Raw genomic sequence first — 56,693 nt, forward strand, 5'->3', positions numbered from 1 at the left:
ACGTCGCACAGGACGACCGGGATGCCGGGGTCGAGGTCGAGGGCGGCGCGGACCTGTTCGGCGGAGGCTTCGCGGCGTCCGTGGAAGCAGTTGACGCCGACCGCGAAGGGGATCTCCCGGGACTCGAAGAAGTCGATCGAGGCGAACGACGCGTCGAGGCGGCGGGTGTCCGCGAGGACGATCGCGCCGAGCGCCCCGTTGGCGAGGTCGTCCCACATGAACCAGAAGCGGTCCTGGCCGGGCGTGCCGAAGAGGTACACGACGAGGTCGGAGGCGACGGTGATCCGGCCGAAGTCCATGGCGACCGTGGTGGCCACCTTGTTCTCCACGCCGGAGAGGTCGTCGACCCCCCGGCTGACCTCGGTCATGCGCTCCTCGGTCTCCAGCGGCGGCACCTCGCTCACCGAGCCCACCATCGTCGTCTTGCCGACGCCGAATCCGCCCGCGACGAGGATCTTCAGTGCCGTCGGCAGGACGGGTTCAGAGTTGACGGATGGCATCCATCACCCTTTCGATGAGTTCGACGTCCGGCTGGCTTTCCTTGCCGGGCGGCGACTGGACTAGGATCAGCGAGGTATTGAGGAGATCTCCGCACAGAATCTTCACGACGCTCACGGGCAGGTCCATCAGGGCGGCGATCTCGGCGATCGCCACCGCCCGGTCCCGGCACAGCTCCAGGATCTTGGCCGCCTCCGGCTCCAGCGCCTCGTGGTCCATGTCCTCCACGGACCGCGAGACGATCTGGGTGATCAGCGTGAAGGCGTGCTGGGAGTGACGGGTCCTGCCGCCCGTGATGGCGTAGGGGCGTAAGTAACGCCCCCCGCCGGACGCTTCCGACCAACGGGACTCAGACATCCTGGCCCAGGCCGCCGGGAGGGCCCTGCACCCGGGGCGGAGCACTCAGATAGGTGCCGACGCGCTTGACCAGGGTGCCCATCTCGTAGGCCATCATGCCGATGTCCACGCTGTCCGAGGCGAACGCCGCGAGGCGCGCGCCCTGGCCGGCCGCCGTGATGAAGAGGTACGCCTTCTCCATCTGGATGACCGTCTGCTGGACGGGCCCGCCGTGGAAGTGGCGTGCCGCGCCCCGGGCGAGGCTGTGCACGCCGGAGCCGACCGCCGAGAGGTGCTCGGCGTCGTCGCGGCGGATGTCCTTCGACTTGCCGATGAGAAGGCCGTCCCCCGACAGCACGACAGCACAACGAATCTCGGGGATTCGGTCCACCAGGTCGTCCAGCAGCCAGTCCAGCTGCGGACCGGGGTGTACCTGCTCACTCATTCCGTAACGTTCCTTCACCTTGGGTATGCATCAGGGCCCTTCGTCGTCGTACTGCCCGGGAGGCGGAGGGTCCGTCTCGGGCGACTGCGCTCGTTTCAGGCCCCGCTGGATGGCGCTCAGCGCGCGGGCCGACACATCGGGGGAGATGACGCTCTCGTCGGGCTCCCCGCCCTCGCCGAACTGGGCGGCCTCCTTGCGCAGTTGCTGCGCGAGGGCGGCCCCACGGGTGCGCCGTGGCAGTACGTCGGGGGTGGTCAGGGGGGAGTTGCCGGTCGTGGGGGCCGCCGCTTGGGGGGTCGTGGGGCGGCTCTGCTGCTGGTACTGCCCGGCTGCCGGGGTCGCGGCGGTGTCGTAGCCGTACTGCGGGCTCTGCGGCGGTTCCGGGTAGGACGGGTCCCGGTAGGAGGGCTCCTCGTAGGAGGGCTCCTGGTAGGAGGGCTCCTGGTAGGAGGGGGAAACCGCTTGCTCCGCGTACAGCCCTGTACCCCCCGGGCCGTAGGGCCCGGGTGCCTGCGGGGGGTACGGCTCGTAGGGCGCCTCGTACGCCGCCGGGGCGTCGTATCCCGCCGGGGCCTCGGGGGCGGTGAGGCCGCTGCCGTAGGTCTCGGAGGAGACGTTGTCGTAGGAGGCGGCGGCGTCGTAGGACGCGGCGGGTCCGGCGGGCGGGGGGTCGTAGGCCGCCTGCTGGTAGCCGTACGGCTGCTGGGGTTCGGGGTGGCCGGAGACCGGCGGGAGGAGGCCCGCGCCCGCGTACTCGGGGAAGCCGTCGTAGTCGGCGAGGCGGGTGTGGGTGGGCAGGTCGAAGCCGGTGGTGACGGCGCCCGCGCCGACCAGGGCGTGTTCGGCGCCGGCCGGGGCCCGCTCGGTGTCGGCGGCGAGCCCCGGGCGCTCGGGCGCGGTGAGCGCGGCGTCCATGGTGGCCGCGGCGGCGGCCTGGAGCTGGTCGAGGACCGGGGAGCCGACCTCTTCGAGGAGGTCGACGGGGACGAGGACGATGCTCAGCGTGCCGCCGTAGACGGACTCGCGCAGTTCGACCTTGATGCCGTGGCGCTCGGCGAGCTTGGCGACAACGAAGTGGCCGAGGCGGGGGTCCTCGCCGAGGGCGGTGAGGTCCAGGCGCGGCGGGTTGGCCAGCAGCTGGTTGGCCCGGTGGCGCTGGGCTGGCGGGATGCCGAGGCCGTGGTCCTCGACGTGGATGGCGAGGCCCTTGGCGACGCGGATCGCGCTGACGGCGACCTGCGTCTCGGGCGGGGAGAAGCTGGTGCCGTTCTCGATCAGCTCGGCGAGCAGGTGCGTGACGTCCGAGACGGCGCGCGCGGCGAGGGCCGTACGGCGGTCGGCGGGGGCGTTCTTGACCTTGACCCGGGTGTAGGCCTCGGTCTCGGCGACGGAGGCGCGCATGACGTCCGTGATGGGGACGGCGGCGTTGGTGCGGCGGCCGGTGGGCGTGCCGCTGAGGATCATCAGGTTCTCGGCGTGCCGGCGGGCGCGGGTGGCGAGGTGGTCGACCTTGAAGATGTCGTGCAGGAGGTCGGAGTCCTCGTGCTTGCGCTCCAGGTCGTCGAGGAGGGCGATGAGGCGGTGCAGCAGGATCTGGGTGCGCCGGATGAGCTGGGCGACGACCTTCTCGGTGCCCTCGCGGCCCATGTGCTGGCGTATCGCGGTGTCGGCGGAGACGAGGGCGACGCGGTCGATGACGGCGGCGAGGCGGGCGATCTCCTCGGAGCCGCGCCGGCGGGTGCCGAGGCCGAGCGCGGTGGCGGGGTCGACGCGCTCGCCCTTCTCGACGCGGGCGAGGACGTCGGGGAGGCGGCGGCCGGCGAGTTCCTCGGCGTAGGCGTGCAGGTCGCGCAGTTCGCCCTCGGAGGCCCGCTTGCGGCGCCGGGCGACGAGCCAGGCGGCGAGGACCGGGGCGAGGGCGGCGACGGCGCCGGTGAGCGCGCCGATCAGGAGGGCGTCGGCGCGGACGCCGATGACGGCGGCGAGGTCGGTGGAGGGGGCGGTGCGGGCCGTGAAGTCCGTGAAGACGGCGGGGTGCCGGGCCTCTGTCCCGAAGCCGCTGCTCTGCTGGAAGGTCGCCGGGACGGTGTGGGTCCCGGCCGCCTGCGCGAGGTCCGCGCGTATCGCCCGGTACTCCTCGATCAGCGCGCTCTCCTCGGGCGCGGTGGCGCGCGCGGAAAGTCCGCCGGTCGCGGAACCGAGGAGGACCGCGGGCGCGTCCTGCCCTCCGAGGGGCGCGGAGACGGGGGTCTCGGCCCGGAGGGGGGCGGACACGTCGTGGCTCCGCTCGTCGGCCGGCTGGGCCGCCGTGTAGCCCCACAGGCAGGTGAGGCAGACCGCGGGGACCACGAAGGGGACGACGAACGAGGAGCGCAGTCGCGGACTGCGGGTGGCGGAGCGGTAACGGGTCCGCCGGTCGCGGATGCCTGGCATCTGATTCCTCGTACAGCAGCGACACACCTGGACCGGCGGACGGTCGGTCCCTGTGGGGGGTCTTCCCGTCCGGCCGGTTTACTCGGCGTGTTCGAATGTCGGCGATGAGCTGCACCGTATCAGGATCATGGCGCAGCGTCAGCATACGCCTGAGGCAACTTCCGCACGTCACGGCAGAGTTGGCTCCGGCACAAGCCCGGCGAAGGGCGGGCAGGTCCGGGCAAGGGGTCACAGGAGGTCGAGGAGCCTCGGTGTGAAGAGCGCGCTCGCCGGGGCGATCCCGGCAACTGTGTCGAAATAGATCGAGGTGAGTTCCTCGTCCTGCTGGACGGCTCTGAGCACGGAGAGCCGTGATTCCTGCGGGTCGAGGCGGGCGACGCCGAGGGTCGCCTCGTAGCCGCCCATGAGGGCCTGGTCGCGGTCCTCGCTGAAGTCCTTGAGGGCCGTGTCGAGGACGGCGGGGTCGTCGCCGAGGGCGTCCGCGAGGCGTGCCGCGAGCAGTTCGACCTGCTGGTAGCCGTCGCTGATGCCGCGCGCGGTGATGGAGTCCTTGTGGTGTCCGGCGTCCCCGACGAGGACCCAGCCGGGGCCGTTGGCCTTGCGGAAGAAGTTCTGCTGGCGGCCGGTGCCGCGCAGTTTCTCCAGCGGTTCGAGGCCCTGGATGCGGCCGTACAGCTCGGGCGCGGTGTCCTCGACCTGTTTCAGGTAGGCGGCCTGGGCGTCGGCGCGTACCTCCTGGTAGCGGTCCTGCGGGAAGTAGACGAGGACCAGGGTGGCGTCGCCGTGGGTGGGGACGGCGGCCACCCAGCTGCGGGGCTTCTCGTAGAGTTCGAGGGCGTCCGTCACCTTCGGGTAGTACGCGTAGTAGGCGCAGGTCAGGCGGGGGTGCTCGACGGTGTACGGCGCTCCCACGAGGGCGCCGACGGTGGAGCGCATACCGTCCGCGCCGATGACGAGGCGGGCGGTTTCGGTGAAGGTCTTTCCTCCGGATCTTCCCCGTACCCCCACGACGCGCCCCGTGTCATCGTGCAGCAGCCCGTTCACTTCGTACCGTTCGCGGTATTCGGCGCCGTCCTCCACGGCGGCGTCGATGAGCAGCGGGTCGAGGATGGTGCGGCGTGGGGAGTACGCCGCGCGCTGGCCGTCCACGCCCCGGGCGCAGCCGTCGAGCCGGATGTCGCCGACCTCGTAGCGGACCCGCTCGATGGGCGGGCAGCCGGTCTCGCGCAGGGTGTCCAGCAGGCCCCAGCGCGCCAGGGCGGCGACGCCCGGCTGGTGCAGCAGATGGGTGGAGAGCGTGTCCGTGCCGTAGGCCGCCTTGTCCACTATGAGGACCCGGAACCCGGCTCGGGAGAGCAGCATGGCGGCGGGCGCACCGGCGCAGCGCGCCCCCACCACGATGGCGTCGAACATGTCGGAGCCTTACATGTCGGCAACTAGGGGATGAGGTGTGGGGGGTGGGAGGAGCCGTGTGCTCCTCCGGTTGTCACAGGCCGTGCCCCAGCGTGGCGAGCAGGGCCCGCCGGTCGATCTTGCCGTTGGCGTTGAGCGGCAGTTCGTCGAGGACGGCGATGCGCCGGGGCATCATGTACGGCGGCAGTTCGCCGCCGATCGCCTCGTACAGGGCGTCCGGGGTGCGGTCGGTTCCGCTGACGGCGGCCAGCAGCTCCGGTTCGCCGTCGGCGGCGGTCGCGGCGACCACGGCGGCGTCGCGGACGTCCGCCTGGCGGCGCAGGGCGGCCTCGATCTCACCCAGTTCGACGCGGTGGCCGCGGATCTTGACCTGGTGGTCGGTGCGGCCGAGGTGGACGAGGACGCCGTCCCTGCGGGCGACGCGGTCGCCGGTGCGGTACCAGTGGCCGTCGGCGGGTGGTCCGGCGGCGGGGCGCAGGTCCTCGTCGAGGAAGCGTCCGGTGTTCTCGGCGGGGTCGAGGTAGCCGGCGAAGCGCAGCGCGCCGCGCACGCAGAGTTCGCCGCTCTCGCCGGGGTTGCCGTCCTCGTCGAGCAGCACCGCTTCCACGCTCGGGTGGGGAGTCCCGATGGGGGCGGTGCCGCCCGGTGTGTCGGGCCAGTGCGCGGGGTCGTCGGGCAGGAGGTGGCCGGTGCAGGAGATGGTCGCCTCGGTGGGGCCGTACAGGACGTCGACCCGGCTGCCGGGGGCGGCCTCGCGCCATTCCCGCGCGGCCTGGAGGGGCACGGGTTCGCCGCCGAAGACGCTCCACCGCAGCGTCGGCATGGCTCCTGGGGTGAGCGTGCCGAGGCGGGAGGCGAAGGAGATGAGGGAGGGGACGGAGAACCAGTGGGTCAGGCGCAGGGTGTTGACGGTCCTGACGGGGGACATGAGCTGGGCCCGGCGGGGCACCACGAGCGTGCCGCCGGCGGCCCAGGTGACGAACAGGTCGTGCACCGAGGCATCGAAGGTCAGCTCGAAGCACTGGGAGAGCCGGCTGCCGGGTCCGATGCCGTAGCGGCCGGCGAGGTCGTCGAGGTAGGCGCAGATGTTGCGGTGCGCGACGGGCACGCCCTTGGGGCGGCCGGTGGAGCCGGAGGTGAAGATCAGGTAGGCGGCGCTGTCGGGGGCGGCCGGCGTGTACGGCCGGGCGGGGGCGTCCGTCACGGCCCAGGCGACGGCCTCTTCGGCGGAGACGGTGACGACGGGGACGCCGACGTCGCCGATGCCCTCCTCGGCCGCGTCGGCGAGGATCAGGTCGAGTCCGGCCGAGCGGCCGATCTCCGCGACGCGGGCGTCGGGGTGCTCGGGGTTGAGGGGGACGACGGCCGCGCCGGCCCGCAGGACGGCGAGCCAGCCGACGTACGCCGGGAGGGTGCGCGAGGCGAGGAGGCCGACCCGTTTCACCTGGCCGATTTTTTCGGCCAACTCTTCGGCCGCACACCGGAGTTGACGGTACGTCAGTTCGGTTCCGGCGACTTCCAGGGCCGTTTCGTCCGGGTGCTTGTCGGCTGCCTCGGCGAACCGGCCGTACAGATCGTGCGGTCGGCTCATCGGGTGGCCGCCTGGAGGGCCCGCGTCCACGTGCGCAGTTCGCCGACGGTGCGGACCTGGCCCAGTTCCTCGGGGTCGACGTCCTGGCCGGTGCGTTTGGCGAGGTCGACGACGATGCGGAGCTTGGCGAGGGAGTCGATGCCGATGTCGGTGAGGGTGGAGTCCTCCTCGAAGCCGGTGCGGGCGTGCTCGCTCAGCACCCAGGAGGCGAGGTCGTCGCCCTCGGCCGCGCGCTCGCCGGCCCAGTACCGCTTGGTCTGCCAGGGGTAGCCGGGCACGGGCACGTACCGGCCTTCCTTGCCGACGGCCGCCTCCCAGTCGACGTCCTCGCCGACCGTGTAGCGCGCGGCGAGTTCGGCGAGGGGGCCCTCGGCGTGGGCCGCGCCGCTGATGAGCGCCTCGCGCAGGTCCTTGTGTCCGGTGCCGACGACGGCCAGCCGGTGGCCCTGGTGGTGGTCGCGGCGCAGGGCGGCGGTGTGGCAGATGTCCCGGACCGGGTACGCGGCTCCCGCGCCGTCGGGGGCGAGGTAGCGGACGTAGGCGGCGACGAGGTCGGTGAGCGCCTCGGCGCTACGCGCGGAGAGCGCCAGCAGGTAGGGGGTGCCGGCGGCCTCGGTGTCCTCGGCGGGGTCGGGCGGGGCGGCCTCGCTGAGGACGACGTGGGCGTTGAGGGCGGCGGAGCCCTGGCCGGAGACGCCGGCGTAGGCGGGGCGGCCGTCGCGCTCGGGCAGGTCGACGGGCTCGCCGGGGACGCGGACGGGGAGGGCGTCCCAGTCGAGGTCGGGGCGCGGGGTGTTCAGGTGCAGGCTCGCGGGTATGCGGCCGTGCTCCAGGCAGAGCACCGCCTTGATGATCCCCGCCATGCCGCCGGCGGCCTCGCCGTGCCCGACGTTCGTCTTCACCGAGCCGACGAGCAGCGGCCGGTCGGCGCGGCGCCCGGCGCCCAGGACCTCGCCGAGCGCGGTGAGTTCGAGGGGGTCCAGGGACGGGGAGCCGGAGCCGTGGGCCTCGACGTAGTCGACGTCGGCCGGGTCCACGCCGGCGTCCTCGTAGGCCCAGCGCAGGACGTCGAGCTGGCCCTGGAGGGAGGGGTTGAGGACGGTGTCGCTGGTGCGGCCGTCGTTGCCGACGGCGCTGCCCCGGATGACGGCGCGGATGCGGTCGCCGTCGGCCTTGGCGCGGTCGAGGCGCTTGAGGACGAGGACGCCGACCGCGTCGCCGGGCGCGTGGCCGTCGGCCGCCGCGTCGCCGAAGCGGCTGCGGCCGTCGTGGGAGTGGCCGCCGGCCTGGCTCATCACGATGGCCTCGTCGGGGCGCAGCACCAGGTTGACGCCGGCCGCGAGCGCGAGGGGGCTCTCGCCGGCGCGCAGGCTCTGCACGGCCTGGTGGACGGCGACCAGGGAGGAGGAGCAGGCGGTGTCGACGACGACGCTCGGGCCGCGCAGGTCCAGGAAGTGCGAGACCCGGGCGGGCAGCAGGGAGCGGAAGTTGTTCAGCTGGGCGGCGTCGGCGCCGTCCGCGCCCTGGCGCAGGGCGATCTCGAGGTAGTCGGAGCGGGCGTTGCCGACGAAGACGCCGGTCCGGGTGCCCGCCAGTTCGGCGGCGGTGCGGCCGGCGTCCTCCAGTGCTTCCCAGGCGGTCATCAGCAGCAGGCGCTGCTGCGGGTCCAGTTGGACCGCTTCTGCCTCGGACATGCCAAAGAAGGCGGCGTCGAACTCTCCCGCCTCCGCGACGTAGCCCGCACGGCGGGCGGTGATCCGGCCCGGGGCGCCCTTGACGGAGTGCAGGGCGTCCGCGTCGTAACGCTCGGCCGGGGTCTCCCCGGTGGCGTCCACGCCGTCGAGCAGCAGCTCCCACAGTTCGTCGGCGCCGGCGGCGCCGGGCAGCCGGCAGGCCATGCCGATCACCGCCACGCAGCGGGCATCCGCCTCGCAGCTGTTCATGAGCTGACTCCATTTCATACTCGGCCACCGTCGTTGCGCGACAGCAGTGTTGATCTTGCCCGCAGAACGGCGAAAAGACGACGAGATCTCGGCAACACCTCAGGCCGGAGGCGTACGCCATGGGTGACGGCCGTCACCGCGGCGCGACGGCGCACGGCAGCGGTCGACGAAGTCGAAGGGACAAACCCACGCCCGACAGGCGTGTGCCTGGGGTCTGTTCAGCCTGCGCGGACCCCCCGCTCCGCACACCGGTCCCCCACCGGAACAGCTCTTCCCCCTGCGCCGGGCGCGTCCCCCCTGGACGGGAACGCCGCACATCGGGCTCGACACCCCATTTTCAGACACACTTTCGATTCCTCGATGTCATGGCGAGTCGAACACGCTAGCGTCGAAAACACGCCCGTCGCACGATTGTCGTACGCCCCAAGCACATCGCGCGACGGCCGCCGCAAGGAATGACGGGAAGTGATCGGCCCTGGTTGAAACACGGTGCTTTTTGGACAGAATCGAAAGTTGAGCACCCGTCAACCAGGCCCCGGGGGCCACTTGGCAAGGGCTTCTTCCGCCAACCACCGCAGGTGACAAGCCGGTTACGCCCGGGGCTGAAGTGTCCGGGATCGCCGGGGGAGGCGCGTCGCGCCACGCGGAGTTCTGCTTTGATCTGATCTCATGGACTCCCTCTCACCTGAAGAACTCCGTCTGGCGGGCGAGCAGCGCCGGCTGCGGTTGCAGATTCTCGGCCTCAATGCGGTCGGCGCGGAGGCCACCTTCGACCGGGTGGCGCGGCTCGCGGCCGGGTTCAGCCAGTCGCCACTGGCGATGGTCAACTTCATCAGCGACGAGCAGCAGATGTTCCGCGGCATGTACACACCCCCCACCGATCCGGGCGCGCGCACCGACGCGGCGGGCAACGCGGTCACCTTCGACCTCTCCAACCTCGCCCGCGAGGCCCCCGGCGACTACGGCTTCTGCCCGCACGCCGTCGCCATGGGCTCCCAGCTCGCCCTCGACGACGTGTTCGACTACCCGCGCTTCAAGGGCAACGCGCTCGTCAACGACCTCGGTGTGCGCTCCTACCTCGGCACCCCGCTGCGCGACAACACCGGCATGATCCTCGGCACCGTCTGCGTGGCCGATTTCAAGCCGCGTACCTGGGACGCGGGCATCCGCGAGGGCATGAAGGAGCTGGCCGACACGCTGCTGTCGGAGTTCCGGCTGCGCGACAGCCTCCTCGCCCAGCAGCAGGAGCTGTTCGCCGTGTTCGACGGCGCACCGTTCCCGATCATGCTGACCGAGGGTCCCGAGCACCTCCTGCGCTACGCCAACGGCAAGCAGGGCCAGGCGTTCGGCATGGTCCCGCAGTTCAGCCGCGGCCGGCACGTCCTGCCCGGCCTGGAGGCGATCGGCGTGTTCAACGCGATGGACGACGCGTTCCGCAGCGGGCAGACCACCACGCTGGGCGGCGGCCGGATCAAGACGTACGACTCGCCGTCCCCGCAGGAGTTCGACTTCCTGTGCACGCCCGTGCGCACCTCACCGAGCGCGCCGGTCAGCGGGATCCTCACGGTCGCCATGAACGCGGGCGGGCACAGCTCCGCCAAGCAGTCCCACGCGTTCGCCGCCAACGTGCAGCAGCGGTTCGAGCAGATGGGCAACGGCGGGGCGAACGGCGCGACCACCCCGGTGGACTTCTTCGGTCCGCGCCACTGAGTCACGCGGGAGTCCGGTGCAGGCGCGCGGGGCCGGGAGACAGTACGACCTCTCACTCCGTCAGGCCCGCCGCCAGCGTCGCTCCCAGCTCCCAGCACGCCTCCACGTCCCGCCTCGACGGCTCCCCCGTCACCGTCACCGGCTCCACGGCGCGCTTCCACCCCAGCCCCGTGGTGATCGTGTCGAGCGCCCGCAGCGCGCCCGTGACGTCGTTGCCGCCGTGGACGTACGCGCCGTAGGGGCGCCCCCGTGTCGTGTCGAGGCACGGGTAGTACACCTGGTCGAAGAAGTGCTTCAGCGCGCCGGAGACGTAGCCGAGGTTGGCCGGGGTGCCCAGGAGGTAGGCGTCGGCGTCCAGGACGTCGGAGGCGGTGGCGGCGAGGGCGGCTCTGCGGACGACGCGGACGCCCTCGATCCCGGGCGCGCTCGCGCCGGAGAGGGCCGCTTCGAAGAGGGCCTGGCAGTGGGGGGACGGGGTGTGGTGGACGATCAGCAAGGTGGGCACGGTCCGTACCGTGCCCGGGTGGTGGGGGCGCCCGCAAGCCGGCGTGCCCGGCGTGCATGCGCCCCCTGCGGTCAGCGGGCCAGCGCCGCGATCCCGGCCGCGTCCAGGGCCTTGCCGTACACGCGGACGTCGTCCAGGGCGCCCTTCAGGTACGGGTCGGCGTACTGGGAGCGGCCGAGGTAGGCGGCGCGGATGTGGTTGCCGAAGTGGCGGGGCTCGACGGTGACGGCGGTGTTGCGGCCTGCCTCGGCGCCGTCGACGTACAGGACGGCGGTCCCGGCGCCGTACGTCACGGCGACGTGGGTCCAGCGGTCGGTGGCGAGCGGGGGTGCGTCGATGCGCTGTTCGGCTCCGCCGCCGCCCGCGGTGATCGCGTACCGGAGGGTTCCCGAGTCGCTGCGCGGGGTGAGGAACATGTTCGCGGTGACGCCGGTGCCGAAGTCGAAGATCCTGGTCCACGCGGCGGGTTGGCCGCTCAGGCGGACCCACGCGGCGACGGTGTAGACGGAGGCGCCCGCCAACAGGTCGTCGGCCAGAGCGACATGGCCGTTCACGCCGTCCAGGGCGACCGCGCCCCCGGTGTGCCCCGGCGTCCAGCTCGCGCCGCCCGCGAGGGTGGCCGCCCTGCCGTTGCCGGTCGCGTCGGCGGCGCTCGTGCCGGACGTCTCGTCGAAGGGGTGCCAGGCGGCGAACTCCGGGGGCGGGGGCGGGGGTTCGCCGGTCTGCCAGTACACGCTGTAGTGCTGGTGGTGGACGCGGGCGATCGGCAGGAGGGTGACCTGTTCACCGTCCGCGCGCGCCGTGAACCTGAGCGGGTCGGCCGACTCCCGCCGCACGCTGGGGAGTTCGAGGCGCGGCAGCCAGGGGTTCGCGCGGTCGCCGTACACGCCCGCGAGGACGACGGGGCCGTGCAGGACCGCCTGGACCTCGGGGTCGTCGGGGGTCGCCTCGACGGTGGTGCGCAGCGGGAGGGTGACGTCGACGCGGTCGCCCCGGCGCCAGGCGCGGTCGAGGGTGAACCAGGTGCCGGGGGCCGGACGGTCGGGCAGGGTACGGCCGTTGAGGCGGACGCGGGCTCCCTGGGCCCAGCCGGGGACGCGGACGACGAGGGCGTGGCGGGCCCGTCCCGCGGTGACCGTGAGGGTGGTCGTGTCCTGGTCGGGGAGGCGGGTGGTCTGGCGCCAGGTGATGCCCTTGGCCTTCCAGTCGACCTCGGAGGGGATGAACAGGTTGACCAGGAGCCGCTGTTCGTCGTGGGTGTAGATGGTGTCGGCGAACTTGGCGTGGGTCTCCATGCCGGTGCCGTGGTCGCAGGAGAAGTTGGTGTAGTCGGTGGAGTAGGCGTCCTCGGGGCTCATGAAGGACGGCTGGCGTTTGACGGAGCCGGGGGCGAGGCCGGTGTAGTAGATGTTGAAGCCGTGCGCGGAGTCGGGGTCCTGCTCGCCGAGCATCTGGTTGAAGAGGGTGCGCTCGTAGTAGTCGAGGAGGTCGGTGCGGCCGGGGGCGTGGAAGTGCATGAGCCGGGTCAGCTTGAGCATGTTGTAGCTGTTGCAGTTCTCGCAGGTGCTGCCCGACAACTGGCCCGCGATGACGTCGGGTTCGTGGAAGCCCTCGCCGTTGCTGTTGCCGCCGATGACGTACGTGTGGTGGCCGGTGACGATCCGCCAGAAGTTCTCGCCGATCGTCCGGTACCGGACGTCCAGCCCCTCCTCCCACATCCTGAGCGCGCCGACCATCTTCGGGATCTGCGTGTTGGCGTGCAGCCCGGCGAGCCGGTCCTCGCCGCGCGCGAGGGGGTCGAAGACGCGGGCGTGGGCGAAGCGTTCGGCGACGGTGAGCCAGCGGGTGTCGCCGGTGATCCCGTGCAGGTCGGCGAGGACGTCGTTCATGCCGCCGAACTCGGTGTCCAGCACCCGCTGCATCCGCTCGTACGACAGGCCCGCCGTCCGCCGGTCCACCCAGGCCGCCTTGCGCAGCACCACGTCCAGGGCCTGTTCACTGCCGGAGAGGCGGTACTGGTCGACGAGCCCGGCCATGATCTTGTGCAGCGTGTAGTACGGCGCCCAGACGCCGGTCCCCGCCTCCAGGCGGTCGAAGAAGCTCTCCGGGAACGCCGACAGGTACCCGGCGTCGAACCCGGCCGCCGGTGACGCCGCCTGGCACTCGGTGAGCGCGGCGACCAACCTGCGTCCCTTGTCACGGAGTTCGGTGTCTCCGGTGGCCGCATGGGTGAGGGCGAGGCCGGACAGGAGGTGGCCGGTGGAGTGGCCGCGCAGTTCGACGTCCGGGCCCTCCCAGCCGGAGCAGGGCTGCGCGGTGGACGGCAGGCCGACGTTCAGCCGGAACGTGTGCAGCAGCCGGTCGAGGTCGACGAACCGCAAGTAGGCCGTGTTGCGGCGCTGGTTGTCGCGGAACGGGCCGTCGAGGAGCCGGACGTCCGTGAGGGGGAAGGGAGTTGTCGTGGTGCCGGGAGCGGCGTGCGCCGCGGCCGTGGGGATGCCGGTCAGCGTCAGGGTGGTCGCCGCCACGAGGAACGGGCGTCTGCCTAGGGGGGTCAACAAAGCCTCCGCCGTACAGTTCGAAATATCGAATATCGGGCGATTCGCTGTGCGGGGTCCACGGTAGGCATCGGGTCGGTGGTGTCAACGGGGTCAGGGGGGCATGGGTGATTTCCGGTCTCCGGGAGTCGGCGACCGGTCGTTCCGCGCCCTCAAGTACGGGCCTGCGGCGCGGCGCGTTCAACGCCAACTGCGGTTTCCCGGAAGGAATTTCCGACACTCGGGGGCAGAAGCGCACAACTGGCGGAGCGATTCGCGGGGAAGTGACCCTCGACCGTGCGAGAGCGGTCGATGACGGTGTGTACTGTGCTGCGAGTGCCCCGCCGGGGCGCTGGTGACCTCTTCCCCTGCCCGTGTGTTCCCGTCGGGCGCCCGGCCCCTCCTGGATACCGATTCGATGATCGAACTACCGGACCTGGCCGTCGGTGGTCTCGCCGCCGGCACGTTGTCCGCGCTCGTGCTGGGCGGCGGCCTGCTGCGCGCCCGACGCGGGCAAGCCCGGCAGCGGGCCGAGATCGCCGCGCTGCGCACCCAGCTCGACGGTTCCGTGCGGGCGTTCACCGCCGAGGTCGAGCACCTCGCCGGGTCCCGGCTGCCCGCGGCGGCCCGCCGGGTCTCCCATCCGCACCTGGAGATACCCGGCCCGCTCCAGCCGCTCACCGCGGGCACCCCGCTCGGGGTCGCGCTGGAGAAGGTCCTGGAGGCGCTGCGCGTCGAGGTCACCGCCCAGCGGGGCAGGGTCGACGCGGCGGCGCAGGCCGGGATGCGGGGCGCGACCCGCGAGATCCAGGCCGCGCTCTACCGGCTCCAGGACGCCCTGCGCGGGCTGCAACAGCAGTACGACGAACCGGAGTTGGCGCAGACCCTGTTCCGGCTCGACCACGAGAACGAGCAGTCGCTGCGCCGGGCGCAGGTGACCGCCGTGGTGTGCGGGGCGTGGGTGGGGCTCGCGCGGGAGGAGTCGCACCTCGTCGACGCGGTGACCGGAGGGCAGGCCCGGCTCGCCGGGTACCACCGGGTCACCGTCCACAACCACCTCGAACCCGGTACCGCGCTCGTCTCGCACGCCGTCGAGCCGGTCGCGATCATCGTCGCCGAGCTCCTCGACAACGCGCTGCGGCACTCCGCGCCGGACACCGACGTCGTCGTCGGGCTGGAGCACGTCCACCACGGGGTGTGCGTGACCATCGACGACGCGGGCGTCGGCATGACCCAGGACGAACGGGAGCGGGCGCAGCGGCTCGTCGCCGGGGACACGCCGATCCACCTCACGGAACTCGGCGACCCGCCCCGCATGGGCCTCGCCGCGATCGGCCGCCTGACCCGGCAGTTCGAGCTGGCCGTCGACCTGACGTCCGCTTCGCCGTACGGCGGGGTCCGCGCGGTCCTGCGCATCGGCACGCACCTGCTGACCCGCCTCGACCCGACGCGCCGCCCCCCGTCGGTGAGCGCACCCCGCACGACCCGCAAACACCCCGAACCCCGGAAGGCCCCCGGCACGGCGCCGGCATCAGCATCGGCCGCTCCCCACCCGACGGCATCGGCACCGCACGCCGCACACCCGGCGGCATCAGTACCGCCCGCTCCCCACCTGACGGCATCCGCACCGCACGCCACGCATCCGGGGGCATCGGCACCGCACGCCGCACACCCGGCGTCATCCACACCGCACGCCGCCCCGCACCAAGCGCCCCCGGCACCGGCACCGTCCGCCACACCGCCCTCGGCGGCCCGGCCCACGCCTCCGCCCGCCCCGCCCGCCCCTCCGGCACCGACGCCGCCCCCTCCCCCGCCGCCCCCGGTCCCGGCCCCGCCGGCACCCCCGCAGCCGACGCCGGCATCGGCCTCCGCGTACATAACCGCCCCCACCAACCCCGACACCCCGGACGACGACTTCGACTTCGGCGACCTCCCGCAGCGCCGCCGCCGCAACCGCTCCGCGCGCCCCGCGCCGAGCGGCAGCACCCCGCAGGGCCCGGTCGGCGGCCAGGAGTGGTCCTCGCCCCGGCGCCCCGCGCGCACTCCGGAGGAGTCGGCGGCGGCGCTCGGCGCCCTCCAGTCGGGCACGGCGGCGGCCCGCTCGGGCCGGGACGGCACGGCAGCCGCACCGCAGGAGCACTGGACGGCGACGGCCCCGCCCCGGGACGGCTCCAGCACCGAGACCCTCCGTCTCACCCCGACCCCCGACTGGGACCACACCCCCGCCCAGCCGATCCCCCGCCCTCCGGTCACCCCGGACCCGGCGGACGACTGGTCCAACGACGACACCCCGCCGCCACCGCCCCCGGTCTGGGCCTCCCCGGACCTCGACACGCCGGACGACCCGGCGATGGACGAGACCCACGAGTGGCCCCACGTCCCCGTACCGGCCCCCGCCGAGGACGACACCCACGACCGCCCCGTCACCGAGGGCACGTCGTACGACTGGTCCCGCGTCACCGCGCCTCTCGCCGACCCCCTCCAGGAACCGGACACAGTCCCGCACACGGGCACGGAAACACGACCGGAACCGGAACCCGGCCTCGGTCTCGACCCCGGCCCCGACTTCGCCCCCGAAGCCACCCCCGCGCCCGAACCCCGCTTCGAGTACGTCGCCTTCTCCCTCTCCGAGCCCACCCCGGACCCCCGGCCCGCCCCCACCACCGCCCCCGCCCCGGAGCGCGAGCGTGAACGCGAGCCCCACCACCCCGACCCCCACCCAGACTTCGAGCGGACCGAACGCCAAGGAGACCCCACGCGATGACCACTCCCGAGACGGGTGACAACACGGCCTGGGTGCTGGAGCCGATTCTTGAGGTGCCGCAGGTGATCGCGGCGGTGATCCTGACCCGCGACGGCCTGATCACCGGCTACACGGACGCCCTCTCGCAGCCCTCGGCGGAGCGCGTCGCGGCGATCACGAGCACCGTGCAGGGCGCCTGCCGCACGGCCGCCGCCGCGTTCGCCGACGCGGAGCGGGCCGTCGTCCGGCAGGTGGTGATCGAGTCGGACCACGGGTACGTGCTGATCGTGCCGACGGACCACGGGACCTGTGTCGCCGCGTACGGCACCGCGGACGTCCGCCTGGATCTGCTGGCGCACCGCGTGCACTCGCAGGTCGCGCGGCTCGGCGAGAAGGCCATGGCGGCGGTGCCCCGAGGAGCCGACGACGCCGGACCCGCGTGACGGGGCGCCCGCCCGGCCGGCCCCTGGTGCCCGCCTACCTGTCCACCGGCGGCGTCGCCCGCCCGAGCCGCCCTCGCCTGGAGCGGCTCACGGTCCTGGCCCGCGACCCCTCCGTACCGCTCCCCGACGGGCTCTCGGCGGCCGAACTCGCCGTGCTGGACGCGCTGTCGGGGGGTGCGCTGGCGCTCGTGGAGGTGGCGGCGGTGCTCCGGCTGCCCGTGTCGGCGGTGCGGGTGCTGATCGCCGGTCTGCTGGACCGGGAGCTGCTGCTCGCCCGTGCCCCGGTCGCGTCCGCCGCGCACTACGACCCCGACCTGCTGAAGAGAGTGGCCGATGGCCTCCGCGCCCTCAAGCGTTAGCCCCCCGCATCTCCCGGACAGCGCACAGGAGTTGGTGAAGATCCTGGTCGCGGGCCCGTTCGGGGTCGGCAAGACCACGCTCATCGACTCCGTATCCGAGATCACGCCGCTGCACACGGAGGAGCGCCTCACGCAGGCGTCCGCGCACGTCGACGACCTCGCGGGGGTGCGGGAGAAGACGACGACCACGGTCGCGATCGACTTCGGCCGCGTCAGCCTGCCCGGCGGGGTGGTGCTGTACCTGTTCGGCACGCCGGGCCAGGAGCGGTTCCGCGAGCTGTGGGAGGACATCTCCTACGGCGCGCTCGGCGCGCTGGTGCTGGTGGACAGCCGCCGGATCGGGGCGTCGTTCGACGTGCTCGGGCTGGTGGAGGACAGCGGGCTGCCGTACGCGGTCGCGATCAACGCGTTCCCCGACTCGCCCCGCCACCACACGGACGAGCGGTTGCGGCGCGCGCTGGACCTGGAGGCGGGCACGCCGATGGTGACGTGCGACGCGCGGGACGCGAACTCCTCGATCGACGCGCTGCTCGCGCTCGTCGACCACCTCATCGCCAGGGAGCCCCGGTGACCACCTATCCCCCGGACCAGCGCGACTTCTCCCGTTCGGCCCCCGTCAGGCTGTGGGAGGACGACTTCGCGGCGGACCCGTACCGCTACTACGCGGCGCTGCGTGCGCAGGGCCCGGTCGGCTGGGCCGAACTGGCGCCCGGGGTCACGGCGTTCGTGGTGACGGAGCGGCGGGCGGCGCTGGAGGTGCTGCACGACGACGCGACGTTCTCGCACGACCCGCGCGCCTGGGAGACGACCGTCCCGGTGGACTCGCCGGTGCTGGGGATGATGCGCTGGCGGCCCAACGCCCTGTTCTCCGACGGCGCGGCCCACGTCCGCTACCGCCGTACCCTCCTGGACGTGTTCGACCTGGTCGAGCCGCACGATCTGCGGGCCCGCGTGCACCGGGCGGTGCGGCTGGTGGTGGGCCGGATCGGGCCGCGCGGCGAGGCCGACCTGGTCGAGGAGTTCGCGCGCCCGCTGCTGGCGCTGGTCTTCAACGACCTGTTCGGGCTGCCCGACAGCCAGGGCGACCGGCTGCACCGGGGCCTGGCGCGGATGATGGAGGGCGGCCCGGAGGCGGCGGCCGGTGAGGCGGAGTACGCCGGGTACGTCCTGGACCTGGTCGCCGCGAAGGCCGAGAACCCCGGCGAGGACCTGCCGAGCCGGCTCCTGGACCATCCCCTCGGGCTGACCGAGGAGGAGGTCACCTGGCAGGTGTTCCTGACGCTGGGCGCCGGTCTCGAACCGACGGCGAACCTGGTCTCCAACACCCTGTCGCGGATCCTGGGCAACGACCTGTACTACTCGACGCTCACCAGCGGCGCGCGTCCGGTGATGGACGCGGTGGTGGAGGTGCTGCACCACGAGACGCCGCTCGCCAACTACGGCATCTACTACGCGCGCGAGCCGGTCGCCTTCCACGGCGTGTGGCTGCCGGAGACGGTCCCGGTGGTCGTCTCGTACGGGGCGCTCGGGCACTTCGCCGAGCGCGAGGTGACCGGCGGACGGCACCCTTCGGACGCCTCGCACCTGTCGTGGGGCGCGGGCCCGCACGCCTGCCCGGTCAAGCAGCACACGCTGCTCATCGTCACCGAGGCCATCGAGCGCCTGACGCAGTGGCTGCCGGACCTCGAACCGGTGCTGCCGCGCGAGCGGCTCGCCTGGCGGCCGGGCCCGTTCCACCGGTCCCTGCGGGCCCTGCCCGTCCGTTTCACCCCCCGTACCCCCGACCAGCCTGGAGATCTCCCGTGACCGTGACCGACCGCATCGCGATCGACCCGTTCGGCGCCGACATCCCCGCCGAGTCCGCGCGGTTACGCGCCCTGGGCCCGATCGTGCCGGTGGAACTCCCCGGCGGGATCCCGGCATGGGCGCCGACCGGGTACGACACGCTGAAGGAGCTGCTCCTCGACCCGAGGGTCAGCAAGGACCCGCGCAGACACTGGCGGCTGTGGCCCGAGGTGCCCGAGCACCCGTCCTGGGGCTGGGTGCTGGGCTGGGTCGGCGTCGTCAACATGCTCTCCACGTACGGCGAGGACCACACGCGCCTGCGCAGGCTGGTCGCGCCGAGCTTCACGGCGCGCCGTACGGAGTCGCTGCGGCCCCGTGTCGAGGCGATCACGACGGAGTTGCTTGACGCCCTTGAGGGCGCGGACGCGGTGGATCTGCGGGCGGCGCTCGCGCATCCGCTGCCGATGCGGATCATCTGTGAACTGTTCGGTGTGCCCGAGGAGTTGCGGGACGCGACGGGGCGGCTGATCGCGGCCATCATGGACACCTCGGACCCCTCTCCGGAGCACGCGGCGTTCGTGCAGGAGCAGATCGGCGCGGTCCTCGGCACGCTCATCGTGCGCAAGCGTGCGGAGCCGGGCGACGACATGACGACCGAGCTGATCCGGATGCGCGACGAGGACGGCGACCGGCTCAGCGACGAGGAACTCCTGTACACGCTGCTGCTGGTGATCGGCGCGGGCTTCGAGACGACCGTGAACCTGATCGGCAACGCGGTCGTGGCCCTGCTGCGCCGCCCCGAGCAGCTCGCGGCCGTCCGCGCCGGGAAGCTGTCCTGGGACGGCGTGATCGACGAGACGCTGCGCGTGCACCCGTCGATCGCGTCGCTGCCGCTGCGGTTCGCGGTGGAGGACCTGACGGTCGGCGGGGTGACGGTCCCGGCCGGGGACGCGATCCTGACGACGTTCGCCGCGGCCGGGGTCGACCCGGCGCACTACGGCGGTGACGCGGACGTCTTCGACGCGGCGCGCGGCGCGGACGACCACCTGGCGTTCGGGCTCGGTGTGCACCGCTGCATCGGCGCGCCGCTGGCCCGCATGGAGGCGTCGTACGCGCTGGCCGCGCTGTTCGAGCGATTCCCCGGACTGGCGCTGGAGACGGACGACTTGACGCAGGTGCCGTCGTTCATCGCGTTCGGGTGGCAGGAGATCCCGGTGCGGCTGCGGGGCTGAGCTCGTGGGGTGCGACCGGTCCCCCGCCCTGGTCGCACCCCGATGACCTGTGAACGTACACACCCGGGTCCGGGGTGTGAATCGCACGGATGCCCGGCCGGGGCTCACCTGTGCACAGGGCCGCCCGGTTCGTCCGGGTTCGCCGGGCCGGGGACGTCTCCGGTGACGAGGTGGGCGAGCACGACTTCGTACAGGTCGCCGCCGGGGGCGAGGAGCTGGCGCTCCAGGACGGGTTCGGCGCTGCGGACGTGGTCGCGGACGGTCTGCGGGTGGATGCCGAGGGCGTCGGCGGCGCGTTCGGCGTTGCCCTGGGCGGCGATCCAGGCGCGCAGGGTGCCGCGCAGGTCGCGGGGGTCGGCGTCGAGGCGGGCGAGGAGGGTGTGCGCCCAGGTGCGCAGCGCGGGGGCGGTGAGGAGGTCGTCGAGGGTCGCCGGGGGCGCGGGGTGCACGGGTGCGTCGCGGTGGGCGAGGGCGAGGTGCAGGGCGGCGCGGGAGGGCAGGTCGGAGAGGTCGGTGCCGATGAGGGACTCGACGCGTTCCATGCGGGCGCGCACGGTGTTGCGGCTGACGCCGAGGATGCGGGCGGCGCGTACGGCGGTGAACTCCAGGCCGAGGCGGGTGGTGGCGACGAGTTCGGCGCGCACGTGGTGCGGGAGGCGGTCGAGGGGGCTCAGCAGGTCCAGGGCCCACGCGTTGAGGTCCTGGGGGTCCATCAGGCGGCGCGGGTGGGTGCGTTCGGTGTAGATCGCGGTGCGGTCGGGGTGGAAGCGGGCGACCGCGAGGGCGCTGGCGGCCTGGCCGTACGCGACGGCGGTGCGGGCGAGGTCGTGCGGGACGCTGCCGCCGAGGTAGGTGCCGGGGCGGCGGGCGGGCAGGGCGCGCAGGCTCGCGTCGGCGCTCTCGTCGGGGACGACGACGATGACCTGCGGGTCCATCGCCGGGCAGCGGACGACGAGGGCCGCGTCGCGGGTGGCGGCGAGGATGTCCTCGGCGAGCTGGTCGCGGTCCTCGACGGTGGACTCGGCGATGTACACGCGGGCGGTCTCGACGTCCAGCAGCCCCGGCCACAGGCCCGCGGCGACCCGGCGCGCGGCGACGGTGTCCTCGACCATCAGCAGCTGGAGGATCGCGAGCCGCAGATCGGCCGCCGCCCGCCGCAGCCGCCGTTCGGTGGCGTCGGCCTCGCGGGTGCGCAGGACGGCTTCGAGGACGGCGGCGGTGTGGGCGACGACGTCGGAGGCGCGCGGGTCGAAGGGGGCCCGGCGGGCGACGGCGAGGAGCCAGGGGCGGGCGGGTCCGGGCCGGACGACCCTGACGAGGCGCAGGTACCGTCCGTCGCCCTCCCAGGAGGCGGCGGCGATGCGTCCGCCGAGGACGTCGGCGGCGGGCGTGCCGTCCAGCGGCAGGGGGGTTCCGGCGGCGGGGGTGCCGGTGTCGTCGCGCAGCGAGACCTCGGCGTCCAGGGTGCGCGACAGCCAGTGCACGAGCCCTTCGACGCCGTGCCCCGCGGTGGGCCTGAGCAGGGCGAGGAGCTCCTCGGCCCACCGGATGCCGCCCTCGTCCCCGGCCGCCATGCGCACGCCCTCCTTCTCGCCGACCTGGGACGTTACACGGGTCCGCGCGTCGGCGCCGGGGGCGAGGGCGGCATAGGGTCACCCCATGGCGAAGTACTACGACGTGCACCCCGACAACCCCCAGCCGCGCACCATCGCGCAGATCGCGGACGCCGTGCGGGGCGGCGCCCTGATCGCGTACCCCACGGACTCCTGCTACGCGCTGGGCTGCAAGCTCGGCAGCAAGGAGGGCACCGACCGGATCCGGGCGATCCGCAAGCTGGACGACCGGCACCACTTCACGCTGGTGTGCCAGGACTTCGCGCAGCTCGGCCAGTTCGTGCAGATCGACAACAACGTGTTCCGGGCCATCAAGGCGTCCACGCCCGGGAGTTACACCTTCATCCTGCCGGCGACCCGCGAGGTGCCCCGGATGCTCCAGCACCCCAAGAAGAAGACGGTGGGGGTGCGCATCCCGGACCACACGGTCACCCAGGCGCTGCTGGCGGAGCTGGGCGAGCCGCTGCTGTCCAGCACGCTGCTGCTGCCGGGCGAGGACGAGCCGATGACACAGGGCTGGCAGATCAAGGACGAGCTGGACCACGTCCTGGACGGGGTGCTGGACTCCGGGGAGTGCGGGACCGAGCCGACGACGGTGGTGGACTTCTCGGAGGGCGAGGCGCAGATCGTGCGGTACGGGGCGGGAGACGCATCGCGGTTCGAGTAAAGGGCGGTTCATGAGGCGAGGGGCGCCGTCCGGGCCGTTGGTTGAAACATGCAACGCTGTCGGCATGACCTCTGTACACGAAACACACGGAACGTCAGTCGACATCACCACCGAGGACGGCGTCGCCGACGCCTACTTCGTCCACCCGGCCGAGGGCGGCCCGCACCCGGCCGTGCTGTTCTACCAGGACGCGTTCGGGCTGCGTCCGCACCTGAAGGGCATGGCGGACCGGCTCGCGGGCGAGGGGTACGCCGTGCTGGTCCCGAACGTGTTCTACCGGCACGGCCGTACGCCGGTCTTCGACCTCCCCGAGTTCATCGACCCGCAGGCCCGCCCGGAGATCTTCGAGAAGATCTGGCCGGTCATGCAGTCCCTCACCCCCGCGCTGGCCATGAAGGACGCGGACGCCTACCTGGCCTGGCTGGCCGGAAACCCGGCGGTCGTCGACCGTCCCGTGGGCCTGACTGGTTACTGCATGGGCGCCCGGCTCGCGCTGCTGACCGCGGGCACCCACCCGGACCGGGTCGCGGCGGCGGGCGGCTTCCACGGCGGCGGCCTGGTCACCGACGGCCCCGACAGCCCGCACCTGCTCGCCGGGAACATCACGGCCGAGGTGTACTTCGGCCACGCCGACCAGGACGCCTCGATGCCCCCGGAGGCGGTGCGGGCCCTGGAGGACGCGCTCACCGAGGCCGGCGTCCGCCACCGCACCGAGGTCTACGAGGGCGCCTTCCACGGCTACACGCAGGCCGACATGGCCTCGTACGACCAGGCGGGCGACGAGCGGCACTGGGCCGCGCTGCTCGACCTGCTGGGCCGTACGTTCGCCTGAGGCCCCGCGAAGAATTGCCTTGAAGTCTCAATAATCGGCACTCGTTGCCGTATGAATATGCCAACCGGAATAAGGAAGACCGAAATAGCCTGACTGCGACCAGTAATGCGGCTCAGCATTCGAGAGATAACCCACTACTGGTCGGTTCAACTTGCCTTGGCCATCCCCCTGGACGTAAACCTTCGAACACGCACAGCCTTTGCTCTGGGGGGAGTTGGCCTATGGAAGGCACTGTCGACGGGTTCCGCTACGGGGCGGTGACGCCGATCGCGGCTTATGTGATGGCGTGTCTCGGGGCCGCTCTGGGACTGCGGTGCATTGTCCGCTCACTGCTCAACACGCAGTCCTGGAAACCGGGGTGGCTCGCACTCGGTGCGGCGTCCATCGGATGCGGGATCTGGACCATGCACTTCATCGCGATGATCGGGTTCCGGGTCGTGGAGACCCGCGTCGGCTACCACGTCGGGCTCACCGTCCTGAGCCTCGCCGTCGCCGTCGTGGTCGTCGGCATCGGCGTGTTCATCGTCGGCTACCGGGGGGCGAGCCCGCGCACACTGCTGTCCGCGGGCGTGGTGACCGGCCTCGGGGTGGCCGCGATGCACTACCTCGGCATGGCGGCCATGCACCTCAACGGCCGTATCGACTACGACCCGTTGATCGTCGCCCTGTCCGTCCTGATCGCCATCGGCGCGGCCACCGCCGCGCTGTGGGCGGCCGTCTCCATCCGGGGCTTCCTGCCCAGCCTCGGCGCGAGCCTCGTGATGGGGGTCGCCGTCTCCGGCATGCACTACACCGGGATGGCCGCGGTCAGCGTCCACGTGCACGGGACCACCGCGTCATGGGCCGGCGACTCCCCGACCTCGCTCCTCCTGCCGATGCTGATCGGCCCGGTGATCTTCCTGTTCCTCGCGGGGATCGTCGTCATGTTCGACCCCCTGCTGGTCCTCGGCGACGGCGAGTGGAACCGCCCCGTACACCAGCACAAGTCCACCCCCACCGCCCCCGACGCCTTCAACCGCCCCGCGGCATGGCAGAAGGAGCGAACACGCAGCGGCGGCTGAGGGACCCGCACAGGACTGCGCCGCTCCAGCGCGAGTACTTCGAGAGGTACGCCGCGCACCTGCGCGCCGCGCATCCCGACTGGTCCTCCGCCCGCGTCCACACCGCCGCGAGCCGCTATGTCTCGCCGCCCGACATCGCCCCGCACAGCGCGGGAGCCGCCGTGGATCTCACCCTCGTCGCACCCGACGGTGAGGAACTCGACATGGGCACCCGCATGAACGCGAGCCCCGAGGAAAGCGACGGCGCCTGCTACACGCACGCCCCGGGGATCACCCCCGCCGCCCGCGAGAACCGGCGTGTCCTGGGCGAGGCCCTGAGCCGGGCCGGGCTCGTGAACTACCCCACCGAGTGGTGGCACTGGTCCTACGGCGACCGGTACTGGGCGCTGGCCACGGGGGCACGCGCCGCCCTGTACGGCCCCCGGGAATGACCCGCCGGGCGGGGCGGTTGGCACGGGCGACGGTACGAGCACAGCGGGGAGCGCGCAGATGAGCAGTGGTTTCGTCGCGGAGTGGGAGAAGTGGCACCGGACGAGGGAGGAGGTCCTCACGTCCCCGCACGGCTTCCTGGCGATCACCAGCCTGCGCTGGCTCTCCCCCGAACCGGAGCGGTTCGAGGACGCGCCGGGTGTGTGGTCCAGTGGCGACGAGGGCGTGGTCGTGGAGCTGGCCGAGGGCGAGGAGCTGACCCTGGACGGCGAGACCATCACGGGCCGGCACTCCTTCGGGGTCATCGCCGAGCGGGCGAGCGTGTACGTCGGCGCCGGGGACGCCGTATTGGAGATCGGCAAGCGCGGCGGGAGCGACATCCTGCGTCCCCGCCACCCCGGCAACGCCCTGCGCACGAACCACCGCGAGACCCCGGCGTACGCCCCCGACGAGACCTGGGCCGTACAGGGCCGCTTCCTGCCGTACGACGCGCCCCGAGAGGTGACCGTGGGCGCGGCCGTGGAGGGCCTGGAGCACGTGTACGACTCCCCCGGCCAGGTCGAGTTCGAGCTGAAGGGTGCCGTCCACCGTCTGACCGCGTTCAACGGCACGACCCCGGGCAGCCTGATGGTCCTGTTCACGGACGAGACGTCCGGCGTCACGACGTACGCGGCGAACCGCGCCCTCCAGGTCCCCGCACCGGACGCGCAGGGCCGCGTCACGGTCGACTTCAACCGCGCGGGGAACATGCCGTGCGCGTACACGGACCAGGCGACCTGCCCCCTGCCGCCGAGGGAGAACAGGCTCCCGGTGGCGGTGGAGGCGGGCGAGAGGATCCCGCACGAGAGGTCCTGACCCGGCGGGCATCCCTCCGGCCGGGCCGCCGTTGAACCCGGTCGGAGCCGCGCCCCCAACTCTCCGTCACGTTCTTGCCATTGCTACGGTTCCCGCGTGTCCGAATCCTCACGCGATACCGCCGCCGGCGCCGGTTGGGGCGAGGCCGCCCCGGGTGCCTACCGTCAGCTCATGCCGGAGCGGACCGAGAAGATCTCCTGGCTGAACCCGCGCACCCTGTGGGCGGCGCGCAACGGGGTGGTGGCGTCCTGGCTGGGAGACCCCACGGGCCGGACGAGAAGCCGCTGGGTCGCGCAGCAGGCGGCCCCCGCCGACAAGGTGATCCGCCGCGACGACCCGGACCGCTTCTCGTTCATGGTCATCGGCGACACGGGCGAGGGCGACGACCCGCAGTACGCGGTCGTCCCGGGCTTCCTCAAGGCCGGCGAGGGCACGAGGTTCGCGGTCGTCGCGAGCGACGTCATCTACCCCGTCGGCAGCGCCGACGACTACGGCACCAAGTTCTTCCGCCCGTACGCGAGTTACCCCGCCCCGATCTACGCGGTCCCCGGCAACCACGACTGGTACGAGGGCCTCGGCGCGTTCATGCGGGTGTTCTGCGGGGACGCGCCCCCGCTGCCCGCCGAGCCGAAGCCCCGCGCGCTGACGAAGGCGTGGCTGAGGTCGCTGCTGTGGCACGAGGCGCGCCCAGGAGACGGCGAACAGCTCGACGAGGTACGCGAGTTGCGTTCCGCTCCCGGTCAACAGGCCGTCCAGCCGGGCCCGTACTGGGCGATCGACGCCGGACCGGTCCGGATCGTCGGGATAGACACGGGACTCCTCGGCACCCTCGACGCAGAACAGGGCGCGTGGCTGCGGGACGTGTCCCAGGGTCCACGCCCGAAGATCCTCGTCACCGGGTCGCCCCTGTATGTCGACGGCCGGTCCGAACCCTGCGCGATCGAGGGCGGCGGGACGGTCGACGAGATCGTGCGGGCGCCGGAGCACGGGTACGTCGCGGCGATCGGCGGCGACATCCACAACTACCAGCGCTATCCGGTGCGTTGCCCGGACGGGCGGACGCTCCAGTACGTCGTCTCCGGGGGCGGCGGCGCGTTCACGCACGCCACGCACACGATCCCGCGCGTCGATGTCGCGGGGGTCGGGGAGGACGAGTTCCGGGCCTACCCGCTGCGCGGCGACTCGCTCGCGTTCTACGCGGGGCTGTACGGGCGGCGGCTGCGCCTGAAGCGGTTCTTCCGGCTCACCGAGGACGAGGCGACGGCGGTGATCGCCGAGCGGCTGGGCATCACCCCGGCCCGCGCGCCCGGCGCCGAGGTGCGGATCACGCCGCGCATCCGGCTGGTCGCCGCGCTGCTCGGCGTCGCGGGGAAGCCCCGGCGTATCCGGCTCCCCGTGCGGAAGATCTACACGCAGCTCTTCTCGCCGAGCTCCGCGACGTACAGCCCGCCGTTCTTCAAGAGCTTCCTGCGCCTCGACGTCACACCGGAGTCCGTGCGCATCCGGTGTTTCGCGGCGACCGGGAACCTCGCGCAGGAGGTCGAGCCGCCGGTCGAGGACGAGGTGATCATCCCGCTGCGCCGGAATGCGTGAGGTGCGGCGCGGGTTGGCACGGTCGTACGTCCCGTGACCGTTGGAGAGCCTCATGCCGTCCACCCCGCGCCCGCTGCGCAAGCTCGGTTTCCTCACCATCGGCCTGTTCGACGGGGACGACCCCCGCGCGGGCCACGAGTCGACGCTGGAGATCATCGAACTCGGCGAGCGGCTCGGCTTCGACAGCGCGTGGCTGCGCCACCGCCACCTCCAGTACGGCATCTCCTCCCCCGTCGCGGTCCTCGCCGCCGCGACCCAGCGCACGAGCCGTATCCACCTCGGTACGGCCGTGACGCCGCTCGGCTGGGAGAACCCGCTGCGGCTCGCCGAGGACTGGGCGACGGTCGACCTCCTGTCCGGCGGGCGGCTCAACCCGGGGGTGAGCGTGGGCCCGCCGATGCAGTACGAGCACGTCAAGGACGCCCTGTACCCGGACACGGCCGACGCCGAGGACTTCTCGTACGAGCGGGTCCGGCGGCTCCTGGACTTCGTGCGCGGCAAGTCCGCGAGCGACTTCAGCGGTGTCCAGGGTTTTGAAGTCTTCTCCGCCCGGGTCCAGCCGCACTCCCCCGGGCTCGGCAAGCGCATGTGGTACGGCGGCGGCAGCCTCAGCTCCGCCCGCTGGGCCGGTGAGCACGGCATGAACTTCCTGACCAGCAGCGTCGTCAAGGCGGAGGAGTCGGAGGACTTCGCCGAGGTCCAGCTCTCCCACATCCGCGCCTTCCGCGCCGCCCACCCCGACGGCGACGCGGCCCGCGTCTCGCAGGGCCTGGTGGTGATCCCCACCGACTCGGCGACCCCGGCGCAGCGCGCGAAGTACGAGGAGTACGCGGCGAAGCGCCTCCCCCGCACGGCGTCCCCGCAGGGCCCGGCCCGCATGATGTTCGCGCCCGACCTGGTCGGCACCTCGTCCGAGCTCGCCGAACGCCTCCACGCGCACGCCGCTTACCGCGAGATCGACGAGGTCGCCTTCGCGCTGCCCTTCACCTTCGACCACGAGGACTACGTACAGATCCTCACGGACATGGCGACGCGCCTGGGCCCGGCGCTGGGCTGGAGGCCGGGCGCGGAGGACTGACCCCCGTGCGGTAGCGTCCCGCCCGACGACGTCTCAGGAGGCTCTCCCATGCGTACGCGTACCGTTCTCGCCGCCGCTTTCGCGGCTCTCGTTCTCTCCACCTCGGCCGCCCAGGCGACGCCTCCGGGCCCGGGGGTGACGGCGAAGCTCCTCGCGCAGAAGACGGTCGGCGACAAGGACTACGTCCTGCGCGAGCTGACGATCCCGCCGGGCCAGGCGACGGGCTGGCACTTCCACGACGGCATGGTCTACGGCTTCGTCGAGGAGGGCACGCTGAGCCACTTCGACGCGACGTGCGACTCGGACGGCGTCTACCGGAAGGGCCAGGTCATCCAGGAGGGCCCGAACTATGTGCACATCGGCCGCAACCTGGGCGACGAGCCGCTGGTCCTGAAGGCGCTGTACGTCCTCCCGCACGGCGCCCCGTACTCGGAGGACGCCCCGAACCCGGGCTGCGACTTCCAGTGACCGCCTGATGGCGGGTCACAGCGCCTGTTCGGCCCAGATCGTCTTCCCCCGGCTGTTCTGCCGGCTCCCCCACCGCTGGGTGAGCTGAGCGACCAGCAGCAGCCCCCGCCCGCCCTCGTCGAAGGCGTGCGCCCGCCGCAGATGGGGTGAGGTCGAACTCGCGTCGGACACCTCGCAGATCAGCGTCCGGTCCCGGATGAGCCGCAGCTGGATGGGCGGCTCTCCGTACCGGATCGCGTTGGTGACGAGTTCGCTGACGACGAGTTCCGTGACGAAGGACGCCTCGTCGAGCCCCCAGGCGGTGAGCTGCTCCATCGCCGCCTGCCGGGTCGCGGCGACGTGCGCGGGATCGGGTACGACGTCCCAGGTCGCGACCCGGTCCGCGCCGAGCGCCCGCGTGCGCGCGAGGAGCAGGGCGACGTCGTCGCCGGGTTCCTCGGGGAGGACGGCCTTGAGGACGGTGTCGCACAGGGCGTCCAGCGTCGGGGCGGGCTCGGTGAGCGCGCTGCACAGCTCGGCGCCGGCCCGGTCGATGTCCCGGTCGCGGCCCTCGATGAGGCCGTCGGTGTAGAGGGCGACGATCGCGCCCTCGGGGAGGTCGACCTCGGTCGCCTCGAAGGGGTGCCCGCCGACGCCGAGGGGCGGCCCGGGGCTCGTCTCGACGAGGCGGACCGTCCCGTCGGGCAGCACGAGCGCGGGCGGCGGGTGTCCGGCTGCGGCGAGGGCGAGGCGGCGCGCGACGGGGTCGTACACGGCGTACAGGCAGGTCGCGCCGAGTTCGGCGGCGTCGGCTGCGCCGTCGTCGTAGGTGGCGAGGTGGGTGACGAGGTCGTCGAGGTGGGTGAGGAGTTCGTCCGGCGGGAGGTCGACGTCGGCGAGGGTGCGCACGGCGGTGCAGAGCCGTCCCATGGTCGCCGAGGAGGGGATGCCGTGGCCGACGACGTCGCCGACGACCAGCGCGACCCGGCTGCCGGACAGGGGGATGACGTCGAACCAGTCGCCGCCGATCCCGGCCGTCGACCCGGACGGCAGGTAGCGGTGGGCGACCTCGACGGCGGCCTGTCCGGGCAGGCCGCGCGGCAGGAGGCTGTGCTGGAGGGCGAGCGCGGTGGCGCGTTCGCGGGCGAAGCGGCGGGCGTTGTCGACGCAGACGGCGGCGCGGCTGGCGAGTTCCTCGGCGAACACGGCGTCGTCGGCCCCGAAGTCGTCGGGGTGCCCGATCCGGATCGCGACGGCCACCCCGAGGGTCGTGCCGCGCGCCCGCAGCGGCACGGCCATCATCGAGTGCACGCCCTGCCGGTGCGGCCGTCCCCCGGGTGAGCGGGTGTTGCGCTCGGCGACCCACCGTACGAACTCCGGCTCCCCGGCCTGGCTGAGCACGGCCCGCCCCTCGCGCAGCGCCTTCGCGGGCGGGCTGTACGGCGGGTAGGCGTCGGTCTCACCGAGGTGGACGGCGGCCTCGGGGGTGCCGTCGGCGGCGGAGCCGTGCGCGACGCGCCGCAGGACGACCTGGTCCTCGGGGATGCGCGGGGGTTCGTCGGAGCCGAGGACCCAGTCGAAGAGGTCGACGCTCGCGAAGTCGGCGTACTGGGGGACGAGGAGGGAGACGACCTCCTCGGCGGTGCGCACGACGTCGAGGGTGGTGCCGATGGAGGCGGCGGCCTCGTTGAGGAGGGCGAGGCGGCGGCGGGCCCAGTACTGCTCGCTGCTGTCGAACGCGGCGAGCGCGACGGCCCGCAGCTCGCCCCCGGTGTCGCGCACGGGCCACATCTCGATGTTCCAGGCGTGTTCCCGGTTCCCCGAGGGTTCGCCGGTGTAGCTCTCGTAGTGCACGGGCCGCCCGGTCTCCGCGACCTCGCGCAGGTGGAAGGCGAAGCCCTGGCTGTGCTCGGCGTCCTCGACGGTCTCCGGGAACGGCCGTCCCAGGAGTACGTCCTCCTCGACGCCCATCACCTGGCAGGCGACCGAGTTCAGCCGCAGGTACCGCTGCCGCGTGTCGAACACGGACATCGACATGGACGCCTGCTGGAAGGCCAGCTCCCCGAGCGAGGGCGGCGGCGGGGGGACGACGGTGACGACGAACCCGGCGGGCTCGCCGCCGGGGCCGAGGACCGGGCAGGCCGTGAGGGTGACGGAGACGGGGTGGCCGTCCTTGTGCCGCAGGACGACGGGCCCGCCGCCCGGCGGCGCGTCACCGAGCAGCTCGGCCGCGAACCGGCCCACCGCCTCCCCCGCCGTACGCCCGGTCAGCTCGCGGGCACCCTCGCTCCAGCCCGTCACGACGCCCCGGGCATCGATGACCGCCGCAGCGACGAGATGCTCCATACGTCCCAGAATGGGGGCAATGCGGCAGGGGCTCAACCCCGGGCGCGCAGGACCTCCAGCGCCCGGTCCGCGTGCTGGTTCATCCGCAGCTCGCTGCGCACGACCTCCAGGATCCTGCGGTCCTGCCCGATGACGAACGTGACCCGCTTGGTGGCCATGAGCGCGAACCCGCGCTTCACACCGAACTTCTCCCGGACGGTGCCGTCCTCGTCGGACAGCAGCGGCATGCCCAGCGTGTGCTTGCCGACGAACTCGTTCTGCTTGTCGACGGTGTCGCCGCTGATCCCGACCGGGCGCGCGCCGACCGCCTTGAACTCGGCGGCGAGGTCGCGGAAGTGGCAGGCCTCGGCGGTGCAGCCGGGCGTCAGGGCGCCGGGGTAGAAGAAGAGGACGACCGGGCCGTCGGCGAGCAGCTCGGTGAGGCTACGGACGGTTCCGGTCTCGTCCGGCAGGGAGAAATCGTCGACGACGTCGCCGGTCTCGGGGGCGCGGCTCATGGCCAGTCCCTCCTTCAAGTGGGGTTGCGCGCGATGCTACTTGACCACTTCCGGTCAGGCCGTGGCGGGTTCGGTGTCCTCCTCGACCGAGTACGCGAGGAAGTCGTCGACCATCCGGTGGAAGAGCCCGGCGAGCTGTTCCAGCTCCTGCGGCGTCCACTCCGCCAGCGCGAGCTGCATCCCGCGCTGGCTCGCCGCCCGGATCCGGCCGACGGCCCCCTCCCCGGCCTCCGTGAGCTGGATGCGCTGCGCGCGGCCGTCCCGCGGGTCCGGTACGCGGGTGACGTACCCGGACTTCTGGAGCTGCTGGACGGTCCGCGTGACGTGCGACGCCTCGACGCCGAGCCGCTGGGCCAGTTCGCCGGGGCGCAGCGGGTCGGAGTCGGCGACCTGGCGCAGCAGGGCGACGGCCGCGCGGTCGAGGGGGACGCCCGCGACGGCCATCAGCCGGTCGTGCTGGCGGGCGCGGGTGCTCAGGTAGGTGATGCGGGTGAGCGCCCGCTCGATCTCGATGACCTCGGGGGTGGCGGAGGCGGGGAGCGGTTCGGTCGGCATGCGCCTCACTTTACCCTGTTGTTGCGTAACTCAAGTAACTTACGCCGTCCTTCGCCTTGCTGGACTCAAGCAACACCCATATGCTTGCCTAACTCAAGCAATATCAACCCGGGACTCCCATGCTCGCGACCCTCCGCCAGGCCGCCCGCGCCTCGGCCCACCTCGCCCTCGCCGCGGTCGTGGCGTTCCTGTCGTACCTGTTCATCACGGTCCTGCTGATCACGGCCGTCTGCGTCGTCGCGGTGATCGGCGTCTGGATGCTCCCGGAGACGGTGCTGATCATCCGCCGGATCGCGGGCGCCAAGCGGGCGCTGACGGCGAAGTGGACGGGCCGGCCGATCCCGGAGGCGTACCGCCCGGTCACGGGCCCGCTCGCGGACCGCGTCAGGACCGCCGTACGGGACCCTGGCACCGGCAAGGACCTGCTGTGGATGGCCGCGCAGTACGCGTACGGCTGGGCGGCCCTGCTGATGGTCCCGCTGTGGCCGGTCGGCCTGGTCGTGGACGGCGTCCGGTGCGGCGTCCTGCGCCGACGCGCCCTGGTCCTGCCGCTCATCACGAAGCTGGCCGACCTGGAGGCGAGCTGGTCGGCGGCCCTGCTGCGCCCTTCGCCGGAAGCGCTCCTGGAGGCGCGGGTGACGGAGCTGACGACGACACGGGCCGACGCGGTCGCCGCGCACGGCGCCGAACTGCGCCGTATCGAACGGGACCTGCACGACGGGGCCCAGGCCCGCCTGGTCGCCCTGTCGATGCGGATCGGGCTGGCGCAGCGGGCGTACGAGGCGGACCCGGAGAAGGCGCGCGCGCTGCTGGACGACGCGCTGGGCCAGGCGGAGGAGGCCCTCGCCGAGCTGCGGCACGTCGTCCGGGGCATCCACCCGCCGATCCTCACGGACCGGGGTCTGGTGGGCGCCGTACGCGCGCTCGCGGGGAGCAGCGGGCTGACGGTCGACGTGCGCGCCGAGGGTCTGGACGACGCCGTACGGCCGCCCGCCGCGGTGGAGGCGGCGGCGTACTTCGTGGTCGCCGAGTCCCTGACGAACGTCGCGAAGCACAGCGGCGCCGGCCACGCACGGGTGGGGCTGGCGCGGACGAGGCGGGGGCTGGTGGTCGAGATCCGCGACGCGGGCAAGGGCGGCGCGGACGATCACGCGGGGTCGGGGCTGACCGGGATGCGCAGGAGGGTCGCGGCGCTGGACGGGACGGTCACGATCGCCAGTCCGGCCGGGGGTCCGACGGTGGTGACCGCGGAGCTGCCGTGCGTGTGGTGACAACCGTCTCCCAACAGCCAAGTCTTCGCCGATACTTCACTTCTGATATGTGCATGACCTCTTGGCGGGGGTGGGAAAAGCGGGGAAGCTGAGCTGCCCCCCGCGCTCCCCCTCTCCCCCTCTCCCCCACCCGGAGGACGCCTTGTCGTCACCCAAGTCCCCGTCGGGCCGCCGCAGATGGCTCACCGTGTCGGCACTCGCCGGCGCGCTCGTGCTCGCCGTCCCGACGGCCGCGTACGCCGCTCCGCCGAAGGCGCTGCCGCAGAACGCGGACGCCGCCGAGCTGACGTACCTGCCGGCGTTCGACTACGACACCGACGGCTGCTACTCGACCCCCGCGATCGGCCCCGACGGGACGGTCAACGGCGGTCTGAACCCGACGGGTTCGCTCAGCGGCGACTGCCACGACGCGTCGGACCTGGACAACACGAACAGCTACTCGCGCGCCAAGTGCAACAACGGCTGGTGCGCGTACATGTACGGCCTGTACTTCGAGAAGGACCAGGCCCTCGCCAACAGCAGCATCGGCGGGCACCGGCACGACTGGGAACACGTCGTGGTCTGGGTGCAGAACGGCACGGTCCAGTACGTCGCGACGTCCAACCACGGCTCGTTCACGGTCAGTCCGGCGTCCTCGGTGCGGTTCGACGGGACGCACGCGAAGGTCGTCTACCACAAGGACGGCATCAGCACGCACTGCTTCCGGCTGGCGGGCACGAACGACGAGCCGCCGGAGAACGACAAGCACACCTGGCAGTACCCGCCGCTGGTCGGCTGGAACGGGTACCCGGCGGGGCTGCGGGACAAGCTGAGCGCGTACGACTTCGGGTCCGCCAACTTCGGGCTCAAGGACGCGAACTTCGCCGCCCACCTGACGAAGGCGAAGCCCTCGGGCATCCCGTTCGACCCCAACGCGTGAGCTGACGGAGAGTCCCTCGAATCCGGGTCCAACCGGGTTCGGGGGACGGTCGAGGCCCGGCCGGACGGGGGCCCGCGGTGTCCGTGGGGCGGCCGGGAGGGTCTATCGTGTCTCACATGTCGGTACCCGAACTGATCCGTATCGTCTCCCGCGACTCGCCCATGGCCCTGGCCCAAGTGGAGCGGGTGCGCGCCGAGTTGGGCGCCCTGTATCCCGGGACGCGCACCGAGGTCGTGCCGGTGAAGACGACCGGTGACAAGTGGCTGGGCGACCTGGCGCAGGTCGAGGGCAAGGGCGCGTTCACCAAAGAGGTCGACGCCGCGCTGCTCGCCGGGGAGGCGGATCTCGCCGTCCACTGCGTGAAGGACGTCCCGGCGGACCGGCCGCTGCCCGCCGGAACCGTGTTCGCCGCGTTCCTCAAGCGCGACGACATCCGCGACGCGCTGATCCACCCCGGTGGCCTGACCCTGGACGAGCTGCCCGACGGCACCCGCATCGGCACCTCCTCGGTCCGCCGCATCGCCCAACTCGCGGCAACCCACCCGCACTTGGAGTGCGTGCCGTTCCGGGGCAACGCGAACCGGCGCCTGGAGAAGCTCGCCGCGGGCGAGGCCGACGCGCTGCTCCTCGCGGTCTCGGGCCTGGAGCGCATCGACCGTACCGACGTCATCACCGAGATCCTCTCCCCCGAGGCGATGATGCCGCCCATCGGCGCGGGCATCCTCGCCCTCCAATGCCGCGAGGGCGACACGGCCCTGATCGACACGGTCAGCGCCCTCGGCGACCCCTCGACCCACCGCGAGGCCACGGCGGAACGCATGTTCCTCCACGTCCTCCAGGGCCACTGCAACAGCCCCATCGCCGGCTACGCCCAGGTCGACCGCACCGGCGAACTCTCCCTGCGCGCCTGCGTCTTCACCCCGGACGGCAAGACCCGCCTCAACGCCCACGAATGGGCCGGCCCCCTGGACCCGGCGACCCTCGGCACCTCCGTGGCGGTGGCCCTCCTCCGCCAGGGCGCCCGAGACCTGATCGACGGCATCCCCCACTGAGCCCTCCGGGGTGCGGCGGCGTCACGGTCTCACCCCGCACGGTCGGGAACCGGGGCGCGCGAGCAGGGTCGGCGGCGGCATCACGGTCTCACCCCGCACAGACCGCCCCACCCAGGCGGGCGGCGGCCCGGCCCGTATCCGGGTCCTCTGCCGCGGTCCAGCCGTCAGCCCTCGGAGCACGCGGTAGGGCTTGCCCCGGGGCTGTCGTACGACCCGCCGCACGATCGCCGCCGCTCCCGGGCGGCTTCGGACAGCGCCTTCCCGCAGGCGATTCGCGCCGCGAGCCGAAGGAACCCACCGGCTCCAGCCCGGCGCCCCCTTCCCCCGTGTCTCGTCCTCAGGCGCGGTCGCCGCGTCGCGGACTGCGCCCGGTCAGCCACTCGGCAGCGCCGGCGGACAGTCTCGATGCCTCCACCACGGCCCGCCCCTCGGAGCCCGCTCGCCGTCCCCTGCCTCAAGGCCGCCGGGCCGAACTCACGCCGTGCCGTCCCCCGCCTCCGTCTGGTCGCGGAGGTAGTTGCTGACCTGGCGGGACAGTTCGCTCTCGCGGCCCGCGGCGGGGGCCGCGCCGACGCGTTCCTCGCAGAGGTCCAACGCGCCTGTCCACAACCGGCGTTCGGTCCATTCGTCGTCCACGCGGAGCTGGACCTGGATGTCGATGCGGTCCAGGGAGGGTTCCGGGCCGGCCGCGTGCAGGACCGCTGTCACCCGGCGCAGGGGGTAGACGTCGAAGCCCTCGACGAACTGGGAGTTGCGCCAGTCGACGAAGGCGCTCTCGCCGTCGGGGCCGAGGCGGACGTCGATCTGGCCGTCCTCCAGGTGGATGCAGTACTTGGACTCGCCGCGGTTCTCCACGACCACGCGGAGCCGGAAGTACGTGAGGCCGTCGGCGGCGTCGTCGCGGCCCCGCGGGGGCTCCGCGCGCTCCAGCCGGTTCACGCGCAGACGCAGACCGGAGTACGCCTCGTACTCCTGCCAGTCTCCGACCACGTTCGGCTCGTACACGGCCCACCTCCCGACGTCCACCGGCTGAGTCCTATCCGTGGCCCGAGCGCACTGTCAAATGAGCGGAATGCGCCGTGGCCTGGGACATCGTCCCTTTTGATCGGTGATCAAGCCGTGCCCAGCGGAAATATCAGAACGTCCGAGGTGACGCCTTGTGCAAACGTGCCGCACATCACGTCACCGGGCGAGCCGGCCGAGCAGCGCGGAGGACGCGGCGACCCCGAGCGCGGCGGCGAGCGCGAGCACCCCGAAGTCGGCGGCGAGATGGGCCGGCGTACCGATCAGGAGACCGCGCAGGGCGTTCACTTCGTAGCTGAGGGGGTTGAACGCGCTGACGGACCGGAGCCAGCCGGGCATGACGGAGACGGGGTAGAGCGCGTTGGAGCCGAAGAACAGCGGCATGGTGATCGCCTGCCCGATCCCCATGAGCCGGTCGCGGCTGAGGACGATCCCGGCGATGGTCATGGACAGGCAGGAGAAGAACGCGGACCCGAGGACGACGACCGCGAGCACGCCGAGCAGCTTCAGCGGGTTCCAGGTGAGCGCGACCCCGAGGAGCGCCGCGATGACGATGACGACGACGGCCTGGACCACCGACTTCACGCCCGCGGCGAACGCCTTGCCGGTGATGAGGGCGGCGCGCGGCGTCGGCGTGACGAGGAGCTTGTTGAGGACGCCCGCGTCGCGCTCCCAGATGATCTGGATGCCGTAGAAGATCGCGATGAACATGGCGGACTGGGCGATGATCCCGGGCGCGAGGTAGTCGACGTACGGGATGCCCCCGGTGGGGATCGCGCGGATGCGGGTGAACGTCTGCCCGAAGATCAGCAGCCACAGGGCGGGTTGCACGGCGCGGGTGTACAACTCGGTGCGGTCGTGCCGGAGTTTCTGGAGTTCGACGACGCACATCGCGCCGGCCCGCGCGGGCACGAGCCGCCAACCGGCGCGCGGGGCGGGGGGTTTGACGAGGAGGGATATGTCAGCCGACGCGCTGAGCGGTGCGGCGGGTGCTTCGGACATCTCGGAAGTCTCCTGAGTTCTCGTCGAGAAAGCCGCCGGCGACGTCGCGGAAGACGTCCTCCAGGCTGGGCAGCTGTTCGGTGCCCCGCCGGGCGGCGAGGCCCGCGCGCAGGTCCCCGGGCGTGCCGAGCGCGCGCACCCGGCCGTGGTGCATGAGTCCGACGCGGTCGCAGTAGTGGTCGGCCTCGTCCATGTAGTGGGTGGTGACGAGGACGGTCATCCCGGTCGCCTCGCGCACGGCGCCGATGTGCTCCCAGACGCCGGTGCGGGCGATGGGGTCGAGGCCGATGGTGGGTTCGTCGAGGATGAGCAGCCGGGGCGCGCTGACGAGTGCCTGGGCGAGTTCGAGGCGCCTGACCATGCCGCCGGAGTACGTCCCGGCGAGCCGCTCGGCGGCGTCGGTGAGCCCGACGGCGGCCAGCGCCTGCCCGACGCGCTCAGGGCGCTCGCGGCGGGGTACGTAGAAGACGCGGGCGAACAGGGACACGTTCTCGCGCCCGGTGAGCCCGGCGTCGGCGGACAGTTGCTGGGGGACGTAGCCGAGGAGGCGGCGTACGGCCATGCGGTCGTCGGCGGCGTCGTGCCCGAAGACACGGACCATGCCCGCGGGGACCGGCAGCAGGGTGGTGAGGCAGCGGATGGCGGTGGTCTTGCCCGCGCCGTTGGGCCCGAGGAGGCCGAAGACCTCGCCCTCGGCGACGGTGAGGTCGAGCCCGTCGACGGCCCGGGTGTCCCCGAAGGAGTAGGCGAGTCCGGTGCAGGTGACGGCGTCGGTCATGACGGGTTCTCCTCCTGGGACTCTTCGGTTTCCTGCTGAGGGGTTTCCTGCTGGAGGGTTTCCTGCTGAAGGGTTTCCTGCTGGAGGGTTTCCTGCTGGAGCTGTACGGCGAGCGTCCGCAGCGCGGGCAGCGCCGCTCTCAGCGCCGCCCGGTCGTCCGCGTCGAGGCGGGCGACCTCCCGCTCGACGAGTTCCGCGCGCCGTGCCCGCCAGTCCCTCAGCCGGAGTTCGGCGGCCTCGGTGAGCCTGAGGCGTGCGGCGCGCCGGTCGGCGGGGTCGGTCTCGCGGATCAGGTAGCCCTCCCGCACGAGCCGGTTGACGAGGGTGGAGACGGAGTTGCCCGCGAGGAGCAGTTCCTTGGCGGCTTCGGTGACGCCGATGCCGGGCCGGGTGTCGACCAGGCGCAGGAGTTCGGCCTCGCCGCCGCGCAGCCTCGGGACGGTGAGCCCGGCGCGCAGCCTGCGGCGCAGGAGCCGCTGGACGCCGGTGATCGCGTCGGCGAGTTCCTGGGGAAACGTCTCGTCGTCCATACGAGCAGATTATCTCTTTAGCAGAGGTAACAGCCTCAAGGGTGAGTCAAGAGGCGGTCGGCACTCGGTGCGCACGACACTGGACCTGCCCCCCGACCGCCGTACCGGAGATCGTCATGAACCCACGTCCCGAGGTCGTCACCACCCGCTCCGTGTTCGGGGCGCCCTGCTGGGTCAGCCTGACCACCCGCGACCTGGCGGCCACCCAGGAGTTCTACACAGCCGTGTTCGGCTGGGAGTGGCGCCAGGGCTCCCTGGGCGACCACTTCCGGGTCGCCTCGGCGGGCGGCGTGCCGGTGGCCGGGGTCGCGGGGGTGGCGGCGATGTGGCAGATGGCGGTGGCGTGGACGCCGTACTTCGCGGTGATCGGCGCGGACGAGGCGGTGGGCCGGGTCCGGGAGCGGGGCGGCACGGTCGCGGTGGGCCCGGTGTCGCTGCCTCCGGGCCGCGCGGCGCTGCTGGCCGACCGGGACGGCGCCGCGTTCGGCATCTGGGAGGGCGAACTGTTCGGCGACTGGGACCTGTGGCGCCGCGCGGCCCCCGCCCTGGTGCGCCTGCACACGCGGGACGCGTTCGCCTCGGCGATCTTCTACGGCGAGGTCCTGGACTGGGCGTCGGACCTTCCGGGCTCCTGCGAGGTGCACTACGAGGACGGTGAGGTCGTGCTGCGCAGCCGGGGCGCGGTGGTGGCCCGCATCGGCTCCGGCGCCCTGGAGGCGGCGCCCGATCCGACGGTACGGCCGCACTGGCAGGTCCATTTCCGGGCCGAGGACGTCGCCGCGTGCGCGCGTGCGGCGGAGCGGCACGGCGGGAGCGTCCTGACGAAGTCGGCGGAGCACGTCGTCCTGCGCGATCCGGACGGGGCCCAGTTCACGGTGGTGGAGCGGCAGGGCTAGGCCGGGGTCGCCCGGGGCAGGTCCAGGCTCGTGCGCAGGCTGGGGATGGGACGTACCGGGATGAGTACGGCGTGTCTGCCCGTGCGGGCGCGGCGGCTGAACCAGATGACCTTGGCGCCGCCGGCCGTGGCGCAGCAGCCCCAGCCGTCGCTGGTGGCGGCGAGGTGGGTGAGGCAGGTGCGCAGGTCCTGGTCGGGGCGCAGATCGGGGTCGTGCTCGGCGACGGCGGTGATGAGGTGGTGGCCGTTCCACCACATCTCGATCGCCGCGCGTTTGTCGACGGCGTGCCGGTCGATGGCGTTGAGCAGCAGCTCGGCGCCTTCCCCGACGGGTTCCACCAGCGTCTCCAGGCCCCAGTGCCGCAGGTGCGCGGCGAGGATGCGCCGGACCTGTCCGGCCCGTTCGGGGCTGACGTCGACGTCGAGGTGGTAGGTGCAGGGAGCGGCGGTCTTCATCGTCGTTGGCTCCTCACCGAGTCTGCTCCACGGAGCGTGACTGCCGTTCGCTTCCGCGTCACTTCCACGGTGGGGGCGTTGCTCCATCCGTGCAACACGAGCACCTCGCATACCCGTGATCGTCCGGGTTATGCCACCTGAAAAGGCCAGCCGGAAGAGCGGTGGAAAACAGGTGGAAGAAGTGGTGGCGATGTCGTCGATCAGTGCTGTTTCCTTGTGCGTTCGAGGTCAAAAGCGCCGGTGACTGGGCTAGATTCGAGCCCCGCAGTCCGTACGTGTCAGGAGCCAGTGCATGCGCGACGTCACGGTCGCTCCCCCACCCCTCTCACCCCTGACCGGAGGACTCGCCGACAGCGTCTTCGACGCGGCGCAGCGCACCCCCGGACGCGCGGTGCTGGCGCGGCGTCCGGCGGGCGGCCCCGAGGTGTGGGAGGAGGTGAGCGCCGCCCGGCTGCGGGACGAAGTGGTGGCGCTGGCGCGCGGGTTCGTCGCCTCGGGGATCTCGCCGGGCCACCGGGTCGCGGTGATGGCGCGCACCCGCTACGAGTGGACGGTGCTGAGCTACGCGCTGTGGACGGTGGGCGCGGAGATCGTGCCGGTGTACCCGACGTCGTCGCGGGACCAGGTGGAGTGGATCCTGCGGGACTCGGGCTGTGTCGGGGTGGTCGTGGAGGACGAGGCGACCGTGATGACGGTCGGTTCGGTGTGCGCGGGGCTCGACGGGCTGCGGCACGTCTGGCAGTTGGACGCGGGCGCCCTCGAACAGCTCGCGGCGGCGGGCGAGTCGGTGCCGGTGACGACGGTCGAGTCGCTGCGCCGGATCGTGTTCCCGGACTCGACGGCGGCGATCGTCTACACCTCCGGCACCTCGGGGCGCCCGCTGGGCTGCGCGCTGAGCCACGCGGGCCTCGCGAGCCCCTGCGACACGCTGCTCGCCGGGTGGGGGCACACGGTCGCGGCGCCGGGCGAGCGTCCCGCCGTCCTCGCGTTCCTGCCGTTCTCGCACGTGTACGGGCTGATGGTGCAGGGCCTGTGCATACGCGGCGGCTTCGTCATGGGGCACGAGCCGGACATGAGCGAGGCGGCGATCACGGCGGCGCTGCGCTCCTTCCGGCCGACGTACCTGTACGCGGTGCCGTCGGTGTTCGAGAAGATCTACAAGGGGTTCCTGCTCACGGCCCAGCAGAGCGGCAGGGGCGGGCTGTTCGAGCGGGCGGCGCAGACCGCGCGGGAGTTCGCGACGGCCGTGGAGCGCCAGCGCCTCGGCCGGGGCACGGGTCCCGGCTTCGACCTGCGGATGCAGCACGCCGTCTTCGAGCGGACCGTCTACCGCAGACTGCGCGCCGCGCTCGGCGGCCGGGTCCGCCGCGCCACCTCCGGCGGCTCCACCCTGCACCGCGACCTGTCCCTCTTCTACGAGGGCATCGGCATCTACGTCCACGACGGCTACGGCCTCACCGAGACCGGCGGCGGTGTCACCATGCAGCCGCTGGGCCGCGAGAAGTCGGGCACGGTCGGCCAGGCGCTGCCCGGCATGGACGTCCGGGTCGCCGACGACGGGGAGATCCTGGTGCACGGCCCGTCGGTGTTCCAGGGGTACGTCGGCGACGAGGCGGCGACCCGGGCGGTGCTGCGCGGCGGCTGGCTGGCCACCGGCGACCTCGGGCACCTCGACTCGGACGGCTATCTGACGATCACCGGCCGCAAGAAGGACGTCATCGTCACGACCAGCGGCAAGTCCGTCGCGCCGACGCTCCTCGAACAGCGGCTGCGCATGCACCCGTTGGTCCACCAGGCGGTCGTGGTCGGCGACAACCGGCCCTGTGTCGGCGCGCTCATCACCCTGGACCCGCAGTTCCTGGCGCACTGGCGGGCCCGGCTCGCCCTCCAGGGGGACGTGCCGAGCCGTGAGGCGCGCGAGGAGAACGCGCTGCGCGAGGAGATCGGCCGTGCCGTGGCCGCCGCCAACAGCGCCGTGTCCCGCTCCGAGTCGATCCGTGTCTTCCGGATCCTGCCGCGCGCCTTCGACCAGGCGGGCGGGCTGCTGACGCCGTCGATGAAGCTGCGCCGGGACTCGATCACCGCGCACTGGTCGGCGGAGATCGAGGCGATGTACCAGGCCCGCGCGCCGATCCCCCGCTACAGCCCGCCGGAGTCGCTGAGCTGGGACGACGCGGACGACGTGTTCCGCTGAGCGCTACGCGGGCGCGGTGCCGCGCGGGGTGAGGCGCAGATAGTAGGCGCCGACGGTCGCCAGGTAGCCGGGGTCGCGTGTCTCGCTGTCGGTGCGGAAGCGCGGCGCGGCCTTCACCTCGTCGCGGGTGCAGGTCAGCAGGACGCGCCGGCCCGTGTCGTCGATGCCGGCGACCGTGCCCGCCGGGACGACCGCGCTGCGGCCGAAGACCCACATGCCGGTCTCGACGACGAGGTGGCACAGGCCCTGGGGTGCGGCCTCGCGCTCCACGCGGCCCACGGTGCCGTCGGTCGCGACGACGGTGTAGCCGGTCAGTGCCCGGCCCTCGGTACGGCCGGTCTGCGGCCCGTACGTCCAGATTCTCTCGCTGGTCAACACGGCTCCCTCCCTTTCACCCCGTGGACGGCCGCCAGCCGCCGTCCGTACAGCTCCCCCATACCCGCCCGGAGCCGCCCTGACGCGGCGCGGGGGCGTGCCGTACGGCACGCATGGAACCGTGTGACGGGGGTATGGCAATGTGACTATCGGGCTGGGGTCGTCAACTTGCCTCTCCCGGCTGGCGCGAGCGCTCCCGGCACGGTGGGATCGGTGTGGTGCCGTAGAAAGGGAGGTCGACGTGGATCGACCCAGGATCCTGGTGGTCGGTGCGGGTTTCGCTGGCGTGGGATGCGTCCGGCGGCTGGAGCGGGGCCTGTCCCCGGGCGAGGCGGACATCACCCTGGTGACGCCGTTCGCCTACCAGCTGTACCTGCCGCTGCTGCCGCAGGTGGCGTCGGGTGTGCTGACCCCGCAGTCGATCGCCGTGTCGCTGCGCCGCAGCAGCAGGTACCGGACCCGGATCATCCCGGGCGGCGCGATCGGCGTCGACCTCAAGTCCAAGGTGTGCGTGGTCCGCACGATCACCGGGCAGCTGGTGAACGAGCCGTACGACTACCTCGTCCTCGCGCCCGGCAGTGTGACCCGCACGTTCGACATCCCCGGCCTCACCGACCACGCGATCGGCATGAAGACGCTCTCCGAGGCCGCGTACGTCCGTGACCACGTCATCGCGCAGCTCGATCTGGCCGACGCCAGCGACGACCCCGCCGAGCGGGCCTCCCGGCTCCAGTTCGTGGTCGTCGGCGGCGGGTACGCGGGCACCGAGACGGCCGCCTGCCTCCAGCTGCTGACCCGCAACGCCGTCAAGCGCTATCCGCGCCTGGACCCGAAGCTGATCAAGTGGCATCTCATCGACATCGCGCCCAAGTTGATGCCGGAGCTCGGTGACAAGCTCGGGTCCAGCGCGCAGGAGGTGCTGCGCAAGCGGGGCGTCGAGATCTCGCTCGGCGTGTCCATCGAGAAGGCCGGGGCCGAGGAGGTCACCTTCACGGACGGCCGGGTGATCCCGACGCGCACGCTGATCTGGACCGCCGGGGTCGCCGCGAGCCCCCTCATCGGGACGCTCGGCGCGGAGACGGTGCGCGGACGGCTCGCCGTGACGCCTCAGATGTCGCTCCCGGGGCACGACGGGGTGTTCGCCCTCGGGGACGCGGCGGCCGTGCCCGACCTGGCCAAGGGCGAGGACGGCGCGATCTGCCCGCCGACCGCGCAGCACGCGATGCGGCAGGGCAAGGTCGTCGCGGACAACGTCATCGCCACGTTGCGGGGGCTGCCGGCCAAGCCGTACAAGCACAAGGACCTCGGCCTGGTCGTCGACCTCGGCGGCACGGACGCGGTGTCCAAGCCGATGGGCGTGGAGCTGCGGGGCCTGCCCGCGCAGGCGGTCGCGCGGGGCTACCACTGGTCGGCGCTGCGCACGAACGTCGCGAAGGTCCGCGTCCTGACGAACTGGACCCTCAACGCCGTCGCGGGCGACGATTTCGTCCGCACGGGCTTCCAGTACCGCAGGCCGGCCCGGATGAGCGACTTCGAGTACACGGACACGTATCTGACGGCGCAGCAGGTGGCGGAACAGGTGAAGGGGGCGAAGGGAGACTGACCGCCCCTCCCCACGACTCCCCCGGCCCTCACCCGCCCCGCATAAAGTACGCCGCGTGAACACAGTGGTCAGGCGGGTGTGGGACAGGGTCTCGGCCTCCGATCCGGGGCTGTTGCGGCTCGCGGCGGGGCTCAGGACGACCGGGGCGATCGCGTTGACGCTCGCGGTGCTGGCGCCGTTCGGGGTGGGCGTGTCGCATCTGGTCGCGGGGGCGATCACCGCGATGGTCGCGACGTTCGCGATCCAGGAGAAGCGGCGCGGCCCGCAGGGGGTGACGCTGGCGCTGGGCCTGCCGGTGGCCGCCGCGTCGGTCGCGCTGGCGACGCTGCTGCACTCGCTGGTGGTCGTCGGGGACGTGTTCTTCGTCGTGCTGATCTTCGGCGCGGTGTACGGGAGGCGGTTCGGCGACCGGGGTCACGCGCTCGGCATGATCGCGTTCCAGACCCACTTCGTCGCCCTGTTCGTCGGCGTGCGTGCCGGGAGTCTGCCCGGGTTCCTCGGCACGGTCGCCGTGGCGTTCGCGTGCAGCGCGGTCGCGCGGTTCGTCCTCGTCCCGCAGACCTCGGCCGGTATCTTCCACCGCCTGCGCAGGGCGTTCCGCGCCCGCCTCGCGCAGCTCCTGGACGCGCAGCTGGAGCTGCTGGACGCGGGCCCCGAGGACGTCGAGAAGGCGCTGGAGCATCTGCGTGAGCGCACCGCGCGCCTGCACGAGTCGGCGCTGATGATCCAGAGCCGTCTGGAGGAGGGCACCCCGGACGAGGCGTCGGCCCGGCTGGTCCAGCGCCGGATCGCGGACGCGGAGATCACCGCCGAGCGCCTCGGCCTGCTCCTGCTGACCGCCCGCAGCGCCGAACGCGCGGACACGCTCACCCTGCACCTCCCCGGCGCGCCCGTCCCCGAGGGCGGCGAGCTCCTGGTCCGGGACGCCGCGCGGGACACCCTGCGCCGGGACCTGTCCGCGCTGCGCCTGCTCGTGCGCGAGCCGGAGGCGGCCGGGGCCTCGCGGTCGTTCCTGCGCAACCGCCTCCTCGGCTACCGCGACGAGGAGAACCTCCCGGCGGGGCCGCCGGCCGTGCAGGACGTCTTCCGGGGCATGGGAGAGGCGGCCCGCGCGGTCCTGGGCCTGCGGATCGTGCTGGACGGCCCGCAGGACGACGCCGACGACACGGCGGAGACGGCCCGCTCCCGGGAGGAGCTGGACGCGGAGGACGCGGCGCTGGATGCCGAGCCGGAGCCGGAGGAGACGGGCCTGGCCCGGCCGACGACCCGGGCGGCGCTCCAGGTCGCCGTGGGCTCCTCGCTGGCGATCGTCGGCGGCGAGTTCCTGTCCTCGCAGCGCTGGTACTGGGCCGTCCTGACCTGCTGGATCGTCTTCCTGAACACCGCGTCGACCGGCGAGATCCTGGTCAAGGGCTACCGGCGGCTGCTGGGTACGGTCCTCGGCGTGGCGGCGGGGCTGGTGCTCGCCGGGCTGGTCGGACAGCACACGTGGACGGCGTTCGCGCTGGTCCTGCTCTGCGTGTTCGCGATGTTCTACACCGCGCCCCTGTCGTACACGCTGATGTCGTTCTTCGTGACGGCCGCGCTCGGCGTCCTGTACACGCTGCTGCACACCTACAGCCTCTCGGTGCTGGTCCTGCGGATCGAGGAGACGGCGCTGGGCGCGGCCTGCGGGGTGATCGCGGCGGCGCTGGTGCTGCCGGTGCACACGGACCGGCGTACCGACGAACTCCTCGGAGCCGTCCTGGAGCACCTCGCGGACGTCACCTCCGGCGCCCTGGACCAGCTCAGCGGCGCGCGGGCGGACGACCTGCTGGAGCGGGCCCGCGAGCTCGACCAGGCGCTCGCCGACCTGCTGGCCGCGACGCAGCCCCTGACGCATCCGGTGTCGCCGCTGCGCAGCCGCAAGAACACGGCGCGGTACGTCGTGGCGCTGCTGGAGACGTGCGCGTACCACGCGCGTTCGCTGGCGGCGACGGCCGAGCTGCTGCCGACGCACCCGTCCATCGCCGCCGATCCCCGGCTGCGCGGGGCGGGTGAGCGGATCGTGGCGAACATCGGGGCGGTCGCCGCGCATGTGCGGGGCGAGGGCGCGGCCGTCCGTACGGGGGCGAGCATCGCGTCGCTGCTGCGGCCGGGGCGGTACGGCACGCCCCGGTACGGGCGGGTCACCGACCGCGTGCTGCGTCATCTCCAGCGGCTCGACGAGGCGGTCGTGGGGCTCGCGCGTCCGCTGGGGGCGCCGGTGAAGGCCGAGTCGGGGGAGCTGGCGGCCTGAGCGAACCTGTGAACTTCCTTTGAGACCGGCCCACTTGGGGCGGTTCCCCGGAAAGATGAAAGTGAAACGGGTCACTCAACCCGCTTGGGGCTACGCGAAATCTCCCGCGATGGTTTACGGTTCATACATACGGGGTGCACGGAGTCGAAGCACTGCTCCTCCGGACATCACCGTGTGACAGCCCTGGCTGGCTTCCCCCGTCCAGCCAGGGCTTTCCCCTTTCTTCACACCCGCCGAGGTGCCCTGGCCGCCCGGGCACGCTCCAATGGAACGCAGGAACCCCCCAGAGGGTCCGACCAGCCCCGCGCCGAGGAGCCCCGCGCCATGACCAGAGCGACCAAACTCCTGACCGCCCTCGCCCCGCCCCAGCGCGAACACCTGCTCACCCTCGCCGAGGAGGTCTCCTTCCCCGAGGACACCCGCATCTTCGAGGCCGGCGGCCGAGCCGACCGCTTCTGGGTCATCCGCTCCGGAGCGGTGAGCCTCGACCAGCAGGTCACCTCCCAGCAGCGCGTCACGGTCGCGAGCCTCGGCTCCGGCGACCTCCTGGGCTGGTCCTGGCTGTTCCCCCCGTACGAGTGGGACTTCGGCGCGGAGGCGTTCAGCCCGGTGCGGGCCTACGAGTTCCAGGCGGAACCGGTACTGCGCCTGTGCGAGCAGGACCCGACGCTGGGTCTGCCGCTGGTGCGGCTGGTGGCGGAGATCCTGGCGCACCGGCTGGAGATGACGAGGGGGAAACTGCTGGAGGCGCACAAGAGGGGGACGCTGTAGGTCAGATGCGGTATCTCCGCAGGGCCGGAACGGCCGCGGCGATCCCCAGCATCACCACCACGACCAGCACCCCGCCCCCGGCGACGGCCGCCCTCGGACCGAACGCGGCTCCGGCCGTGCCGTGCAGGACGTCCGCGAGCCGGGGTCCCCCGGCGACCACCACCGTGAACACCCCCTGCATCCGCCCCCGCATCTCGTCGGTCGCGGCGGACAGCAGGATCGCGCCCCGGAAGACCATGGACACCATGTCCGCGACCCCGGCGACGATCAGGAACGCCACCGAGAACCACAGGTTGAGGCTGACCCCCACCAGGGCGATGGCGGCGCCCCAGGCGACCACCGCCCCGATCACCATCGCGCCGTGCCGCCGGACCCGGGAGAACGTCCCGGAGAACAGCCCGCCCAGCACCGCCCCGATGGGGATCGCCGCGAACAGCAGCCCCAGCGCGAGCCCTTCCCCGTACGGCGCGTACGTCTCGGCCGCGAGCTGCGGGAACAGGGCCCGGGGCATCCCGAACACCATGGCGATGACATCGGCGAGGAACGACAGCAGCAGCACCTTGTGCCGCGAGATGTACCGGAACCCCTCGGCGATCTCCCGCACCCCGGCCCGCCGGCTCCCGCCCCCGCCGAGCGGCGGCAGCGCGGGCAACCGGTAGACGGCCCACACGGTCACGCACAGAGCGACGGCGTCGATCAGATACAGCTCGGGCAGGCCGACGACGGGAATCAGCGCCCCCGCCAGCAAGGGCCCGGCGACGAGCCCGGTCTGCATGACGGTCGACCCCAGCGCGTTGGCCGCCGCCAGTTCCTGCGCGGGCACCAGCCGGGCGATGGACGCGTTGCGCGCGGGGGAGTTGAGCCCGAAGAACGCCTGCTGCACGGCGAGCAGCACCATCAGCACGCCGACGGAATCCATCCCGGACAGCGCCTGCACCCAGAACAGCAGCGAGGTGACGGCGATCCCGGAGTTCGTGACCAGCAACAGCCTGCGCCGGTCCATCGCGTCGGCGACGGCCCCGCCCCACAACGCGAACACCACCATCGGCACGAGCCCGGCGAGGCTCGCGTACCCCACCCATGCCGAGGACCCGGTGATGTCGTACACCTGCTTCGGCACGGCGACGGCCGTCAGCTGGCTCCCCACGGCCGTGACGATCGTCGACGACCACAGCCGCCGGTACGCGGGCCGCCGCAAGGGCCTCGTGTCCATCGCGAACCGGCGCCACCCCTTGCGCACCGGCACGGGCTCCGAGACCGCCGCGCTGTCCTCACTCGTGTCCACGCACACCTGCCTGCCCGTTACACCGATCGCCGCCGGGACCACCGTACGGCCCTCAGCTCCCGGCGATCAGCGTGACCCCCAGTGCGATCATCGTCACGGCGACGGCCCCGTCCAGCACGCGCCAGGCGGACGGCCGCGTCAGGAACCGCCCGAGCAGCCGCGCACCGAACCCGAGCCCGGCGAACCAGCACAGGCTCGCGGTCGCGGCGCCCAGCCCGAACACCCACCGCAGGGACCCCCGGTCGGCGGCGACGGACCCGAGCAGGAACACGGTGTCCAGGTAGACGTGGGGATTGAGCCAGGTCAGCGCGAGACAGGTGAGCACGGCGCGCTTCACGGACCCGGCCGCGTCCCCCTCGGCCACCAGCACGCCCTGCGGCCACAGCACGCGCCGCGCGGCGAGCGCGCCGTAGCAGAGCAGGAACGCGCCCCCGATCCACCCGACGGCGCTCACCACCCCCGGCCAGGCCACGACCAGCGCCCCCACTCCCCCGACGCCGAGGGCGATGAGCGCGGCGTCGGACAGGGCGCAGATCGCGACGACGGGGAGGACGGCGGCCCGGCGGACGCCCTGGCGCAGGACGAACGCGTTCTGGGCGCCGATGGCGACGATCAGGGACAGACCGGTGCCGAAACCGGCCGCGGCGGCGGTGAGTGCTGGGAGCATGCCGTCCACGCTACGAAGCCGATCACCGCGCGTACAGCTAAAGATTCTTTCGTATCATTAGCGCTCGTGATGACGGATCTTCCCCTGGACCAGGTGCGCACGCTCCTCGCGGTCGTCGACGAGGGCACGTTCGACGCGGCGGCCTCGGCCCTGCACCTGACGCCGTCGGCGGTGAGCCAGCGCGTGAAGGCGCTGGAGCAGCGGACGGGGCGGGTGCTCCTGCTGCGCACCAAGCCGGTACGGCCGACGGAGTCCGGGGAGATCGTCGTACGGTTCGCGCGCCAGCTCGCCCGGCTGGAGCGCGACACGCGGTCCGAGCTGGGCATGAGCGGCGAGGGCGAGGCGACGCGGGTGTCCGTCGCGGTGAACGCGGACTCCTTGGCGACCTGGTTCCTGCCCGCGCTCGGCAAGGTCCCGCAGGAACCGCACCTGAGCTTCGAACTGCACCGCGAGGACGAGACACGTACGGCACAGCTCCTGCGCGAGGGGCTGGTGATGGCGGCGGTGACGGCCTCCGCCGAGCCGGTCACCGGCTGCTCGGTCCGCCCGCTGGGCACGATGCGCTACCTCGCGTCCGCCCGCCCCGACTTCGCGGCCCGCCACCTCACCGGCCCGTTCGCGCGGTCCCTCACCGAGGCCCCCGTGGTCGTCTTCGACCGGCAGGACCAGCACCAGGACACCTTCGTCCGGAGGCTGGGCGGGGCCGGCGCGAGTTCGCTGCGGCACGCCGTACCGACCTCCGAGGGCTACCTCGACGCGGTCGCGGCCGGACTCGGCTGGGGCATGGTGCCCGAGGTCCAGGCGGCGCCCCTGTTCGCGGCCGGCCGGCTGCTGTCCCTCGCGCCCGAACTGCCGCTGGACGTACCGCTGTTCTGGCAGCAGTGGAGACTCGACTCCCCCGCCCTCGCGGCCGTCGCCGAGGCCGTCACCGCTACCGCCCGCGCCTTCCTGCGCTGAGCCGCGCCTCGGCGCTGTCCAGCAGCATCTCCAGCGCCGTCGGATAGGCGCTGGTCACCATGTGCGTCGTGAGGAGCGGCGCCGCCTCGGCGATCCGGGGGTGCGTGGCCGCCGGCAGGCGCGCGTACGTGGACTGCCACTTGGCATCGTCGGCCCGCTGGGAGGCGCGCGGCAGGGCCAGGGACGCCGCGTCGAGGGCCGCGAACCCGAGGGTCTGGTCGATGAACGCGTGGTAGATCCGCACAGTCTCCGCCAGCGGGAACCCGGCCCGCCGCAGGATGTCCAGCACGGCTTCGTCGGCGGCGAGTTCGTTCGCGCGCCCCGTCACGCGGCTCGCGGTGAGCTGCGCGGCCTGGGGGTGGGCGACGTACGCCTCGTAGATCCGCAGCCCCACCGCGTGCAGGTCGGCGCGCCAGTCGCCCGTGGGGCGCCAGCCGTGCAGGGCCTGGCCGATGAGGGCGTCGCCGATCGCGAGCGTCAGGTCGTCCATGCCCCGGAAGTACCGGTACAGGGCGCTGGGGTCGCAGTCGAGGGCGAGGCCGAGGCGGCGGGCGGTGAGGCCGGTCGAGCCGTGTTCGCGCAGCAGCCTCAGCGCCGTACCGACGATGAGTTCCTCGGACAGGAGCGTGCCGCTCTTGGTGGGGCGGCGGCGCCGGCGCTTCTCCTCGGGGACGACCTGTTTGGCCACGGGACCTCCTTATGCCAACGCCATTGACCTTACGGCACCGGGGCGCGTTTGATCCTCGTGAGGCGTGCGCACCCCTGTGACGACATATCGACAGAGGAGCCTTGTCATGCGTGTACTGCTCGTGGGAGCCGGTGGCGTGGGTACCGCCATCACCCGGATCGCGGCCCGGCGCCCGTTCTTCGAGGCGATGGTGGTCGCCGACTACGACCCCGCCCGTGCGGCGGCGGCCGTGGCGGCGCTCGACGGCGACGACCGCTTCACGGCGGCGTCCGTCGACGCCTCGGACCAGCGGGCCGTCCGTGACCTGCTGGTCCGGCACGGCTGCGACGTCCTGCTGAACGCGACCGACCCGCGTTTCGTCCTGCCCCTGTTCGAGGCGGCGCACGCGACGGGCGCCACCTATGTCGACATGGCGATGTCCCTGTCGCGCCCGCACCCCGACCGCCCGTACGAGGAGTGCGGCGTCAAGCTCGGCGACGCCCAGTTCGCGCGGGCCGGGGAGTGGGCCGAGGCGGGGGCGCTCGCTCTGGTCGGCATGGGCGTGGAGCCCGGCCTGTCGGACGTGTTCGCCCGGTACGCGGCCGACGAACTCTTCGACGACATCGAGGAGATCGGCATCCGCGACGGCGCGAACCTCACCGTCGAAGGGCTGGACTTCGCGCCGTCCTTCAACATCTGGACGACGATCGAGGAGTGCCTGAACCCGCCGGTCGTCTACGAGGCCGGCCGGGGCTGGTACACCACCGCGCCGTTCAGCGAGCCCGAGGTGTTCGACTTCCCCGAGGACATCGGCGAGGTCGAGTGCGTGAACGTCGAGCACGAGGAGGTGCTCCTCGTGCCGCGCTGGGTGGACGCCCGCAAGGTGACGTTCAAGTACGGGCTCGGCAAGGAGTTCGTCGACACCCTCAAGACGCTGCACCGGCTGGAGCTGGACCGCACGGCCCCGGTGACCGTGCCGACCGCCGGCGGCCCGGTCGCCGTCTCGCCCCGGGACGTCGTCGCGGCCTGCCTGCCCGACCCGGCCTCCCTCGGCGAACGGATGCGGGGCAAGACGTGCGCGGGCACGTGGGTGCGGGGCACGAAGGACGGCGCGCCGCGCGAGGTGTACCTCTACCACGTCGTCGACAACGAGTGGTCGATGGCCGAGTACGGCAGCCAGGCGGTCGTCTGGCAGACGGCCGTGAACCCCGTCGTCGCCCTCGAACTCCTCGCGTCCGGCGCCTGGTCGGGGGCGGGCGTCCTGGGCCCGGAGGCGTTCCCGGCGCGGCCGTACCTGGACCTGCTGACGGAGTACGGCTCGCCGTGGGGGCTGCGGGAGCAGTGAGCCGCACGTGCGAGGCGGTCGGCAGCAGGTCGCGAGGTCCGCTGGGAAAGCTCGGGCTTCAGGAGAGCTTCGGCTTGCCCGCCGTGTACAGCCAGGTGCGGAAGAGCGGCGCGAGGTCCTTGCCGGAGATCCGCTCGGCGAGCTTCTGGAACTGGGGCGTGGTGCCGTGCCCGTCGCGGTGCTCGGTGGCCCAGGCGCGCAGGATCCGGAAGAAGGCGCGGTCCCCGACGGCCTTCCGCAGTACGTGCAGGGTCATCGCGCCGCGCGCGTACACGGGCTGGCCGAAGATGTTCGCCCCGCTGCCGGGGTTGCCGGGCGGGAACTTCCACAGCCCGTCGCCGGCGGGCCGCGCGTACAGCGCGTCGAACGCCTTCTGCGCGCTGTCCCCGCCGTGCTGCTCGTCGTACAGCCACTCCGCGTACGTCGCGAAGCCCTCGTTGAGCCAGATCTCCTTCCACGAGGTCAGTGACACGGAGTCGCCGAACCACTGGTGGGCGCTCTCGTGGACGAGGACGGAGAGGTCCGGCGCGCGGTCGTACACGGGCCGGGTCTGGGTCTCCAGGGCGTAGCCGACCTGCGGCGCGTGGTCGACGATCGATCCGGCCGCGCGGAACGGGTACGGGCCGAACAGCTTGCTCTCCCACTCCAGCACGGACGGCAGCTTCTTGAGGACGGGGCCTGCGGCGTTCGCCTCGCGCGGGTCGACGGCGTCGTACACCTTGATGCCGCTCTTCGTCGTGTACTGGCGGACCTGGAAGGTGCCGACGGTCGCGGTGGCGAGGTAGGCGGCCATGGGTTCGCGCTGCTGCCAGCGGAAGGTGGTGCGGCCGTTCTTCGTCCACTGGCCGAGGAGCACGCCGTTGGCGACGGCCGTGCGGCCCTTGGGGACGGTGATCGTGAAGTCGTACGACGCCTTGTCGAGCGGGTGGTTGTTCGCCGGGAACCAGGTCATCGCGCCCTGCGGCTCCCCGGCGACGAACGCGCCGTCGTCGGTGGGGATCCAGCCGTCGAGCGAGCCGTCCGGGTCGGTGACCGGGGCGGGGGTGCCCTGGTAGGTGACGGTGACGCGGAAGGGCCGGCCCTTGCGCAGGGTGCGCGGCGGGGTGACGACGAGTTCCTGGCCGGAGCGGCGGTAGGCGGCGGCGCGGCCGTCGACCGTGAGGCCGGTGATCTTCGGGCCGGTGAAGTCGAGGTCGAAGCGGGTGAGGTCCTGGGTGGCGCGCGCGGTCAGCACGGCCCTGCCGTCGAGGTGCTTCTTCGCCGGGTCGTAACCGAGCGTCAGGTCGTAGTGGGCGACGTGGTAGCCGCCGTTCCCGGCGAGCGGGAAGTACGGGTCGCCCAAGCCGGCGTTCCCGACCGGGCCCGCCGCCGCGGGGTTCGCGGCGACGAGTACGGCGGTGAGGGCGGCGGCGGGTACCGCGAGGGCGGAACGTCTGAGGGTCACAAGCGCTCCCAGCTGAAGGCGGATCATCCGATGTGTGATCAAACGCCCCTCAGATTAGGGAACCGGCACCCGGTATTCGCCCCCCATTCAGGTCAAACCACACAGCGTGACGCCGCGCCCGCCCCCTAGGCTCGCCCCTATGACTGCCCGTATCCGCCGCGTCTACGACCCGCCCGAGCCGGACGACGGCGTCCGCGTCCTCGTCGACCGCCTCTGGCCACGCGGCCTCTCCAAGGAGGCGGCGCGCATCGACGAGTGGCCCAAGGCCCTGACCCCCTCGAACGAGCTGCGCCGGTGGTACCACGCGGGCCAGGGCTCGTACGAGGAGTTCGCGAGCCGGTACGAGGCGGAACTGGCCGCCCCCGCGGCGGCCGAACCCCTGTCTCGTCTACGGGAGTCGGCCGCGTCGGGGACGGTCACGCTGGTGACGGCGGTGAAGTCACCGCAGGAGAGCCACGCGACGGTACTGCTGCGCCTGCTGGGCTGACGGGGCCGGGCTCACCTCGTCTGGTCGGCTGCCGCCCGGCCCGCCGCGCGGCCCGAGAAGAGGCAGCCGCCGAGGAAGGTGCCTTCCAGGGCGTTGTAGCCGTGGACTCCGCCGCCGCCGAAGCCGGCGACCTCGCCAGCCGCGTACAGGCCCGCGATCGGTGTGCCGTCGGCGGCCAGCGCGCGGGATTGGAGGTCGGTCTGGATGCCGCCGAGGGTCTTGCGGGTGAGGATGTGCAGTTTGATGCCGATGAGGGGGCCGGAGGCGGGGTCGAGGATGCGGTGCGGGGTGGCGACGCGGCCGAGGCGGTCGCCGATGTAGCGGCGGGCGTTGCGGATGCCCTGGACCTGGGCGTCCTTGCTGTAAGGGTTGGCGATCTGGAGGTCGCGGGCGCGGATCTGGCGGCGCAGGGTGCCGGCGTCGAGGAGCGGCTTGTCGGTGAGGCCGTTCATCTTCTCGACGAGCCGGTCGAGGGTGTCGGCGATGACGAAGTCGGCGCCGTGGTCGAGGAACGCCTGGACGGGGGCGGGGGCGCCCTTGCCGAGGAGCCGGTCACGCAGGACGGCCCCCCGGTCCTTGGCGGTGATGTCGGGGTTCTGCTCGGACCCGGAGAGCGCGAACTCCTTCTCGACGATCTTCTGCGAGAGCACGAACCAGGAGTGGTCGTACCCGGCGATGTCCTCGGTGGTGCGCAGGTGCTTGAGCGTGCCGAGGGTGTCGTAGCCGGGCAGGCAGGGGTCGGGGAGGCGGCGGCCGAGGGCGTCGAACCACATCGAGGACGGTCCGGGCAGGATGCGGATGCCGTGGCCGGGCCAGATGGGGTTCCAGTTCTGGATGCCCTCGGTGTAGTGCCACATGCGGTCGCGGTTGACGAGCCGTACGCCCGCGTCGGCGCTGATGTCGAGCATGCGGCCGTCGACGTACGCGGGGACGCCGGTGACCATCTCGGCGGGCGGGGTGCCGAGCCGCTCGGGCCAGTACCGGCGCACGATGTCGTGGTTGCCGCCGATGCCGCCGGAGGTGACGACGACGGCCTGCGCGGTGAGCTCGAACTCGCCGATCGCCTCCCGGCTGGAGGCCACCCCGCGCGCGGAGCCGTCGGGCGCCAGGACCGTGCCGCGCACGCCCTTGGCGGTGCCGTCCTCGACGACCAGCTCGTCCACGCGGTGGCGGTGGTGGAAGGTGAGCAGCCCGTCCTTGGCGGCCTGCCTGGCGTACTTCACGAAGGGTTCGACGACACCGGTGCCCGTCCCCCAGGCGACGTGGAAGCGGGGTACGGAGTTGCCGTGGCCGTCGGCGCGCAGGTCGCCGCGCTCGGCCCAGCCGACGGTGGGGACGAAGGTGATGCCGTGCCCGGCGAGCCAGGTCCGCTTCTCGCCGGCCGCCCATTCGACGTAGGCGCGCGCCCAGCGCACCGCCCAGGAGTCCTCGTCCTCGGTGCGGTCGAAGCCGGCGCTGCCCTGCCAGTCGCTCCAGGCGAGGTCGAGGGAGTCCTTGATGCCGAGGCGGCGCTGTTCCGGGGAGTCGACGAGGAAGAGCCCGCCGAAGGACCAGTACGCCTGGCCGCCGAGGTTGGCGGCATTCTCCTGGTCGACCAGGGCGACCCGGCGGCCCCTGCTGGTCAGTTCGTGCGCGGCGACCAGCCCGGCGAGTCCGGCTCCGACGACGATGACGTCCGCGTCCATGACGCCCGTCCCTTCATCCGATGGTGTCGCTGCCGTCCGTCAGCAGCGCGGTGAGCAGTTGTTTCAGCCAGGCGCGGGCGCGCTCGACGTCTTTGTCCAGCAGGAGCTGGGTGGTGACGCCGTCGTAGGCGGCGATCACCGCGTGCGCGGCGGCGGGGGCGTCGCCGAGGACCGGGGGGACGGGGGTCTCGGCGAGCCGGTCGGTGATGGCGCCCCGCAGGCGCGCGCGGTGCCCGAGGAGGCTCTCGGCGACCTCCGGGTCCCGGGCCGCGTGCACGAGGAAGTCGGTCTTGACGAGCAGCCAGTCGTGGTCGAGGAGGAGGACGTCGGTGACGCGGTCGACGGCCTGCGGTACGTCGAGCCCAGGGCCGTCCTGCGCGAGCGCTCCGGCCACCTGCTCGGCGATCAGGTCGGCGCGCTGGCGGTACAGCGCGAAGAACAGTTCGTCGAGGCTGTCGAAGTTGGAGTAGAAGGCGCCCCGGCTGTACCCGGCGGCCTCGCAGATCTCCTCGATGGAGACCCGGCCGAACCCTTTGGCGGCGAAGACGGTGAACGCGGCGGCGAGGAGGTTGGCGCGGGTGCGGACGCGGCGTCTGGTGACGCGGGGGGTGTTCGTGCCGTCGGCCATGTCCGTACCTCCGTTCGCCGTCCTCGCGTTCGAGATCCCCGTTCGATACAGAAACGTATCGGATACACCAGCGCATCGAAAGGGCCGGGCACCTTCTTCACTCGAACGTGTTTTCGATCTCCGGGTGCCGCGCGTTCCGCGCGCGGGGTGGACGTTTAAGGTCAGGCCATGGCTTTGCAGATAAGTGCGACCACTCCGGAGCATCCGGCTCTCCTGCTGGAGCTGCCGTGGGACGTCCCGCTGGAGGAGTGGCCCGAGGAGGTCCTCGTCCCGCTGCCGCGCGGCATCTCGCGGCACGTCGTGCGCTACGCGCGCGCGGGCGACGAGGTGATCGCCGTCAAGGAGCTGGCCGAGCGGCCGGCTCTGCGCGAGTACGAGCTGCTGCGCGACCTGGACCGCCTCGGCATCCCGGCCGTCGACCCGCTGGCGGTCGTG

Annotated in this window: 52 protein-coding genes (2 of these 52 running past the window's edge); 27 read left to right on the top strand and 25 right to left on the bottom strand. The window is 72.6% G+C overall.

The features are described from left to right. The 7 genes from PV682_RS10635 to PV682_RS10665 form a co-directional block, all read right to left on the bottom strand. A protein-coding gene (locus PV682_RS10635) for a GTP-binding protein (RefSeq protein ID WP_112476885.1) crosses the window boundary here: on the bottom strand, positions 1-500 show its 5' portion. It extends 97 nt beyond the left edge of the window; the window shows 500 of its 597 coding nt (coding positions 1-500); the start codon lies at positions 498-500; its stop codon lies off the left edge, out of view. Continuing rightward, positions 481-855: a DUF742 domain-containing protein gene (locus PV682_RS10640; protein ID WP_319726563.1), complete on the bottom strand. Its 375-nt coding sequence runs from the start codon at positions 853-855 to the stop codon at positions 481-483. The genes PV682_RS10635 and PV682_RS10640 overlap by 20 nt, the downstream gene beginning before the upstream one ends. Next, complete coding sequence (locus tag PV682_RS10645; RefSeq protein ID WP_319726566.1) at positions 848-1,279, bottom strand: roadblock/LC7 domain-containing protein; 432 nt, start codon at positions 1,277-1,279, stop codon at positions 848-850. Before PV682_RS10645 ends, PV682_RS10640 begins: the two co-directional genes overlap by 8 nt. 30 nt (positions 1,280-1,309) lie before the next feature. Further along, complete coding sequence (locus PV682_RS10650) at positions 1,310-3,712, bottom strand: sensor histidine kinase (RefSeq protein ID WP_319726568.1); 2,403 nt, start codon at positions 3,710-3,712, stop codon at positions 1,310-1,312. 228 nt (positions 3,713-3,940) lie between these two features. Next, positions 3,941-5,125 carry an FAD-dependent oxidoreductase gene (locus PV682_RS10655; RefSeq protein WP_319726569.1) on the bottom strand — a complete coding sequence of 395 codons (1,185 nt, stop codon included), beginning with the start codon at positions 5,123-5,125 and terminating at the stop codon, positions 3,941-3,943. Between the two features lie 73 nt (positions 5,126-5,198). Then, a complete protein-coding gene (locus tag PV682_RS10660; protein ID WP_319726572.1) occupies positions 5,199-6,716 on the bottom strand; it encodes an amino acid adenylation domain-containing protein in 1,518 nt (505 codons plus the stop codon). Next, positions 6,713-8,659 (bottom strand): beta-ketoacyl synthase N-terminal-like domain-containing protein, encoded by a 1,947-nt coding sequence (locus tag PV682_RS10665; protein ID WP_319726573.1) that lies wholly within the window; start codon positions 8,657-8,659, stop codon positions 6,713-6,715. Before PV682_RS10665 ends, PV682_RS10660 begins: the two co-directional genes overlap by 4 nt. A 669-nt stretch (positions 8,660-9,328) precedes the next feature. On the opposite strand from PV682_RS10665, the gene PV682_RS10670 reads away from it, so the two are divergent. Then, positions 9,329-10,369, top strand: coding sequence for a GAF domain-containing protein (locus tag PV682_RS10670; protein WP_319726576.1), 1,041 nt, complete (start codon positions 9,329-9,331; stop codon positions 10,367-10,369). A gap of 52 nt (positions 10,370-10,421) precedes the next feature. Here the strand turns inward: PV682_RS10670 and PV682_RS10675 are convergent, their stop codons facing one another. Continuing rightward, positions 10,422-10,874, bottom strand: coding sequence for a flavodoxin family protein (locus PV682_RS10675; protein WP_319726579.1), 453 nt, complete (start codon positions 10,872-10,874; stop codon positions 10,422-10,424). Positions 10,875-10,945: 71 nt separating this feature from the next. Further along, positions 10,946-13,435, bottom strand: a complete 2,490-nt coding sequence (locus PV682_RS10680; RefSeq protein WP_407705640.1) for a glycoside hydrolase family 127 protein — start codon at positions 13,433-13,435, stop codon at positions 10,946-10,948. 394 nt (positions 13,436-13,829) lie between these two features. On the opposite strand from PV682_RS10680, the gene PV682_RS10685 reads away from it, so the two are divergent. Genes PV682_RS10685 through PV682_RS10710 form a run of 6 tightly spaced genes read left to right on the top strand, consistent with a single transcriptional unit; the run spans position 13,830 to position 19,973 of the window. Then, a complete protein-coding gene (locus PV682_RS10685; protein ID WP_319726581.1) occupies positions 13,830-16,175 on the top strand; it encodes an ATP-binding protein in 2,346 nt (781 codons plus the stop codon). Further along, entirely contained in the window at positions 16,172-16,597 is a 426-nt protein-coding gene (locus PV682_RS10690; protein WP_319726584.1) for a roadblock/LC7 domain-containing protein, read from the top strand. The genes PV682_RS10685 and PV682_RS10690 overlap by 4 nt, the downstream gene beginning before the upstream one ends. Beyond that, positions 16,594-16,956, top strand: a complete 363-nt coding sequence (locus PV682_RS10695; protein ID WP_319726586.1) for a DUF742 domain-containing protein — start codon at positions 16,594-16,596, stop codon at positions 16,954-16,956. Before PV682_RS10690 ends, PV682_RS10695 begins: the two co-directional genes overlap by 4 nt. Continuing rightward, the gene (locus PV682_RS10700) at positions 16,931-17,527 is read left to right on the top strand and encodes a GTP-binding protein (protein WP_319726589.1); all 597 of its coding nucleotides are present in this window, start codon (positions 16,931-16,933) and stop codon (positions 17,525-17,527) included. Before PV682_RS10695 ends, PV682_RS10700 begins: the two co-directional genes overlap by 26 nt. Then, complete coding sequence (locus PV682_RS10705) at positions 17,524-18,762, top strand: cytochrome P450 family protein (protein ID WP_319726592.1); 1,239 nt, start codon at positions 17,524-17,526, stop codon at positions 18,760-18,762. The genes PV682_RS10700 and PV682_RS10705 overlap by 4 nt, the downstream gene beginning before the upstream one ends. Next, positions 18,759-19,973: a cytochrome P450 family protein gene (locus tag PV682_RS10710; protein ID WP_319726594.1), complete on the top strand. Its 1,215-nt coding sequence runs from the start codon at positions 18,759-18,761 to the stop codon at positions 19,971-19,973. Before PV682_RS10705 ends, PV682_RS10710 begins: the two co-directional genes overlap by 4 nt. Before the next feature lie 104 nt (positions 19,974-20,077). On the opposite strand, the gene PV682_RS10715 is transcribed toward PV682_RS10710, so the two are convergent. Next, positions 20,078-21,547 (bottom strand): helix-turn-helix domain-containing protein, encoded by a 1,470-nt coding sequence (locus tag PV682_RS10715; protein WP_319726597.1) that lies wholly within the window; start codon positions 21,545-21,547, stop codon positions 20,078-20,080. Between the two features lie 85 nt (positions 21,548-21,632). Here PV682_RS10715 and PV682_RS10720 point away from each other — a divergent pair, with 85 nt between their 5' ends. From PV682_RS10720 to PV682_RS10755, 8 genes are all read left to right on the top strand, one after another. Continuing rightward, on the top strand, positions 21,633-22,253 hold the full coding sequence (locus tag PV682_RS10720; protein WP_319726600.1) for an L-threonylcarbamoyladenylate synthase: 621 nt from the start codon (positions 21,633-21,635) through the stop codon (positions 22,251-22,253). Positions 22,254-22,317: 64 nt separating this feature from the next. Further along, on the top strand, positions 22,318-23,085 hold the full coding sequence (locus tag PV682_RS10725) for a dienelactone hydrolase family protein (RefSeq protein ID WP_319726602.1): 768 nt from the start codon (positions 22,318-22,320) through the stop codon (positions 23,083-23,085). A gap of 221 nt (positions 23,086-23,306) precedes the next feature. Beyond that, positions 23,307-24,146 (top strand): MHYT domain-containing protein, encoded by an 840-nt coding sequence (locus PV682_RS10730; RefSeq protein ID WP_319726604.1) that lies wholly within the window; start codon positions 23,307-23,309, stop codon positions 24,144-24,146. Next, the gene (locus PV682_RS10735) at positions 24,113-24,577 is read left to right on the top strand and encodes a M15 family metallopeptidase (protein ID WP_407705641.1); all 465 of its coding nucleotides are present in this window, start codon (positions 24,113-24,115) and stop codon (positions 24,575-24,577) included. The genes PV682_RS10730 and PV682_RS10735 overlap by 34 nt, the downstream gene beginning before the upstream one ends. 58 nt (positions 24,578-24,635) lie before the next feature. Then, positions 24,636-25,430 carry a DUF1684 domain-containing protein gene (locus PV682_RS10740; RefSeq protein ID WP_319726605.1) on the top strand — a complete coding sequence of 265 codons (795 nt, stop codon included), beginning with the start codon at positions 24,636-24,638 and terminating at the stop codon, positions 25,428-25,430. Between the two features lie 96 nt (positions 25,431-25,526). Further along, a complete protein-coding gene (locus PV682_RS10745; protein ID WP_319726607.1) occupies positions 25,527-27,023 on the top strand; it encodes a metallophosphoesterase family protein in 1,497 nt (498 codons plus the stop codon). Between the two features lie 52 nt (positions 27,024-27,075). Further along, entirely contained in the window at positions 27,076-28,101 is a 1,026-nt protein-coding gene (locus PV682_RS10750) for an LLM class flavin-dependent oxidoreductase (protein ID WP_319726610.1), read from the top strand. A gap of 48 nt (positions 28,102-28,149) precedes the next feature. Further along, positions 28,150-28,569, top strand: a complete 420-nt coding sequence (locus PV682_RS10755) for a cupin domain-containing protein (RefSeq protein WP_319726612.1) — start codon at positions 28,150-28,152, stop codon at positions 28,567-28,569. A 15-nt stretch (positions 28,570-28,584) separates the two neighbouring features. On the opposite strand, the gene PV682_RS10760 is transcribed toward PV682_RS10755, so the two are convergent. The 3 genes from PV682_RS10760 to PV682_RS10770 are packed head-to-tail and all read right to left on the bottom strand — an operon-like array spanning position 28,585 to position 31,946. Then, positions 28,585-30,894 (bottom strand): ATP-binding SpoIIE family protein phosphatase, encoded by a 2,310-nt coding sequence (locus PV682_RS10760; RefSeq protein ID WP_319726614.1) that lies wholly within the window; start codon positions 30,892-30,894, stop codon positions 28,585-28,587. A gap of 32 nt (positions 30,895-30,926) precedes the next feature. Further along, entirely contained in the window at positions 30,927-31,391 is a 465-nt protein-coding gene (locus PV682_RS10765; protein ID WP_055720293.1) for a peroxiredoxin, read from the bottom strand. A 54-nt stretch (positions 31,392-31,445) separates the two neighbouring features. Then, positions 31,446-31,946: a MarR family winged helix-turn-helix transcriptional regulator gene (locus tag PV682_RS10770; protein ID WP_319726617.1), complete on the bottom strand. Its 501-nt coding sequence runs from the start codon at positions 31,944-31,946 to the stop codon at positions 31,446-31,448. A gap of 119 nt (positions 31,947-32,065) precedes the next feature. On the opposite strand from PV682_RS10770, the gene PV682_RS10775 reads away from it, so the two are divergent. From PV682_RS10775 to hemC, 3 genes are all read left to right on the top strand, one after another. After that, positions 32,066-33,217, top strand: a complete 1,152-nt coding sequence (locus PV682_RS10775; protein ID WP_319726619.1) for a sensor histidine kinase — start codon at positions 32,066-32,068, stop codon at positions 33,215-33,217. 142 nt (positions 33,218-33,359) lie between these two features. Continuing rightward, positions 33,360-34,136: an NPP1 family protein gene (locus PV682_RS10780; protein ID WP_055719943.1), complete on the top strand. Its 777-nt coding sequence runs from the start codon at positions 33,360-33,362 to the stop codon at positions 34,134-34,136. A gap of 116 nt (positions 34,137-34,252) precedes the next feature. After that, complete coding sequence (hemC, locus tag PV682_RS10785) at positions 34,253-35,188, top strand: hydroxymethylbilane synthase (protein WP_319726622.1); 936 nt, start codon at positions 34,253-34,255, stop codon at positions 35,186-35,188. Positions 35,189-35,662: 474 nt separating this feature from the next. Here the strand turns inward: hemC and PV682_RS10790 are convergent, their stop codons facing one another. From PV682_RS10790 to PV682_RS10805, 4 genes are all read right to left on the bottom strand, one after another. Continuing rightward, positions 35,663-36,193, bottom strand: a complete 531-nt coding sequence (locus PV682_RS10790) for a hypothetical protein (RefSeq protein ID WP_319726624.1) — start codon at positions 36,191-36,193, stop codon at positions 35,663-35,665. Positions 36,194-36,370: 177 nt separating this feature from the next. Further along, positions 36,371-37,213 carry an ABC transporter permease gene (locus PV682_RS10795; RefSeq protein WP_319726626.1) on the bottom strand — a complete coding sequence of 281 codons (843 nt, stop codon included), beginning with the start codon at positions 37,211-37,213 and terminating at the stop codon, positions 36,371-36,373. Further along, positions 37,173-37,991 (bottom strand): ABC transporter ATP-binding protein, encoded by an 819-nt coding sequence (locus tag PV682_RS10800; protein ID WP_319726628.1) that lies wholly within the window; start codon positions 37,989-37,991, stop codon positions 37,173-37,175. The genes PV682_RS10795 and PV682_RS10800 overlap by 41 nt, the downstream gene beginning before the upstream one ends. After that, complete coding sequence (locus PV682_RS10805) at positions 37,988-38,521, bottom strand: MarR family winged helix-turn-helix transcriptional regulator (protein ID WP_319726631.1); 534 nt, start codon at positions 38,519-38,521, stop codon at positions 37,988-37,990. Before PV682_RS10805 ends, PV682_RS10800 begins: the two co-directional genes overlap by 4 nt. A gap of 116 nt (positions 38,522-38,637) precedes the next feature. Here PV682_RS10805 and PV682_RS10810 point away from each other — a divergent pair, with 116 nt between their 5' ends. After that, positions 38,638-39,417 (top strand): VOC family protein, encoded by a 780-nt coding sequence (locus PV682_RS10810; RefSeq protein WP_319726634.1) that lies wholly within the window; start codon positions 38,638-38,640, stop codon positions 39,415-39,417. Here the strand turns inward: PV682_RS10810 and PV682_RS10815 are convergent. Then, a complete protein-coding gene (locus PV682_RS10815; RefSeq protein WP_319726636.1) occupies positions 39,414-39,872 on the bottom strand; it encodes a pep a2 in 459 nt (152 codons plus the stop codon). The two genes, PV682_RS10810 and PV682_RS10815, sit on opposite strands and share 4 nt — an antisense overlap. 292 nt (positions 39,873-40,164) lie before the next feature. Here PV682_RS10815 and PV682_RS10820 point away from each other — a divergent pair, with 292 nt between their 5' ends. Beyond that, positions 40,165-42,066: an AMP-dependent synthetase/ligase gene (locus PV682_RS10820; RefSeq protein ID WP_319726638.1), complete on the top strand. Its 1,902-nt coding sequence runs from the start codon at positions 40,165-40,167 to the stop codon at positions 42,064-42,066. A 3-nt stretch (positions 42,067-42,069) separates the two neighbouring features. Here the strand turns inward: PV682_RS10820 and PV682_RS10825 are convergent, their stop codons facing one another. Then, on the bottom strand, positions 42,070-42,441 hold the full coding sequence (locus PV682_RS10825) for a hypothetical protein (RefSeq protein ID WP_055719969.1): 372 nt from the start codon (positions 42,439-42,441) through the stop codon (positions 42,070-42,072). Positions 42,442-42,682: 241 nt separating this feature from the next. Between PV682_RS10825 and PV682_RS10830 the strand changes: the two genes are divergently transcribed. The 3 genes from PV682_RS10830 (at position 42,683) to PV682_RS10840 (ending at position 47,093) form a co-directional block, all read left to right on the top strand. Then, a complete protein-coding gene (locus PV682_RS10830; protein ID WP_319726642.1) occupies positions 42,683-44,044 on the top strand; it encodes an NAD(P)/FAD-dependent oxidoreductase in 1,362 nt (453 codons plus the stop codon). 64 nt (positions 44,045-44,108) lie between these two features. After that, positions 44,109-46,322, top strand: coding sequence for an FUSC family protein (locus PV682_RS10835; protein ID WP_319726970.1), 2,214 nt, complete (start codon positions 44,109-44,111; stop codon positions 46,320-46,322). 324 nt (positions 46,323-46,646) lie between these two features. After that, a complete protein-coding gene (locus PV682_RS10840; RefSeq protein WP_319726645.1) occupies positions 46,647-47,093 on the top strand; it encodes a cyclic nucleotide-binding domain-containing protein in 447 nt (148 codons plus the stop codon). Between the two features lies 1 nt (position 47,094). Here the strand turns inward: PV682_RS10840 and PV682_RS10845 are convergent, their stop codons facing one another. Beyond that, positions 47,095-48,378, bottom strand: coding sequence for an MFS transporter (locus tag PV682_RS10845; RefSeq protein ID WP_319726647.1), 1,284 nt, complete (start codon positions 48,376-48,378; stop codon positions 47,095-47,097). A 52-nt stretch (positions 48,379-48,430) separates the two neighbouring features. After that, a complete protein-coding gene (locus PV682_RS10850; protein WP_319726649.1) occupies positions 48,431-49,045 on the bottom strand; it encodes a LysE/ArgO family amino acid transporter in 615 nt (204 codons plus the stop codon). A 69-nt stretch (positions 49,046-49,114) separates the two neighbouring features. Here PV682_RS10850 and PV682_RS10855 point away from each other — a divergent pair, with 69 nt between their 5' ends. Then, a complete protein-coding gene (locus PV682_RS10855; RefSeq protein WP_055719955.1) occupies positions 49,115-50,002 on the top strand; it encodes a LysR family transcriptional regulator ArgP in 888 nt (295 codons plus the stop codon). Here PV682_RS10855 and PV682_RS10860 read toward each other — a convergent pair. Beyond that, on the bottom strand, positions 49,977-50,690 hold the full coding sequence (locus PV682_RS10860) for a TetR/AcrR family transcriptional regulator (protein WP_319726651.1): 714 nt from the start codon (positions 50,688-50,690) through the stop codon (positions 49,977-49,979). The two genes, PV682_RS10855 and PV682_RS10860, sit on opposite strands and share 26 nt — an antisense overlap. 106 nt (positions 50,691-50,796) lie before the next feature. On the opposite strand from PV682_RS10860, the gene PV682_RS10865 reads away from it, so the two are divergent. Next, positions 50,797-52,014, top strand: coding sequence for a saccharopine dehydrogenase family protein (locus tag PV682_RS10865; protein WP_319726653.1), 1,218 nt, complete (start codon positions 50,797-50,799; stop codon positions 52,012-52,014). Between the two features lie 58 nt (positions 52,015-52,072). Here the strand turns inward: PV682_RS10865 and PV682_RS10870 are convergent, their stop codons facing one another. Further along, positions 52,073-53,458 (bottom strand): M1 family metallopeptidase, encoded by a 1,386-nt coding sequence (locus PV682_RS10870; RefSeq protein WP_319726654.1) that lies wholly within the window; start codon positions 53,456-53,458, stop codon positions 52,073-52,075. A 139-nt stretch (positions 53,459-53,597) separates the two neighbouring features. Here PV682_RS10870 and PV682_RS10875 point away from each other — a divergent pair, with 139 nt between their 5' ends. Next, the gene (locus PV682_RS10875) at positions 53,598-53,945 is read left to right on the top strand and encodes a DUF488 domain-containing protein (RefSeq protein ID WP_319726656.1); all 348 of its coding nucleotides are present in this window, start codon (positions 53,598-53,600) and stop codon (positions 53,943-53,945) included. 11 nt (positions 53,946-53,956) lie between these two features. Here PV682_RS10875 and PV682_RS10880 read toward each other — a convergent pair whose 3' ends face one another. Next, entirely contained in the window at positions 53,957-55,630 is a 1,674-nt protein-coding gene (locus tag PV682_RS10880; RefSeq protein ID WP_319726658.1) for an FAD-binding dehydrogenase, read from the bottom strand. Between the two features lie 13 nt (positions 55,631-55,643). Continuing rightward, entirely contained in the window at positions 55,644-56,258 is a 615-nt protein-coding gene (locus PV682_RS10885; protein WP_319726660.1) for a TetR/AcrR family transcriptional regulator, read from the bottom strand. Positions 56,259-56,426: 168 nt separating this feature from the next. On the opposite strand from PV682_RS10885, the gene PV682_RS10890 reads away from it, so the two are divergent. Next, positions 56,427-56,693 carry the 5' portion of a DUF4032 domain-containing protein gene (locus tag PV682_RS10890; protein WP_319726662.1) on the top strand. The gene runs 969 nt beyond the window's last position, so 267 of the gene's 1,236 nt are visible here — the first part of the coding sequence; the start codon lies at positions 56,427-56,429; its stop codon lies beyond the right edge, outside the window.

Source organism: Streptomyces niveiscabiei, from assembly GCF_033794345.1.
Taxonomy (GTDB): Bacteria; Actinomycetota; Actinomycetes; order Streptomycetales; family Streptomycetaceae; genus Streptomyces; species Streptomyces niveiscabiei.

Coding starts and splice junctions, on each gene's coding strand:
- PV682_RS10880 (WP_319726658.1), bottom strand. CDS start 55,630: ATGGACGCGGACGTCATCGTCGTCGGAGCCGGACTCGCCGGGCTGGTC.
- PV682_RS10750 (WP_319726610.1), top strand. CDS start 27,076: ATGCCGTCCACCCCGCGCCCGCTGCGCAAGCTCGGTTTCCTCACCATC.
- PV682_RS10815 (WP_319726636.1), bottom strand. CDS start 39,872: ATGAAGACCGCCGCTCCCTGCACCTACCACCTCGACGTCGACGTCAGC.
- PV682_RS10700 (WP_319726589.1), top strand. CDS start 16,931: ATGGCCTCCGCGCCCTCAAGCGTTAGCCCCCCGCATCTCCCGGACAGC.
- PV682_RS10660 (WP_319726572.1), bottom strand. CDS start 6,716: ATGAGCCGACCGCACGATCTGTACGGCCGGTTCGCCGAGGCAGCCGAC.
- PV682_RS10730 (WP_319726604.1), top strand. CDS start 23,307: ATGGAAGGCACTGTCGACGGGTTCCGCTACGGGGCGGTGACGCCGATC.
- PV682_RS10760 (WP_319726614.1), bottom strand. CDS start 30,894: ATGGAGCATCTCGTCGCTGCGGCGGTCATCGATGCCCGGGGCGTCGTG.
- PV682_RS10645 (WP_319726566.1), bottom strand. CDS start 1,279: ATGAGTGAGCAGGTACACCCCGGTCCGCAGCTGGACTGGCTGCTGGAC.
- PV682_RS10715 (WP_319726597.1), bottom strand. CDS start 21,547: ATGGCGGCCGGGGACGAGGGCGGCATCCGGTGGGCCGAGGAGCTCCTC.
- PV682_RS10670 (WP_319726576.1), top strand. CDS start 9,329: ATGGACTCCCTCTCACCTGAAGAACTCCGTCTGGCGGGCGAGCAGCGC.
- PV682_RS10810 (WP_319726634.1), top strand. CDS start 38,638: ATGAACCCACGTCCCGAGGTCGTCACCACCCGCTCCGTGTTCGGGGCG.
- PV682_RS10775 (WP_319726619.1), top strand. CDS start 32,066: ATGCTCGCGACCCTCCGCCAGGCCGCCCGCGCCTCGGCCCACCTCGCC.
- PV682_RS10800 (WP_319726628.1), bottom strand. CDS start 37,991: ATGACCGACGCCGTCACCTGCACCGGACTCGCCTACTCCTTCGGGGAC.
- PV682_RS10770 (WP_319726617.1), bottom strand. CDS start 31,946: ATGCCGACCGAACCGCTCCCCGCCTCCGCCACCCCCGAGGTCATCGAG.
- hemC (WP_319726622.1), top strand. CDS start 34,253: ATGTCGGTACCCGAACTGATCCGTATCGTCTCCCGCGACTCGCCCATG.
- PV682_RS10740 (WP_319726605.1), top strand. CDS start 24,636: ATGAGCAGTGGTTTCGTCGCGGAGTGGGAGAAGTGGCACCGGACGAGG.
- PV682_RS10885 (WP_319726660.1), bottom strand. CDS start 56,258: ATGGCCGACGGCACGAACACCCCCCGCGTCACCAGACGCCGCGTCCGC.
- PV682_RS10855 (WP_055719955.1), top strand. CDS start 49,115: ATGACGGATCTTCCCCTGGACCAGGTGCGCACGCTCCTCGCGGTCGTC.
- PV682_RS10685 (WP_319726581.1), top strand. CDS start 13,830: ATGATCGAACTACCGGACCTGGCCGTCGGTGGTCTCGCCGCCGGCACG.
- PV682_RS10805 (WP_319726631.1), bottom strand. CDS start 38,521: ATGGACGACGAGACGTTTCCCCAGGAACTCGCCGACGCGATCACCGGC.
- PV682_RS10875 (WP_319726656.1), top strand. CDS start 53,598: ATGACTGCCCGTATCCGCCGCGTCTACGACCCGCCCGAGCCGGACGAC.
- PV682_RS10650 (WP_319726568.1), bottom strand. CDS start 3,712: ATGCCAGGCATCCGCGACCGGCGGACCCGTTACCGCTCCGCCACCCGC.
- PV682_RS10690 (WP_319726584.1), top strand. CDS start 16,172: ATGACCACTCCCGAGACGGGTGACAACACGGCCTGGGTGCTGGAGCCG.
- PV682_RS10765 (WP_055720293.1), bottom strand. CDS start 31,391: ATGAGCCGCGCCCCCGAGACCGGCGACGTCGTCGACGATTTCTCCCTG.
- PV682_RS10665 (WP_319726573.1), bottom strand. CDS start 8,659: ATGAACAGCTGCGAGGCGGATGCCCGCTGCGTGGCGGTGATCGGCATG.
- PV682_RS10640 (WP_319726563.1), bottom strand. CDS start 855: ATGTCTGAGTCCCGTTGGTCGGAAGCGTCCGGCGGGGGGCGTTACTTA.
- PV682_RS10720 (WP_319726600.1), top strand. CDS start 21,633: ATGGCGAAGTACTACGACGTGCACCCCGACAACCCCCAGCCGCGCACC.
- PV682_RS10735 (WP_407705641.1), top strand. CDS start 24,113: ATGGCAGAAGGAGCGAACACGCAGCGGCGGCTGAGGGACCCGCACAGG.
- PV682_RS10840 (WP_319726645.1), top strand. CDS start 46,647: ATGACCAGAGCGACCAAACTCCTGACCGCCCTCGCCCCGCCCCAGCGC.
- PV682_RS10850 (WP_319726649.1), bottom strand. CDS start 49,045: ATGCTCCCAGCACTCACCGCCGCCGCGGCCGGTTTCGGCACCGGTCTG.
- PV682_RS10820 (WP_319726638.1), top strand. CDS start 40,165: ATGCGCGACGTCACGGTCGCTCCCCCACCCCTCTCACCCCTGACCGGA.
- PV682_RS10795 (WP_319726626.1), bottom strand. CDS start 37,213: ATGTCCGAAGCACCCGCCGCACCGCTCAGCGCGTCGGCTGACATATCC.
- PV682_RS10865 (WP_319726653.1), top strand. CDS start 50,797: ATGCGTGTACTGCTCGTGGGAGCCGGTGGCGTGGGTACCGCCATCACC.
- PV682_RS10755 (WP_319726612.1), top strand. CDS start 28,150: ATGCGTACGCGTACCGTTCTCGCCGCCGCTTTCGCGGCTCTCGTTCTC.
- PV682_RS10725 (WP_319726602.1), top strand. CDS start 22,318: ATGACCTCTGTACACGAAACACACGGAACGTCAGTCGACATCACCACC.
- PV682_RS10655 (WP_319726569.1), bottom strand. CDS start 5,125: ATGTTCGACGCCATCGTGGTGGGGGCGCGCTGCGCCGGTGCGCCCGCC.